Origin of the sequence: Sphingopyxis sp., from assembly GCF_016704835.1 — a bacterium.
Classification (GTDB): Bacteria; Pseudomonadota; Alphaproteobacteria; order Sphingomonadales; family Sphingomonadaceae; genus Sphingopyxis.
In genome coordinates this window covers 115344-171899 of sequence record NZ_JADIZJ010000005.1, presented here as the reverse complement: position 1 = coordinate 171899, position 56556 = coordinate 115344, and the positions used below count along the sequence as shown (strand labels likewise).

Genomic DNA, 56556 nt, shown 5'->3' with positions numbered 1-56556 from the left:
ATCGACCTGGCCGTCGGTGTCATCATTGGCGGCGCGTTCGCCACGATCACCAAGTCGCTGACCGAGGATATCATCATGCCGGTCGTCGGCGCGATCTTTGGCGGGGTCGATTTTTCGAACATGTTTATCCGCCTTGGCCCGGTGCCTGAGGGCGTTGCTGCGACCGACTATGCCGCGCTGAAAGAGGCGGGCGTCGCGATGTTCGGGTACGGAGCGTTCATCACGGCAATGATCAATTTCCTGATCCTCGCCTTCATCATTTTCCTGCTCGTTCGCACGGTGAACCGCGTTGTTCGCAAGGAACCCGACGCGCCGGCGGGACCGACCGAAGTCGAAATCCTGGCCGAAATCCGCGACGAGTTGCGGAAGAAATAGCCATAGTCCGTTCCTGTCGACCGAAGTCGAGACATCCAGCGTGGGTGCTCAACCTCGCGGCGTCTCGACTTCACTCGACGCGCACGGAAACGAGAGGGTATGTGCACCCTTTCATTCGGTGGGCAGGCACCCTATATAGCTGAGGTCGGTTTCGGCCGACTATGGTGATAAATGGTGTCGTGAAATAGACACAGCGGACCCGGGGGCAGTACCCGGCGGCTCCACCACAATCCCGCCTTCCGTCAAGGAAAAGCGGGCTTCTGACGGGGCCGAACCAGGATCGACGTGTGTTCAAAGACGATGTTTTTGCCCGGGCTGAGTAACCCGTTCAAGGCTCAAAACCAATAGGTGCTAACGATAACGAAGCACTCGCTCTGGCTGCCTAACCGATAAGCCTCACGGCCTAAGGTTAGACAAATAGAACGCGGTTCGGACCGAACCGGGCAACAGAATCGGATACCAGCGGCTGGGGACGAGCCGGGCAACAGAATCGTCCCACCTTTCCCAACTATGCTATGGGTTGTTTGACCTTTAGGTTCGTCATTGCGAGCGCTGCGACGCAATCCAGAGCGGTTAACGCTACGCTCGATTGCACCGTCGCCTCGCTCCTCTCAAGGACGGCAACGGGGCTAATGCGCACTCGCGCAATGCCGATGATCGCCTAGCGCCTCGATCACCCGGCATTCGGCCGCAACCCCGCCGCGGCAGCGGCCGACGATGCGCGTCAGCTCGTCGCGGAGCAGCGTCAGCTGCGCAATCTTGTCCTCGACCTGCGCCAGATGGCGGCTCGCGATGCGGTCGGCCTCGCTGCAATCGCGCCCCGGATCGTCCGACAGGTCGAGCAGCGAGCGGATTTCCTCAATTGTGAACCCCAGGTCACGCGAATGGCGCACGAAGGTCAGCCGCGCGCGGTGCGGATCGCCGTAGCTGCGGTAGTTCGCCACGGTGCGGTGCGGCTTGGGCAAGAGCCCGATACGCTCATAATAGCGGATGGTTTCGATATTGGTCCCGGTCGCCCGCGACAGTTCGCCGATTTTCATGTCTTGACCCTGTAGTTGCTACAGGGTGCATATAGGGTGCCGACTCGAAGATCAAAGGAGCCTCGACCTTGTCCGATCATTGCTGTGCCGGTGCCGGCGGCAAAACTGCGCTGAACGACCGACGCTGGCGACGAATCCTGTGGGCGGCGCTGCTGATCAACGCCGCGATGTTCGGGGTCGAGATCGCCGCCGGGGTCGCGGCGGATTCGCGCGCGCTCCAGGCCGACGCGCTCGATTTCCTCGGTGATGCCGCCAACTATGCGATCAGCCTGGGGGTCGCTGGTATGGCGCTGGCATGGCGCGCCCGCGCCGCACAGGTCAAGGCGGTGACGATGCTGGCCTTTGGCGTCTGGGTGCTGGGTTCGGCGGTGTGGGGCTTCATCGATGGCGCGGCGCCGCATGCCGAGACGATGGGGCTGATCGGCGCGCTAGCGCTCGCAGCTAACGTCGCGGTCGCGCTGATGCTCTATCGCTATCGCACCGGCGACGCGAATATGCGATCGGTATGGATCTGCTCGCGGAACGACGCGATCGGCAATGTCGCGGTGATGGGCGCGGCGCTCGGCGTGTTCGGCACCGGGCGAAGCTGGCCCGACCTCGTGGTCGCCGCGATCATGGCGTTGCTCGCCATCTGGGGCAGCATCGAGGTGTTCCGGCAGGCGCGCGGCGAACTTGCCGCGGTCCCGGCGACCAGTCGCTGAACCAATGTCCTGCTTTTGCGGTCGCGCGCCGCGTGATTGATGCGAAAAGAGCTCCGTCGGAATTCGACGGAGCTCTTCCAGGTCGCACACAGCAATTGACTGGCGAGGACCCTCGCCCTGCCGTTCGGGGTCGCGTCGAACGACAGGAATGTCTTGAGCCTGGTCCCTTCGACGCATCACGTGTGGCCCAAAGCCTATCCAGCGCGATGAGTCGAAGGGATGGCCCCCCTTAGTCCTTGCAAATGGACCTTTATTTCGGCTGAGTTGAGCGAACATCCCCCTGCCGGGGGGTGATCAATTTAAGATCGGCGCCAGCAACCGCATCAATCCGGCTTCGCTATCGACCGCGCATTTCAGATAGATTTGCTTGATCTGGCCGCGCAGCGTTTCGGTAGTGACGCCGCGCTCCCCCGCAATCCGGATCCGCGACTTGCCTTCGAACAATCGCACCGCAATGTCGGCCTCGGCGGGACTGAGCCGGTAGATCGCAGCCAGATAGTGCGCCACGCCCGCCCGATCGCGCTTGGGGCCATTGGCGATCAGGATGGCATGCGGCAACTTCCCGAGTGACCAGTCGCGCTCGGGCAGGCGAAAACCCTCGATCATCAGCGGCGGGCGATCTTCCGCAGTTGCGACCTGCGTCCGTACATGGTCGAGGCCGTGATCGGCGGTCAGCGCCTGAATCATCTGGCGAAGCGTGAACGGCACGCCTGCCGCATCGATCGACTGGCCCGACAGGCGGACGTCACCAGCGTCCAGCATCGCCTCGCCGCCGACGCTGTGGGCGAGCAACTGGCCGCGGGCGTCGATGATGAAAGCGCTGACCTGGATTGCGTCAAATGCGCCGGCCAGCAGTTTGGCCTGCTCACCCTCCAGTTTTTCCTGCAGGCGCACCGCGCGCCGCGCCGCCCGGGCGCCGTTCGCGAAAATCTTGCGCTGCGCGGCGGTCGTCCTCCCATCCTTGCGATCACGCAATGTGGCGAGGCCGATCACTCCGAAATTGTCGATCACCAGGTTGGTCTGACAGCCAAAGGGGATGCCGATCTCCTCGCACCAGTCGACATAGTCGGTCGTGGCCAGGTGCGGGATGACGCGGTCATAATGGCTTTCGTGCAGCACAGGATCGTAAAAGCCGCGCTCGACATGGCGGGTCGATGCGGCGACCCTGAAATTATGGCTCGCCGAGCCCCAGCCGCTCGCGGCAAAATGTTCGATCAGTTCGGGGCCGAAGTTGGTGACGATGTTAAAGGGGGATCTCGCGCGCACCACCGACCCCGATCAACTGGCCGTGCCCTGATCCGGTATGGCTGGCGAGCGCGTCGAGGGCGCCGAGCCACAAGTCAGGCTGCAGCGCGGCCTGCATGAAAATGTCGTCCCAGTCCGCTTCTGCCCGATGCCCCATCGCGTTCGTTGCAACCCCGCTCGCACTCCAATCTGCTACCTGTCACCCAAGTTCATCCCGAAAGCCAATAGATTAACTTCAAAAATGTTTGGTTTGGTGGCGCATCGCCCCGTCGCCGCCGCGCGGACTCTTGGCTCGCTGAGCCTTCCTCGCCGCCGCCGATCGACAAGGCCGAAACATGGTGGTCGAGCTGCCTTCGGCAAATGGAATGGTTCGCCAATTCAATGCGGTCGGCGCCTTACCATCTTCACCCCCCAACCCAAGCGCTCGGTTTCATCGTCGGCGGTTGAGCGCTGAAATTTCCGTTATGGTATTTTTGCAGCGCCTGGTTCTCGGTCATTTTGTATGACCTGGAGGGTCTCTTCCCAATTTTGGGCGTCTTTGCCGTGGTCTCCGGCCTGTCATTCTGACGCCTCCGCGAGAAACCACACCCGCGGCCGCCATGAGTATTCTCCTCACCCAACACGATCGAATGTGTCCCAAAGACCTGTCGAAACACCACCGAAAGGTCATTCGGCAGCACGGGAAATTCGCCTGTTTCGCTCGCGATTTACAATCCCTCGGCTTGGCGAGACTATTCATAAAAACCGGACAGCGCGGCAGAACTTTGGATTGGCCAATCTTCGGCAGATTGGCAACGCCGCCGACCTGCGCTCCATTCCATGGAACGTGACAGCTTTTGGCGCATTGAAATGCCGAACCGACCGGAGGTGAGCATGGCCGCGCGCGCATATTGGAAAGGTCAGATCCGGCTCGCGCTGGTGTCGATCCCGGTCGAGATCTACTCGGCGACCAAATCGGGCGCCGCGGTCACCTTCCGTCAGATCCACGAACCGAGCGGCAAGCCGATCAAATATGAAAAAATCGTACCCGGCATCGGCGCGGTCGACCATGACGAGATCGTCAAAGGCTTCGAACTGTCGAAGGGCAATTATGTCCTGCTCGACGAGGACGAGATCGAGGCGGTCAAGCTCGAGAGCAAGCGTACATTGGAGCTCGTACAGTTCGTCGATACCGACGCCATCGACGTCCTATATTATACCAAGCCCTATTATGTCGTCCCCGCCGACGAGCTCGCCGAAGAAGCCTATATCGTCCTCCGCGAAGCGCTGAAGCGCACCAAGAAGGTCGGGCTCGGCCAGCTGTCGCTCCGCGGGCAGGAACAACTCGTCGCGCTGCGCCCGTGCGGGCGCGGGCTTGTCCTCGAAGTGCTGCGCTACGCCGACGAGGTGAACAAGGCCGCCAATTATTTCCGCGACGTGGGCAACGACAAACCCGACGCCGATCTGCTCGATCTCGCCGAAACGCTGATCGGCAAGAAGTCCGGCGAATTCGACGCCAGCGACTATCATAACCATTATATCGACGCGCTGAAGCGCGTGATCGCCAAGAAAGCGAAGGCTAAGGGCAAGCGCGTGCTCGAGGATGTCGAGGAGCCCGCTGACACTGGCCGCGGTTCGAACGTCATCGACCTGATGGCGGCGCTCAAAGCCTCGGTCGATGGCAAGAATGCGGCACCCGAAAAGAAGGCCGCCGCCGCGAAGAAGGCGCCCGCCAAAAAGCCCGCTGCCCGCAAGCGCGCCTGAGATGCCCCGCGCCGCCGACCCGCTCGCGCAATATAACGCCAAGCGCGACTTCAAGCTAACCCGCGAGCCCGCGGGCAAGATCGAAAAAGGAGCCGGCGACCGCTTCATCGTCCAGAAGCACGACGCGACGCGGCTTCATTATGACTTCCGCCTCGAAGTCGACGGTGTGCTCAAAAGCTGGGCCGTCACCAAGGGCCCGAGCGCCGACCCCGCCGACAAGCGCCTCGCGGTGCGCACCGAAGACCACCCGATGAGCTATGCCGATTTCGAAGGCGGCATCCCCAAGGGTGAATATGGCGGCGGCACGGTTATGCTGTGGGACCGCGGCACCTGGGCACCGATCGCGGGCAAGAGCGCGAAGGACATCGATAAAGGCCATCTCCACTTCACCCTCGACGGCGAGCGGATGAAGGGCGAATGGCTGCTCGTCCGCATGAAGCCGCGCCCGGGAGAAAAGCGCGAAAACTGGCTGCTGCGCAAGGTCGACGACGCCTTCGTGGGCGGCAGCGACGACCTTGTCGGCCGTGAACTCACCAGCGTCCTCACCGGCCGCACGATGGCCGAAATTGCTGGCGACGAGGGCGGTGAGAAATCGCTCAAAGGCGCCAAGGGCGCCGTCTTCGCAAAAAAGATGCGCCAGGCAGCGGCGCACAATAAAAAGGTCGTCAAGCCCACCGCCAAGGGCAAACCGCCCAAATTCCGCCCGCTCCAGCTCGCCACGCTCGTCGATGCGGTACCCGTCGGCAATAGTTGGTTCCACGAGATCAAATATGACGGCTATCGCGCCGAGATCGCCGCAGCGGGATCGGACGTGCGCGTATACACCCGCAATGGTCTCGACTGGACCGACAAGTTCGCGCCGCTCGTCCGCCACATCGCGACGCTCGACCTGCCGCCCTGCCTGATGGACGGCGAGATCATTGCCTATGGCAAAGATGGCAATCCCGACTTCTCGTCGTTGCAGGCGGTGCTGAAGCGCGGCCTCGGCGCGCAGGACGAAGCGACCGCGCTCCATTTCTTCGCCTTCGACCTGCTCGAACAGGACGGCAAATCGCTCGCCAACCTCGGCAATCTCGTACGCAAGGAACGGCTCGAAGCGCTGCTCCGCCATGCCCAGCCGCCGGTCGCGGTCGCCGATCATATCATCGGCGCGGGCGAAAAACTCTTCGCTGCCATGTGCAGCGCGGGGCAGGAAGGCATCATCTCAAAGCGCGCCGAAGCTGCTTATTCGGGCCGCCGCTCGAAGAGCTGGCTGAAGGTCAAATGCACGCGGCGACAGGAGTTCATCCTTGTCGGCTGGAACCCCTCGTCGGCGAGGGGGCGCCCCTTCGCCTCGCTCCTCCTCGCGCAGCGCGAGGGCGACGCGCTCGTCTACAAGGGCAATGTCGGCACCGGCTTCGACATCGGCACGATGGCCGATCTAGCGAAGAAATTTGCAAAACTCGAACGCAAGACCGCGCCGCTCGACATCGCTGCGGCGTCGGCGCGCAAGGCGCGCTGGCTCAAACCTGAACTCGTCGCCGAAATCGCCTTCGCCGAATTCACCGCGAGCGGATCGGTGCGCCACGCCAGCTTCCTTGGCCTACGCGCGGACAAGCGGGCGAGGGACGTGACCCCCGAACAGAAACAGCCCGTCCCCGCGCCGGCCAGCGACGTGATGATCAGCAGCCGCGACCGCATCATTTTTCCCGAATCAAAGGCGACCAAGGGCGATCTAGCCGACTATTATTCCGCGATCGCACCCGTCATGCTCCTGCATACCGCGCGCCGCCCGATCAGCCTCGTCCGCTGCCCGCAGGGGCGCGGCAAGAAATGCTTTTTCCAGAAACATGACTCGGGCAGCTTCGGCGACCATGTCCACCACGTGCCGATCAAGGAGAAGGACGGCGGGTACGAGGATTATCTCTATATCGAGGACGCCGACGGCCTGCTCGCCTGCGTCCAGATGGGGACAATCGAATTCCACGGCTGGGGCAGCCATGTCGAAACGCTCGAACAGCCCGACCGCATGATATTCGACCTCGACCCCGATGAGGGGCTCGATTTCGCCGACGTCAAAAAGGCGGCGGCCGACATCCGCCGCCAGCTCGCCGACATCGGCCTTGTCAGCTTCGCGATGCTCTCGGGCGGCAAGGGGGTGCATGTCGTCGTTCCGCTCGAGCCAGGGCACAACTGGGACAAGCACAAGGATTTCTCGAAACGCTTTGCCGAGGCGCTGAGCATGGCCGAGCCCGACCGGTTCGTCGCGACGATGAGCAAGGCGAAGCGCAAAGGCAAAATCTTCATCGACTGGCTGCGCAACCAGCGCGGCAGCACGGCGATCCTGCCCTATTCGGCGCGGGCGCGCGAAGGGGCGCCGGTCGCGGTGCCGATCGGATGGGACGCGCTTGCCGATGTCAAAGGTGGCGGGGCATGGTCGATCAAAGATGCCGACGAACTGATCAAGCGCGCCGCTGGCGCTGACCTCAAAGGCTGGGGGGTCGCGGTGCAGACGCTGCCGACATATTGAGAAAGGAGCGTGGGTTGCTTCGACTGCTTTGCCGCAGCCTTATTTTGCGCTGCCAGAACCCGTCGTTTCAGGACAGGCAGCGGAGTGGCAGCCTGAGCTAGTCGCGTGGTGCGATAGCGGACCCCGCCAAGCAGCACGCGCGTGCCCAATGCCAGCCAGGACGTCACCGCGCGCTCGGCGAGCCAAGCCGGTGCCCACAGCGCGCTTGTGGCCGGGAAAGCGGTGCGGCCCTTGCCTTTGCGACGACCCGCTTCGGCGGCGGCGATTGCGCAGACTGCCAGCGCAATCGCTGCGATTGGTCCGCCTAGCCAGAGCAGCAACATTGTCGACGGCAACAGCGCGAGCTGGGCGATGAAATGCGCCGGTCGCGCCCATTCGTCATAGGCTTGGCGAACCCGCTGCGACAAGAAATGCCGGGCGGGGGGCGGCCGACGCTCGACGAACAGGTCGAGCGGCGCGATCTGACGCCCGCCCGCCGCTTCGATGGTGCGCACCAGTTCGAGATTTTCAAACAGGATTTCGCCCGAATAGCCGCCCGCATCGAGCAAAACTGACCGTCGTACCCCAAGCGTCCCGGGCCAATCGCCGCCCGCGAGACGGCTCAGCAGGGTGCGCGCGGTGTCCCAGCGCGTGTGCCAAGGCAGGGGACGGAACAGGTTCTGCGGTCGGACGACGGAGAATTTATCGAGGGCGGCGATCATGCGGTCAAGCTCTGCGCGTCGATAGCGAACATCGTCGTCGGCGACGATGACCGCTTCGTGCTTCGCAGCCGCCACGCCGGTCATGACGCCGCCGACCTTGCCGTTGGTCGTCTGAATCGCCGGAGACATATGGCGCACGAACCCTTGCCAGGCCCGTGCGTGGGCGGCAAAAATCTCGGGCGCCGAGCCATCGACGACGATCACGTCGTCGATGGCTCGGCCAATCCGATGGAGATATCCAGTGAGCGCGCGGAGCTGCGGGGTGGACGCCGCGATCGGCAGCACGTAGCTGACAGCAAGCGGCGCGAGCCCGGTCGGGTCGCTGTGATGGAAGGTCGGGGGCATAGTTACCGAACCCCCGCCGGGTGAAATGTTTCCATCTGGGCGAATGACCTGTTTGGGGTCACTGTTCCGGCCGCGAACGTCAGGCGCGCCGGCCGCGCTGGCGCCGAACGATGTAATCGACGACCGGCCCCGCCGTGAAGCCATGAACGACGGTCGACAACAGGATCGTCAGTGCGATCGTGGCCCATAATTGCCCCTCGTTGACCAGCTCGAGATGGCTGGTTGCATAGGCAAGATAGTAGATCGATCCGATCCCGCGCACGCCATAGAAGGCGACGACAAGCCGGTCCTGCGACGGCAGGTCGGTGCCGACCATGCTGAGCCAACCGGCGAGCGGGCGCACGATGAACAGCAGGCCGATCGCGATGCCCGCATGCGCCCAGTCGAGCTCACCAAACAAGAGCGGGAAGGTGCCGCCGATCAGGATCAGGAGCAGCGCGGTGAGCGCGAGCTCGATCGCTTCGTTGAAGCTGTGGAGCTTGCCGTGGAATTCATGGCTGGCCTCGAACCGGCGCAGCACGATTCCCGCGACGAAACAGGCGATGAAGCCATAGCCTTCGACCAGTTCGGTCGCGCCATAGCAGAGCAGCACCCCGGCAATCGCGAGCACGCCCGAGGCGGTGTCGGCAAGGACATTGCCACGCGGGATAACAAACAGGATGCGCGCGAGCAGCCATCCGACCACAGCACCGCCGATACAGCCGACCAGGATGCGATAAACGACATCCAACAGCAGCCATTCGCCCAGCATCGCGGCAGAAAAGCCGGTCGTTCCCACGAGCAGACCAAGATAGACAAATGGGAAAGCCAGCCCGTCGTTCAGCCCCGCTTCGGTGGTGAGCGCAAACCGCACCGGCTGCTCCTCGCCTTCGGTCGGCGGCCCCACCTGGACTTCGCCGGCGAGGACGGGATCGGTGGGTGCGAGCACCGCGCCGAGCAGGATCGCGCCCGCGAGCGTCATTCCGGCAAAGGTCAGGCCCATGAACGCCACCGCGGCGATCGTCAGCGGCATGGCAATCGCCAGCAGCCGGATCGTCGGACGCCAGCGGCGATAGTTCGATAGGTCGTCGATGCGGATACCCGTGCCGAACAAGGCGACGATCACCGCAAGCTCGCTCGCCAGCTCCCAGAATTTCGGCGCCGCGCGGGGATCGAGGGCTTTGGCGACATCGGGCAATATCCAGTAGATCGCGATGCCGAACAGGATGAGCAGCGCTGACGCCGCCGGTTCGCGCCCCGATAGGAAGCGCGGCAGCCAAAAGGCCGCGATAATCCCGGCGCCGATCAGCGCCATGCCGACATGATAACTACTCAATGCGAAGAAGGGTTGATCGTGCATTCAAGCCTGTTGCGGGCGGATTTCGAAGCCGGTGACATTGGGATCACCCGACAGGCTGGCTGCCAGTTGCTCGGCGCGGCCCTCGCTGTAGCCCTGCGCGATGGCGCCATATTCCACAACATCATCGTTCATCGACTGGTCGATGGTGATGGATCTGAGCTTATGGTCGGCGAGCAGCGTGCCGAACTCGCTCAGTGCAATGGCCTTTGACCGGCGATAACGGGCCTTCAGATGCACGACGCGCTGTTGCGGCGCGCGCCGATCGGTGATCGTGACGGCGGCCAGCACCAGAACCGTCGCGGTCGCCGCAAAGATCGCCAGTTCGTAAAAGCCGATGCCGAACAGAATCCCCAACGTTGCCGTCATCCACAGCGAAGCGGCGGTGGTCAGCCCGCGGACGTTAAAACCTTCGCGAAAGATCACCCCGCCGCACAGAAACCCGATGCCGGTCAAAATACCATGCGCCATGCGCACCGGATCGATGCGGACCACCTCGACCGGTGCATCGTTCAGCCACTCCATCTGATGAACTGCCGACAGCATCAACAGGCAGCACGACAAGCCGACCAAGATATGGGTGCGCAGCCCGGCCGGGCTGGCGCGATATTCGCGTTCCGCGCCGATAATGGCGCTGGCCACAATCGCGCCGATGATCGGCCACAATAAGTCGGGGTCGAGCAGTTCCAACTAATTGGTCCTGATTGTGGGGCGCATGCAGCAGACAAGGAATGCGCCGCGGCGGGATGGCATTGAAGTCGTCAAAAAACTGTAACGCGCGCTGGCTGCGGCGGTTGCAAAACCCAGCAAGGCAGCTGTCCATTTCAGCAAAATTGGCACGCCGAAATGCGCTCTGGTTAACATGGATCAAGTCGATTTCGCGCCGGAGGCAGGACCGTTTGCGATAATATGCGTCCTCGCAAGGGGCTGCCAATGACGATGGACAACGCGCTGATATGGGAGACGGTACTTGCCGCGCATGGCGAACATGGTGAGGCAGCCGAGGCCCATGCGCGCGCCGAAGCGGTGCAGGCGGCCGCCGAGGGCGATGCGGCGCAGGCGGCCCTGTGGCAGGCGACCGCCGACGCGTTGCAGACGCTTCATGCGATTAACTGCCAGAGCGCGCGCCTTCGCCGCTAGCGGCACCAGCCGGCACCGACGGACGCGTCAGTAAACCGGCGGGTCGCTGGCGGGGAAGGATTCATCGGCGGCTTCATCGACGCGGTCCCAGTCGCGGCGGGGTGCATCGCGCATCGCAGCGGGACCGGCCGAGCGCGTCTGGTCGAAATTCTCCGCGTCGGTTTCGCCGTTGGCGAAAGCCGCGGCATGCGGATCCAGGGTCGATGCCCCGGGCTTGCGGCCGCGGGTGAACCAGAACAGGCCGCCAAGGACGGCTGCGCCGACGAACTTACCGAAATATCCGGTTTTGCCTTTGGTGGCGGTCGAGGGTGTTGGGTTGGTCATGACATCGTTCCTTTTCGCACGATCAACGGGGCCGACTTGTGAAAGTTGCCCGGCCACCTCGGCATTCGCGTTAACCTCCATCAACTTTGGCCGTTTGGTACGCGGACACCAGATCGGCTCGGACAAATCGATGCAATCCAAGTTAATCGGGCGCAACCGGACGCTCCCCCAGCGGTTATTTGCCCATGCTTTATCCCGTCGATGATTCGAGCCACCCGTTGGCCCAACGCTTTCAGGCGTTCATTCGCGATCCGGCCTTTCCCTGCGTCGGTGCGAAGTCGGCGCTCGCGAAGGAACAGATGCGGATTGTCGTTGGCCGCGACATGCGTTCGGCGTGGGACGATTTGCGCATCTATCCCAATCTGCTCGATCTGGCTTCCAGCTATGCGCGCGAACCGACGCTGTTCCATTCGCTCGCGGTGCTGTTCGAAACCGACCACGCGCTCGATGAAGAGACGTTCGAGCGCTTCCTATGGGCGAGGCTGGAATCGCTGACCGACAAGGATGATTTTCACGGTCAGCGCGCGGATCCACGGGTCAGTGCCGATCCGGGTGACCCCCATTTTTCGTTGAGCTTTGGCGGCGAGGCCTTTTTCGTCGTTGGCCTGCATCCGCAGGCCAGCCGGCCGGCAAGGCGCTTCGAACGTCCGGCGCTGATCTTCAATCTGCACGACCAGTTCGTCCAGTTGCGGGCGAGCGGGGTGTATGACAAGATGCGCAGTACGATCATTGCGCGCGATGTGGCGCTGGCTGGTGACGCCAACCCGATGCTGGCGCGGCACGGCAGCGTTTCCGAAGCGCGGCAATATTCGGGACGTGCAGTCGGGTCCGATTGGGCCTGTCCGTTCAGCGGACGAAGCGGTGCCTTCGCGCCGGAAGGGATGGGGCAGGTGATGTTTCCGGATTTGCGGAGCAACAGCGCGACCGAAAACGTGGCGGGTGCCCGTTCGGGAGCGCCATCGCTGACGCGTATCGCAGAGGCCGGGCGATAAACGCGCCTCGCTCCGCGCAATCTTCGCTGGATTGCCTCATCATCGGCGGTGGGCCGGCGGGATTGACCGCCGCAATCTATCTGGCGCGCTTTCACTTGCGGGTCGCGGTTGTGGACGCCGGCCAAAGCCGCGCCAGCCTGATCCCGCTAACCCGCAATCAGGCCGGTTTTCCCCACGGCATATCGGGCAACGACTTGCTGGCGCGAATGCGCGAGCAGGCGCGGCTTTATGATGCCGATCTGCGTGAAGGCTGTATCGAAAGCATTGAGCGTGACGGCGAAGGGTTCATCGCTCTGATGGATGGCGCCGTGTTTGCTGCGCGCGCCGTCCTGCTCGGCACCGGCGTGGTCAACCGGCGTCCCGCGATGCTGGATGAGGCTGCGCATCAAGAGGCGCTGAGCGATGGTCGGCTGCGCTATTGCCCGATTTGCGACGGATATGAGGTGACCGACCGCCGGATCGCGGTGCTCGGCACTGGCGAGCGGGGCTGCGATGAAGCGCTGTTCCTGCGCGGCTTCACCGCCGACATCACGCTGATCGCGCCGGAAGGTGGTCATGAACTGGATCATGGCCATTATGGGCGATTACGCGACGCGGGTATCAAGGTGGTCGGCAGCTGCAGGAGGATCACGCTGGCAGACGACGCCATCGTGCTTCAGGTCAATGGCGACCAGCTTTCTTTCGATAGCCTCTATCCGGCCTTGGGCTCGGTCGTCTGTTCCGAGCTTGCCGCACCGCTGGGCGCGGCGATGTCCGAAGCGGGCTGCCTGAAGGTAGATACGCACCAGCGCACCAACGTCCCCGGCCTCTATGCCGCGGGGGATGTCGTGCTCGGGCTCGACCAGATCAGCCATGCGATGGGTGGGGGCGGGGTCGCCGCGACGACCATTCGCAATGATCTGGCCGAGAAAGCGCCGCTTCGTCGCTGATCGCTGCGGAAATGCCCAACGGCGTATGGGTCAGGACAGATCCGAATTTGCATTATGCGTTTAACCGCCTCTGCCATGCAACACCAGGCAGAGTCACTCGTTACGACCCTGGCCCGGGTGATCGCTGATCCATCGTGAACCCGGTCGCAAGGATCGTCCAACATGTTTACTGAACGTTTTTTGAGAGACAAACGCGGCGCGAGCCTTGACGCGAACGAGCGTGCGCGGATCGAGGCTGCAATCAGCGAAGTGAAAACCTTTGGGCCGCGTAAGATCATCGCCCGCGCCGGCGCACCGCTGAACACCAGCACGTTGTTGCTCGAAGGCATCATGTCGCGCTATCTCGACGACCGGAACGGGCTTCGTCAGTTGGTCGCCATTCATTTTCCGGGCGACTTTCTCGATCTCCACGCCTTTCCGCTCAAGCTGCTCGATCATGACGTTGCGACGCTGACGACCGCGACGGTCGCGACCGTCCCGCATGCCGCGATTGAAGCGATCGCGGCGGAAATGCCGCAGCTCATCCGCAAACTATGGTTTGCGACCTTGCTCGACGCGGCGATCCACCGCGCGTGGCTGTTTCGCCTTGGCCGCCTCGATGCAACGGGGCGCGTCGCGCATTTCCTGTGCGAGACCAACGCCCGGCTCTTTTCAGCGGGCCTCAGCGACGGGCGCCGCTTTGCGCTCGCGCTAACGCAGGCCGATGTTGGCGAAATCTGCGGGCTGACAACGGTCCATGTGAACCGCGTGATGCGCCAGTTGCGCGAGGAGCAGCTTTGCCTGTTCCGCTCGTCGCTAGTTGAAATCCTTGACCCGGCCGGGCTTGCGGCGCGCGCGCAATTCAACCCTGCCTATCTCTACATAGCCGATGATAGCCAGCTCCCCTCCGTGCAAAGGCCAAAAAGATGAGAGGTTCGACCGACCAGCTCCAACCCGAAACGCAGCCGGGGATCGCGACGGCCGAAGGCGAGCTCGTTTTCCTCGACGGACCGGACGGCGTGGCAACGACGATGACGCGTCATGCCGCTGCGGGGACCGGGCAGAGCCTGATCGCCGCCGCCGCGACCACCGAGCGCGAGCAGGAGGCGGCGGATGATTGACGCCTTCGCACAGTGGAACCGCTTGCTCGCCGCGAGCGCATCCATGCGCAGCACGAGCGTCCGCGCGGCTGAGACTTTTGGGGGTGCCCAAACTGTCGTCGCGGTGCGGAGTGCGATCATCGGTGAGGCGATGCAATCGCCATGGAATGCGGATCATGCCGAGCTTGGCCGGATGATCCCCGAAAAAGTCGATACGCTGGCGCGCGCCGGATCCGCCGCGGCGACGATCTGGTGGGACAATCAGACCGCCTGGCTGAAGCATTTCCAGCACCTCGGCGCCATGGCGACGCGTGGACGATTGCCGACGGCGGCCGAGATAGGCGACCTTGGCGAACGCAGCGCCACGCTGATCCTGCAATCGGTTGAGGCGAGCGCAAGGTTTGGCGCGGCGAGTCTCGCGCCGGTGCACCGCCAGGTCGCGACCAATGTGCGGCGTTTGGCGGTGAAGCGACCGGCAGCGAAAGGGCGAGCAACGGCCCGGCGCTGAACCCTCAGCCGTCAGTTCTGAAAAATGGCCGGCGTCCCCGGCTTCACCATCTGCGCCAGCCGCGCCGCATCCCAGTTGGTCAGCCGGACGCAGCCATGGCTTTCGGCTCGGCCGATCGTATGCGGTTCGCTGGTACCGTGAATGCCATAATGCGGCTTGTTGATGTCGATCCACGCCACCCCAACGGGGCTGTTCGGTCCGGGCTGTAGCAACGCTGCTTCCTTGCTGTCGCTGACGTCCCAGAAGAGTTTGGGGTTATAGTGAAAATCGGGATTGCGGCTGACGCCCTGAATCTTCCACGTCCCGATCGGCAGCGGATCGCGGCGGCTTCCCATCGTGGCGGGGAATTGGGCGATCAGCTTGTCATTGGCGTCGAACACCTTGAGCACGCCGTCGGATTTATCGACGATGATTCGCGCCGCGCTAGGATGCTTCGGCGCGACGCCGAGGCGTTCGAGCGTCCCGTTCCAGCCGCGCGAATCTTCGCCCAGCGTCGACCGGTCGATGTCGGCGATGTTGGGGACGCGGAAGGGGCGGCCGGCACCGACCAGCGTCGATGCGCTGTTCAGCGCGACAAGCGTTTCGGGGGTCGTGTGAAAGCGCTCGGCCAGCGCCTCGGTGAGATTGCGATAGCCGAGCGCGGGCAATTTGGCCTGATCGGCAGCGTCCTTGGGGAACGCCGGGACGAACGGACCTTTCGCAAAGCCTGCCGGTATGATGATAACCCGCGTCGCAGGCACCTGTCGCCATTGCTGCAATGCCTGTGCGGTCGCCGCGTCGAGCTTGCCGGTCACTTCCAGATCATAAGCCTGCTGAAAACCGCGCATCGCTGCAGCATAGGAAGCGCCTTCCTTGCCATCGATGACGCCGGGCGAAAAACCGACATGATCGAGGATGACCTGTGCGCGCACGATGGCGGTTTCGGTGAAAGGGCGCTCGTCCGCTTCGGCATCGGCGAATATCAAGCTATTGTCACTGGTCGCCACTTGCGCAGCTTGGCGGGCTTCGTCCGGATTTTTGTCGGGTGACGCGTTGCAACCGGCGAGCAGTAGCGCCCCGACCAGACAGGTTGGAATTTTCAAGCACTGATCCTCTCAGTTGGGGCTTCCTAAACGACTGCGCACAGTAAAGGATGCGCGGCTTTCGCGGCTCAACGCAAACTTCGGCTAGCGTTCGATTTGATAGTGGATCGGTTTGAATGTCCCGCCGCAACTGTCATAGGCCGAACAGGCGGTAAGCCCGATGATCAGGTCATCGAGCGCGCGCAAGCGGATAAAATCGCCAGGCGCGGTTGGCGGCGGCAGCACCCGGACCTTGCCGACATCATCGACCGGGACGTTCATGAAGATGTTGAACGCGACGGGAATGTCGTCCTCGGCAATGCCATAGGATGCCAGCGCCTCGGCCAGATTGCCAAAACATCCGCGATGGACGGGCTTGTCCTTGTAGAAGTGACGAAAGGTCGCCTCGCTGCACGGCGTCAACAGAAAATCATGCGTGCCGACATTGTCTTCGACAATCTCGAGCATCGGGTTTGACCGGTTCGACCACAGCCGGTTGCCGGTCGTCAGCCGGATCGTTTCTTCATAATCAAATGTCCGGCCATTGGAGATCACTTCGCGTACATCGCCACGCATGAAGGCCAGCAAGTCGCTGACCTGACCGCCATCGGGATCAATGACGCGCAGCGTCTCGCCGCGGAGCAGGGGGAAGGCCGTGCCGCTTCGCGGCTCGATAATCTCGGTCATGGACGGTCTTTCGCGCAAGGGGTGTGCGGACACTACGTGCGGCGCGGTGGAAGGCTGCCTTGCCGGACAAACGCCAGCCATCCATCTCGACGATTTTGCGGACCGTCGCGCCAATACGCCGGCTGGTGCGGCGCGATCAAAAGCCCAAGCCAAAAAACGGCTGAAAAATGGGAAACCTTGATCCCCCGTCCGCCACGCTTGGTGACTGCGACGGGGGATGAGGTTTGGTGTCGACAAAAAGAACAATACAAGAACAAATGGGATCCGTCAACCCAATTCCTTCGCATTTCCGATAGGCGGCGGTCGGTTGACGTAAACGTCAATCAACGCCAAGGCGGGAGCGGCAGCGAAAGGGAGCGTGATGGCAGCAGAACCGAAGTTCGATCTTTCCGGGCGGGTGGCGCTGGTAACCGGCGCATCGTCGGGTCTGGGGGCCGGTTTTGCCAAAGCCCTTGCGGCGGCGGGAGCGAAGGTCGTCCTCGCGGCGCGCCGCGCCGACAAGCTGGCCGAGCAGGTCGCGGCGATCGAGGCGGCGGGCGGCACGGCGATTGCGGTCAGCATGGACGTCACCGATGAAGCATCGACCATCGCCGCCTACGACGCGGCGGAGGCGGCGTTCGGGACGGTTGACACGATCATCGCCAATGCCGGCGTCGCGACCGAGAAGATGGCGATGAGCCTGTCGGTCGATGACGTTGATTTCCTGCTCGCAGCCAATGTGCGCGGCGTTTTCCTGACCGCGAATGAGGGCGCCAAGCGTCTCGACAGGGCAGGCGCTCGCGAGAAGCAACATGGCCGCATCGTGCTGATCGGCTCGATTACCGCAGAGAAGATTTTTCCGGCAACGTCTGTCTATGGCGCAACCAAGGCGGCGGTGCGCCATCTCGGCAAGGCGCTTGCGCGCGAATGGGCGCGGCGCGGGATCAGCGTCAATGTGATCCAGCCCGGCTATTTCGAATCCGAAATGACCACCGAACTGTTCCAAAGCGACTCGGGCGCGGCGATGGTGAAGAGCTTTCCGCGCCAGCGCATGCGTCCCGCAACCGACCTTCATGCCCCGCTGCTGATGCTCTGCTCCGACGCCGCGCTCGGCATCACGGGGAGCGTCTTTACCGTCGATGACGGGCAGACACTGTGAGCGAACTGTCGATCGAGGCGCGCGGCGCGGTCGAGATCGCGACGCTCAATCGGCCCGAACGGCTTAACGCGCTTAACGAAGGGCTGGTTGAAGACCTCAACGCCTATTTCGGCGGGCTGGCCGATCGCCCCGAGGTCCGCGTCGTGATGCTGCGCGGCGCCGGGCGCGGCTTTTGCGCCGGGCTCGATATTCAGGAGGACCGCTCGAGCGACGAAACGCCGGTGCTCCGCACGCTGCGCACCCAGACGCGGATCGGCAATATCTATCGCAAGATGCGCGCCTGCCCGCAGCCGATAGTCGCCCTCGGTCACGGCGCGGCGTGCGGCGGCGGGCTGTCGCTGCTGCTTGCGTCGGACGTTCGCTACGCCGCACCATCGTTCCGGGCGAACGCCGCCTATATCCGCATCGGGCTTGGCGGGTGCGACATGGCGTCGAGCTATTTCCTGCCGCGCCTCGTCGGTGCCAGCCTTGCGGCAGAGATGATCCTGACCGGCCGCTTCATCGACGCCGAACGCGCGCTGCGCGCCGGGCTGGTCAGCGAGATTGTCGATGAGGACGCGCTGCTCATGCGCGGGCTGGCGCTCGCTGACGAGATGCTGGCGACCAGCCCGCACGGGCTGCGGCTGTCGAAACAGGCGCTGAACCTCAATATTGATGCCCAAAGTCTCGACGCCGCGATGGCGATCGAGGATCGCCAGCAGGTGATCCTGTCCGCCACCGAAGACCATCGCGAAGCCCTCGCCGCCTTCCGTGAAAAGCGCGCGCCGGAATATCGCGAGCGGTAAGTCGTTCGCGAACTTGACTCGCCGATATATTGGCATAGTAAGTGCCACTATCCCGTGGGAGAGGGGGCGATGGCAGTGCGCGTGAGGACCACCAAGGTGCCGGGTCGCAAGGGCCGGTTCCGGCGTACTGCCATCATCACCTGCGGCGCGTTGCTGACCGTCAACTCCGCCCAGGGGCAGCCGAAATCAGCGGCGCCGCGCCAACCCAATGTCGTCATCCTGCTCGCCGACGATTGGGGGTTCAGCGACGTCGGATCGTTCGGCGCCGAGTTTGCGACGCCGAACATCGACGCATTGGCCTATGCGGGGACGCGCTTTTCCAATTTTCATGTTGCGGGGTCGTGCTCGCCGACGCGGGCAATGCTCCAGACCGGGGTGATGAACCATCGCAACGGGCTGGGCAACATGCCCGAGACGATCCCTGACGAACATCGCGGCAAGCCCGGGTACGACACGGTGATGAACCACCGCGTCGTGACCATCGCGCAGTTGCTGAAAGCCGCGGGCTATCGCACCTATTTTACCGGAAAATGGCATCTGGGGAGTGACCCGACACGCCTGCCGCACGCGCGCGGCTATGACCGGGCGTACAGCCTCGCCGATGCCGGCGCCGACAATTTCGAGCAGCGCCCGATCGAGGGGATGTACGACACCGCCGCATGGACCAAAAACGGCAAGGCCGCGACGCTGCCGAAGAATTATTACTCGTCGCGGTTCGTGGTGCAGAAGATGATCGACTATATTGAGGAGGGCCGCGCGACCGGCAAACCCTTCCTCGCGTCGATCAACTTCCTCGCCAATCATATCCCGGTGCAGGCGCCCGACAGCGACATCGCGCGCTATGCGGCGTTGTACAAGGACGGCTGGACCGCGCTGCGTGCCGCGCGGGCCAAGCGTGCCGCCGCGCTCGGCGTCGTCCCAGCGGGGGTGCCGATCGTCACAATGCCGACCACGCCCGACTGGAGCAAACTCGCAGCCGACGAACGCGCCGCCGCGGTCCGCGTGATGCAGGCCTATGCCGGGATGGCGACCGCGATGGACCGCGAGGTCGGGCGGTTGGTCGCGCATCTGAAATCGACCGGCGACTATGGCAACACCATCTTTGTGTTCCTTTCCGACAACGGCGCGGAACCGACCAATCCGTTCCACAGCCTGCGCAATCGGTTGTTTCTGGGCACGCAATATGACCTCAGCACCACCAATATTGGTCGCCGTGGCAGTTTCAGCGCGATCGGTCCTGCCTGGGCGAGCGCGGCGGTGTCGCCGCTGTCAGGCTATAAATTCAGCGCGACCGAGGGCGGGCTGCGCGTGCCGTTGATCATCGCCTGGCCTGGCAACGCGTCGCTGCGTTCGGGCGGCATCAGTGACAGTCTCGCACATGTGACCGACATTGTGCCGACGCTGACGGAGCTGGCGGGCGTTCCCGGCCATGGCGGCGCGTGGCAGGGCAAGGCGGTTGAACCGGTCACCGGGCGCAGCTTGGTGCCGGTGCTAACCGGCCGGTCGGCGAGCGTGCATGGCGATACGCCGCTGGGGTATGAACTGTCGGGCAACGCCGCGCTGTTCCGCGGCGATTACAAGCTGGTGCGTAATCTGGCGCCGACGGGCGACGGCAGATGGCGGCTGTTCGACCTTAAGACCGACCCCGGCGAAACGCGCGACCTCGCCGCCGCGATGCCCAAACGCTTCGCGGCGATGCTGGCTGACTACCGCGCCTATGCCAAGGCGAACGGGGTGCTCGACATGCCCGCGGGCTACACCGCCGACGAACAGATCAACCGTTATGCGTTCGAGCATCAGGGCAAGCCGCGGTTGATTCGGCTTGGCCTGTGGATCGGTGGGCTCGTGCTGCTGCTCTCAGCCTTTGTCTGGAACTGGCGGCGCCGGCGCCGCGCGCGCCGTATCGATCAGGCGAAAGCCGATATGATCGGTGCCTAGCGCGCGTTCCTGAAATTGCCGCGCCGCGGGGCGATAGCGCGCGCAATAATTGGCGGCGCACAGGAAGCTGCCGCCCTTGATGACGTTGCTTTCGCCGCCCGCCTTGCTCGTCGTCCATTCCCAGACATTGCCGATCAGGTCGTGGACGCCGTGGTTATCCGCGGCAAAGCAAGCGACGGGTGCTCGGCTCGTGAACCCGTCGGTGCCGAGGTCGCGGACGGGGAAGGCGCCTTGATAATAATTGGCTTGCGGATTGCCCGCGGCATCGACGGGAACATGGCGGTCGGCACCGCCGGTCGCCGCCGCCAGCTCCCATTGCTCCTCACTCGGCAGCGCCTTGCCCGCCCATCGGGCGTACGCGAGCGCGTCGTCATAGCCGATCTGGACCACGGGGTCGCGTTCGCGGCCCTGGATGTTCGATGCAGGGCCAGACGGGTTGCGCCACTGCGCCCCCACGACCCAGCGCCACCAGTTGGGATTGCCGTCGGTCGGCGCGGTGAACACTGCCGATCCGGGAATCAGCATTTCGGGCGGGGCACCGGGAAGCGCGGGTGGCGTTTGCTCGGCGAGCGTCTTGTATCCGGTTGCCTTCACGAACGCGGCATAGTCGGTGTTGGTGACTTCGTGCGTTGCAATCCAGAAGCCCGCCACGCTAACCTCACGCGCCGGCCCTTCCTCAGGTAGCTGCGCATCGGCGCCGATCGCAAAGGTGGCGCCGGGGATCCACACATAGGCCTGCGCGGGCATGGCGGGACATTCGGCGGCCGATGCGACGGATGCGCCGTCCGCCGGCTTGTCGCACGCGGCCAGCACGCCGAGCAGCGCCAGCGACAGCAGGGTAGCACCGCTCGGTCTCAATCGGCATCGCCGATCGTCGCCAGCAACGTATCGACCATATGCAGCGTCACCGTCCCCGCTTCCTCGGCAGACAATCCCTGATCATGCCGCAGCGCGCGCCAGTTCTGGAATGACAGCGCGGCGCACAGCGCCTCGACATTGATCCGGTCGGTCAGGACGGCGCCGGGGAGCAGCCGAAGCAGCAGCTCGCGCTCCAGCATCACGACCTTGCCATATTGGCCCATCAGGAACGGCGACTGGTACCGCTTGATATTTGCCGCTAGGCGAAAGGGCAGCGTGGTTTCGAACACGCGCACGCGGCGCCGCACGAGATCGCGGACATTGGCGCGCCAGTCCTGATCGGGATAGGGCGCGCTGACGATCGGCATCACCCGTTCGGTGATCGTCGCGGTGATCTCGGCATATAGCGCATCCATGTCGTCGAAATGACGAAAGACTGTACGCAAGCCAATCCCGGCCTCCTCGGCAACGCGTGCCGCGCTCGGCGCGAGGTCGCCGCCGACGATTAACTCCATCATCGCCTCGACGATACGCTTGTGGCTCGACCGGCCGCGTTCGCGGCGACCGTCGACCCGTGCGGGTTCGGCCGTTGTCGCAATCGATTTGCTCGCCGCCTTGGTCATGGCTTCTCCGCTGGCCCAGCTTGACGCCGGGGTCAATGCTTTGGTCGCGATCGGCCTTGCGCCGCGATCAATAAAATGACACATATAGTGTCATAAGATTGGGCGCAATGGGGGGGTAAAGCGAGATGACCGAACAGGGCGCAATCATTGCCGCTGTATGGATCGGTGCCTTGCTGCTGTGGCTCGCTTTCCTGCTGTATTACGACGGCTTGCGCCGCCCGCTCCGGCCCGACGAAATCGATGCCTTTCTGTCGACGTTGGGACCGCGCATGGTCGAGACGGGCAACGACGCGGCGCGACTGCGTGCCTTTCTGGAGGCCGACGACGGCCGCGAGTTCGTGATGGTCAATTTGGTCGGCACCCGCATCGGACCGGTCACCGATCCGACCAGCGGCGAGACGCGCGAGGGCAGCGAATGGCTGCGGCGCTATTCCGATCCCTTTGTGCGCGGACTTATCGCGCGCGGCGGGCATCCGCTGTTCGTCGGGCGCAAGGTGGGCGGCTATATCGACGCCTGGAATACCCCCGACGATCCGGGCTGGTCACTGGTCGGCACGATGCGGTACCGCAGCCGCCGTGACCTGATCCGCATGGCAAGCGATCCAGCGTTTCGCGCGGCGCATCCGGCGAAGCTGCTGGGGATTGCGACGACCTTTTCGTTCCCGACCCAGAGACAGATCGCCTTTTACGCGAGCCCGCGGGTCACAGCGGGTTTGCTGCTCGGTTTGCTGGCGGCACTCACGCATCTTGCCGTGCTGACATTCGGATAGGGTGGGGGTCATAATGAAAAAAAGATGGATCGCATTGGGTTTCGTCGCGGCGATGGGCGCGGGGGGATATTGGGCGTTCGAGGCGAACAAATACCGCTTGCCGGGCATCCTTCAGGACTGGCGCGATCCGGTGCAGCCTAACCGCGCGGTTGCTTGGCAGCAGGGACCGGCGAAAGCGCCCGAAGGAAAACGCCCGCCCAATATCATCCTGATCGTCGCCGACGATCTGGGCTATAACGACATCAGCCTGAACGGCGGCGGCGTCGGAGGCGGCATCGTCCAGACCCCGAACATCGACGCGCTGGCGCGCGAGGGGGTGAACTTCACCACCGCTTATGCCGCGAATGCGACCTGCTCCCCCTCGCGCGCGGCGATGATGACAGGGCGATATCCCACGCGTTTCGGGTTTGAGTTTACCGCCGTGCCAGTCCAGTTCGCCGAAAACCTGGCGCACGGCGATGGCGTGGGGCCGCTGAAAGCGATCTTCCACAAGGACCTGATCACCCCCGACATCCCCGACTATCCCGAGATGGGTGTCCCCGCGAGCGAGGTGACGATCGCGGAGGCGGTCAAGTCGGCGGGGTATCACACGCTGCACATCGGCAAATGGCATCTGGGCGAAGCGCCCGCGTTGCGACCGCATGCGCAGGGTTTCGACGAAAGCCTCGCTATCCTGGCCGGCGGTGCGATGTTCATGCGCGACAACGATCCGGGCGCGGTCAACGCGAAACTGCCATGGGATCCGATCGATCGCTTCCTGTGGGCCAATTTGCGCCATGCGGTGACTTTCAACGGCAGCCAGCGTTTCCATCCGCGCGGCCATATGACCGACTATTTCGCCGAAGAGGCGATCAAGGCGATCGCGGCCAATCGCAACCGGCCATTCTTCATGTACCTGGCGTTCAACGCGCCGCACACGCCGCTGCAAGCGACCAAGGCGGATTACGATCGACTGCCGCAGATCAAGGATCACAAGACGCGCGTTTATGGCGCCATGATCGCGCAGCTCGATCGCCGCATCGGCGATGTGATGGCAAAGCTCAAACAGCAGGGGATAGATGACAATACCCTCGTCATCTTCACCAGCGACAATGGTGGCGCCTGGTACAATGGCATCGAGAATCTGAACGCGCCCTTCCGCGGCTGGAAGGCGACCTTCTTTGAAGGCGGCATCCGCACCCCCCTGTTCATGCGCTGGCCGGGCGGGATTACGCCGGGGACACAGCGCGCTGATATGACCGGCCATCTCGACATTTTCTCGACGATCGCGGGCGTGGCCGGGGCAAAAATACCGGGCGATCGGATAATCGACAGCGAAAACATCCTCGCCAGTCCGGCGCGACGACCGGCGATGTTCTGGCGCTCGGGCGATTACCGCGCGGTGCGCGCGGGCGACTGGAAATTGCAGGTGACCAAAAGGCCCGAAAAGGCACGCCTCTATAATCTCGCGATCGATCCGACCGAAAAAGAGGATCTCGCCGCCAGCGACCCGAAGCGCGTCATGGCGCTACGCGCGATGATCGATGCTCAGAACCGGGGGATGGCCAAACCGATCTGGCCGGGCCTGATCGAGGGGCCGGTGCGCATCGACGTGCCGCTCAATACGCCGTGGCGCAAGGGGCAGGATTATATCTATTGGAGCAATTGAGCGAACGCCCACCGAAGAACAGCGGGGCTTTTCCGGAAATTCGCGCCCAAGGCGGCGCCTAGAAGCGCCCATCTGCGGGCGGGGCTGGATCCCGCGGTCGCCACGACGGTTGCCACGCTGGCGATTGCGGCGCTTGTCTGGCTGTCTTGCAGCAAAACAGGCTGGCAGCGCACGACAGTTGAGACCCGGACGGCGAACTGCGCTGCAGTGAATTCCTAAAGTGACGCATCCTCGTCGGCGGGCGAATGGAATTCGTGCCACACACCGTTCAAAATGCCGAAGCCAACCGCGAGACCGAGTCCCAGAACCCAAGTAAAATACCACATTGCGCCTGCCTCCGGTCAGTAAAAATCAGGGTTCGAACGGACATCGGCGAGCGTCACGCGGCCGAACAGTATCTTGAGCACCCAAGCGGTGTAAGCGAGGATCATGGGCAGGAAGATCAGCGTGACGACGAGCATGATCCACAGCGTAAGATGGCTTGATGACGCGTTCCAGACCGTCAGGCTCGAGTGGGCGTCGATCGAACTGGGCAGGATATAGGGGAACATCGACAGTCCGACGGTCGCCACAATCCCGACGGTCGCCATCGCCGATCCCGCAAAAAGCAGCGCCTGCTTGCGGCGGGCGATTGCAACATAGGCAAGCGCTGGCCCCGCGAAGCCGAGGATCGGTGCAAGCAGCATCCACGGATAACGCGCATAATTGTCCAGCCAGGCGCCGGTGGCAGGCACGCTCGTCGACCAGAGCGGGTTCGATGGCCCGGCCGTATCGATCACCCCCGCCAGTCGGTAGCCAATCGGCATCGTTGCTACCATGATCCCACCGATGGCGAAGAGAAGGATCGCCGCGATCGCGGCAAACCTGCCCCAGCGCCGCGCGCGTTCCATGACCGCGCCTTCTTCGATCTTCAGCGCCAGCCAGCCAGCGCCATGCAGCACCAGCATCGCCACCGACAGAAGGCCGGTGAGCAGCGTAAACGGCGAAAAGAGGCCGAGCAGCGAGCCATCGTAAAAGGCACGCAGGTCGCTATCGAGGCGGAACGGAGCGCCGACAAGGACATTGCCGACCGCGACCCCGAAAACCAGCGCGGGAACGAAGCCGCCGACGAACAGGGCCCAGTCCCAGCGACTGCGCCACGCCGCATCGTCATGCTTCGAACGATATTTGAACGCCACCGGTCGCACGATCAGCGCTGCAAGGACGAGGAATATTGCCAGATAAAAGCCCGAGAAGCTGATCGCATAGACGTAGGGCCACGCCGCAAAAATCGCGCCGCCGCCGAGAATGAGCCAGACTTGATGGCCCTCCCATGTCGGCGCGATGCTGTTGATCGCAAGGCGCCGTTCCTCGTCGTTTCTGGCGATAAAGGGCAGCAGCGCCGCTACGCCCAGGTCAAAGCCGTCGGTCAGGGCAAAACCGATCAGCAGCACGCCCATCAGCAGCCACCAGATCAGGCGGAGGCTTTCATAGTCGAAGGGAATCGCCATTTCGGTCCTCCTTATTCGGCGGGCAGCGGGGCATAGCCCGCGCCCGATTCCGGTGCGATGCTGGTTGCATCCGCCGCGCGGCGGGTTTCGGGACCCTTGCGGATGCTCGCAAGCATCAGCCGCACTTCGATGAAAGCGAGCGCGCTGTAGAGCAAGGTGAAGGCGGCGATCGTCGTCCAGACCTGTGCGACGGTCAGGCTCGATGCACCAAGGAAAGTGGGCAGAACACCTTCGATCGCCCAGGGCTGGCGACCATATTCGGCGAGGACCCAGCCCATTTCAGCGGCAATCCAGGGCAGCGGGATGATGATGACCGCCGTGCGCAGGAACCATTTTACGTCGAACCGCCGCACCGTCGCAAAATAGAAAGCGAGCGCGAAGAAGCCGATGAAGAAGAAGCCGAGGCCCGCCATGATGCGAAACAGCCAGAAGGTCACAGGGACGTTCGGAACGGTATCCCATGCGGCCTTCATTACCTGGTCGTGCGTTGCGTCGCGCGGATCGCCCACATATCGCTTCAGCAGCATCGCATAGCCAAGGTCGTTGCGATGTTCCTCGAACGTCGCGCGCGCCGCCGCATCGACACGGTTGACTTTCAGATCCTCGAGCGCGGCATAGGCAAGTTTGCCGCTTTCGATGCGCTCTTGCGCGTGAAGGACCAGTTCGTTGATCCCCTGAACCTGCCCGGTCAGACTGCGCGTCGAGATGAGACCGAGCGCGTAGGGGATCTTGATCTCGTAGTGAGTCGTGCGATCCTTGACCGACGGAAATCCGATCAATGTCAGGCCAGCGGGCGCTTTTTCCGTGTGCCACATAGCTTCGATCGCGGCGAGTTTCATCTTTTGGTTGTCGGTCAGCGCATAGCCAGATTCGTCGCCAAGCACGACGACCGAGAGCGAGGAGGCGAGGCCGAAGGCGGCGGCGACGGTCATCGACCGCTTCGCCAGTGCCGTGAAGCGCCCGCGCAGCAGGTACCAGGCCGAGATGCCGAGAACAAAAACCGACGCGGTGACATAACCGGCGCTGACGGTATGAACAAATTTTGCCTGGGCAACGGGGTTGAACAGCACCGAATAGAAATCGACGACCTCCATTCGCATCGTATCGGTGTTGAAGCGCGATCCGATCGGGTTCTGCATCCAGCCGTTCGCGATCAGGATCCACAGCGCGGAAAGGTTGGAGCCCAAGGCGACGAGGAAGGTGACAAGCAGATGCCCCTGTTTGGATAATTTGTCCCAGCCGAAGAACATCAGGCCGACGAAGGTCGCCTCGAGGAAGAAGGCCATCAGACCCTCGATCGCCAGCGGCGCACCGAAAATGTCGCCGACATAATGCGAATAATAGGACCAGTTCATTCCGAACTCGAACTCCATCGTCAGGCCAGTCGCCACCCCGAGGACGAAGTTGATGCCGAACAGCTTGGCCCAGAAGCGCGTGATTGTCCGCCAGATGTCGCGTTCGGTGATGACATAGATGCTCTCCATGATCACCAGCATGAATGACAGGCCCAGCGTCAGCGGCACGAAGAGAAAATGGTACATTGCCGTAAGTGCGAATTGCAGACGGGAAAGCTCGACAACGGCGAGATCCATAGCGTCACTCCTGAACAGCGACTCGGGCGGCGCGCCGCTTGGCTTGCGGCCGCGTCAATTACTGATTATGGGAATGTATGAAAATTAGAGAAATGTCAACTAAGGAACGCGCGCCGCCGGTTTCCATTTCCCCTAGCCCTTGGGCGGTGGCGGCATGGGTGTCCGACGCGTTGGCGGCGATATTTTTCGCGCTAGCGCTGGCGCAGCTTCTTTTGCTTCATATCGGCCCTCAGGCCCGGGGTGGCGGCGAAACCGGCTGGGGCTGGGCGTTGCTGCTCATTGTAGCGGCTTTGATGAGGGGCGGCGCTCAGGGCATGGCGGCGCTGCTCGGCCAGCGCGCGGCCGCGATCGCCACCGCGGCCCTGCGCGCTCGGATCGCGCCCGCTTTGATGATGAGCGCGACGGCGCGAGGGCGGATCGTCGGTGAAGACGCCGAACTTGCCATCACGGGGATCGACCGCATTGAGCCCTATCTCGCACGCTTTCTGCCGTTGCGCCACGCGGCCATACTGTCGCCGCTGTTGATTGCGCTTGCGGTCGTTTTCGCCAGTTGGGTGTCCGCGGTGATCTTGCTTGCAACGCTGATCCCATTTGGCCTTGGTATGGCGCTTGCGGGCAGTGCCGCGCGCGAGGCGAGCGAAGGCCAGTTCGGCGCGCTTGCGCGCCTCGGCGGCCTGTTCGTTGATCGTGTCCGCGCCTTACCGCTGATCCTCTCCTTCGGAGCCGAAGATCGCGTCGCGCGTCATATCGGCGTTGCGGCGCAAGATCTGGCGGAGCGAACGCTTGGCGTGTTGCGGATCGCCTTTGTGTCGAGCGCGATTCTGGAATTTTTCAGCGCGCTCGCGGTCGCACTCGTCGCAGTCTATTGCGGCTTCGCCCTGCTTGAATTGTTACCGTTTGCTTCGCCCGAACGGCTCGATTTCGGAAGCGCTTTCTTCGTCCTCGCGCTCGCGCCCGAATATTATCTGGGGATGCGTCGGCTCGCCGCCGCCTATCACGACAAGCAGCAAGGCGAAGCTGCGCTGGCGGCGCTGGCGCATGAAGAGCGAAAAATTCCCGACCGGAGCAGCGATCCGGCGAGGAAAATGGCGACGGCGCTGGCGCTCTCGGATATCGTCGTTCGCCATCCCGGCGGCGTTGCGATCGGCCCCGTCAATGCCGCTTGGCCGGCGGCCGGACTCCATGCGATTACCGGAACCAGCGGGGCCGGAAAAACCAGCCTGCTTCGCGCTCTGATCGGTCAGGTGCCAATCGAGCGCGGGGAGATCCGCCTCGACGCCGCCGCAGCAGACGCAAGCGCATTGACGGCGAACTGCAGCTGGGCGGGGCAGCGCGCGCTGCTTCTGCCAGCGACGCTGCGTGCCAACCTGCTCATATCCCGCTGGGGCGTATCCGACGCCGATGCGCTCGATCTTCTCGATGTCCTGGGCCTGGGCGCGTTGATCGCGGCGCGGGGCGGGGGCCTCGACTGGTTGGTCGACGATCGCGGCAGCGGGCTGTCGGGCGGCGAACGGCGGCGGATCGGGCTGGCGCGCGCGCTTCTCGCGCCGCGCCCAATTCTCTTGCTCGACGAACCGACCGCCGATCTCGATCGCGTCGCGGCAGAATCGATTGTCGCCCTGCTCAGCCGGACGGCGCGTGACAGGCTGGTCGTCGCGGCGACGCACGACCCGCTGCTGATCGCTGCGGCGGACGGCCGGACGGTGCTGGCATGATCGACGATCTTGTCCGCGCCGCGCGCTCCCGCCAGCGCCGCGCCGTCGCGTCAGGCATGATCGCCGGCGCAGTTGCGGCGCTGTCGGCGATCGGCCTGCTCGCCGTCTCGGGCTGGTTCCTGACCGGCGCGGCGCTGGCTGGATTGAGCGGCGCGGCGGCGGTCCAGGCATTCAATTACCTGATCCCCAGCGCCGCAATCCGCGGCTTTGCGATTCTTCGCACCCTGTCGCGATATGGCGAGCGCCTGTTCAGCCACCAGGCCATGCTGTTCGCGCTCGCCGACGTCCGTACCCGGCTGTTTGCGCGGCTGGTCGACGCGCCGCCCGCAGCGGCCCTCCGCTTCAATCGCGGTGATGTGACCGCGCGGCTCAGCGGCGACGTCGAAGCACTCGAAGAAGCGCTCTTGCGCACGACGCTGGTTCCCTCGGGCATTGCGACGCTGATCGGCGCGCTGGCGCTCGCGGCGTTGGCGGGGATCGTCGCGCTCATCGCCTTGTGCGCCGCGGTCGCGATGAGTGTGCTCCTGTCCAGGTGGGTCGGCGCGCGGTGGCTGGCGCCTGCGCTCGACGCCGAGCGTGAGGCGACGGGGCAATTGATCGGGCAATATGTCGATCTTGCTGCGGGCGGCGACGACATTCGGGTTTACGCGCTGGACGATGCTGTGCGCGCCGCGCTGGGCGATGTCGAGGTTCCGTTGCAGCGGGCGCGCATTGCCATGGCGCGCGCGGATGCGGTAATCGCGGCGGGCCATTGGCTGGCAACCGGGATGGTCGTCGCGGCGATTGTCCTGTTTAGCCCGGCGCACGCGCCGCTGGTTGCGCTGTCGGCGCTGGCCGCGGCTGCAACGATGGAGATCGTCGGCGGGCTCGTCCGGCTCGATCTCCAGCGCTGGAAAAGCCGCGGCGCGCGCGAACGGCTGGATGCCATGTTCCCGGCGCCTGGCCCGCAGATGGTGGCCGCGCCGGCGGACCCGTCGGCTGAGATTGTGATTGCCGGGCATCGCATTGCACGCGGCGACCGGGTCGCGGTGACGGGGCCATCGGGGAGCGGCAAAACGCGGCTGCTCGAGACGCTCGCGGGCCTGCGCGACGATGCGCCCGAGACGGCCGAAATCGGCGATGTCGCGGTTGCACAACTGCCGCTCGCCGCCCGTCGGGCGTTATTTGCGCTCGCGGGGCAGGATGCGTCGATGATTGCCGGGACGGTCGCCGACAATCTCGCCCTCGCGCGTCCGGGTGTGAACCGCGCCGCCATGGAAAACGCGCTTTTTCTCGCCGGACTCGATGACGTCGTCGCCATGCTGCCGGGCGGGCTCGAATGCTGGCTCGGCGACGACGGCGCACGGCTTTCGGGGGGGCAGCGCAAGCGCCTGTCGCTGGCGCGGGCGCTTCTCGCCGATCGGCCTTTCCTGCTGCTCGACGAACCCAGCGAAGGGCTCGATCTCGACACCGAGGCAATGTTGGCGGCACGGTTGCGCGGCTGGCTCGATGAAACGGGCGTGGGTCTTATCATCGTCAGCCACCGGCCGACGATGCTCGAACTCGCGGACCGGCGACTAGCCCTGAAGGTCGGTTAGCGAACAATCCGCGCGAAGTGGGCGGCGCTGTCAGCGCCGCCTTGTTGGCCCATGGGGCTGGCGGTGCGCGGATCGAACTGGTCGACGAGCGCGCGCAGCGGTGCGAGCGCGTCGGATTTCAGGCGATAGAATATCTGCTTGGCCTCGCGGCGCGTTTCGACGATCCGGGCATTGCGCAGCACCCCCAGCTGTTGGCTAAGCAAAGGTTGGCCGACGCCGGTGGCGCTTTCGATCTGGCCGACCGCGAGCTCGGTGTCGCGGATCGCAAAGATCAGCTTCAGGCGGACCGGATGGGCGAGCACGCGGAGCAGATCGACCAGTTCATCGTCGACGACCGGCACGCCGGGTGAGACCGGGGTCATTTGGCCCCGTCGGGCGCAAGCCGGTAGAACCAGTGCGTCGCGGTTTTGGCGCTGAGCGCGTCGCGGGTGAGCAAATGGGGTGGGGCGAGGATGTCAGCCCCGGGACGCCATCCTTCGGGCGTCATGGCCGATCCATCGCTGGTGCGCTGGAGCGCGGCGACGGTGCGCAACATTTCCTCGACCGAGCGCCCGACGCTGAGCGGATAGGCGGTCAGCGCGCGGACGACACCGTCGGGATCGATGAAATATGTCGCTCGCACCGCGGCGGCGCTGCGCGAATCCGAATCCACCATGCCAAAAGCCGTCGCAATCTCGAGCGATGGGTCTTCGACGATGGGGAAGGTTATGGTGACCCCAAGGTCGTCGTGAATCGCGCGGATCCACGCGAGATGCGAGAAGAGGCTATCCACCGAATGGGCAAGGAGCTCGCAGCGCAGCGCTGCGAAACGGTCCGCCTCGCGCGCGATCGCAATGAACTCGCTGGTGCACACCGGCGTAAAGTCGCCGGGGTGCGAAAAGAACAGCAGCCACTTCCCGCGATAATCGCTGAGCCGTACCGGCCCGGCCGTGCTGCGCGCAATGAAATCGGGCGCAGCGTCGCCGATACGAAGCGGCCGTACCGCGCCTATGTTCTGATCGTCGGGCATCAGCGTCCTTTCGTAGCGCAATTATATACACTTCAGTATATCATGTAAATGATAATGACGGTGTCCGGCCGAAACTGCTCGCGGTCTGCTAAATCCGGTTGGTGGCCATCCCCGGTGGCAGCTAGCTGACGACCCAGCCGCCGCCGCGCGTCACGGGCGCATCGCGTTCACGAATGTCAACGTCTAGCGCGAGGCACACTGCGAGATATTGGGCCGCAGCGCCGATCTGATTGTCGAGCGCGCGCATCTCGCGCGGGAAATCGAGCGTCAACGCTTCCATCGCCGCGACCAGTTCATGCGTCGCATTGCGGAGAATCGTCGGCGCGCTTTTCGCAGGAATACCGATTGCTGTGGAAAATTGGATAAGATCGTCGAAGCCGATGTCCTGCGGAAAGTCCGCGGTACCGATCCGGAAAGCCAGGTCCTCACGAAACCCGGCGACCGCCTGGACGGGCACGAGGTCGTAGAAGGGGGCTAGTTCGGGCGCTTCGCCGGGGCGATGGAGAAGCGCATGATTTTTCGCATGATTGTCGTTGTTGCCGATCAACAGGTTGAACAGGGTCAGGCGGAGAAAGAAAGTCCGTGACAGCGCCGGGTGCCCCGTCGCCTCGAGAATGCGGCCGATCGTCGGCGCATCGAACCGGCGGTCTTCCTTACCTCGGCGCTCATATTTGAGTTCGGCGGGCAGGCCTGCCGCCTGCGCGAAATCCTCCTGATGGATGCGGCTCACCTTGTTGTCGCATATGACGCGGTCGAAGCGCTGGATGAGCAGAATCTCGTGCTCGTCGATCGTCTGCGCGAGACAGGTTCCGACCGGCAGGCCGCAATCATGCGCGAGCAGGGTCACGAAAGCTTCGTCGCGCGCTTCGTGACGATGTTCGGGATGGGGAATCTTGAGGATATGCGTTGTCGGCGCGCCGGTGCCCTTTTTGGGGAGGCCGAACTGCCCGTCCGGCAGCCCCGCGAGGCTGAACTTGTCGCGAAAGCCGGCTACCGGCGATGGATCCAGCATGCCTTCGGGAAGCGGCGCGCCCTTCGCGAGGCGGTCGACGATATCGCGAAACTCTTCGTCGGGCAGCGCATCATAATCGGCTTCGAGGTCGCCCGGGCGCTTCACCGGAGGTGCATCCTCCGGGAGTATGCTGACCGCGCCTGCGCAGTCGGCGCCGACATGCGCGAGGAGTCCGGCGATATCGCCGCGTGACAATCCCTCGCGCGCGATCACATGATTAAGCTGGTCATTCTCCTGAAGAAGATTGTTGAAATAGGCGCGTGTCCGCACGTCGCCGAACGACTGGTTGGCGAGCGGCAGTGACAGCGACAGCGAATGGTTGGCGCGCGCCGACAGCCAGCTATCGGCATAATGAAAGGCGAGGGCGCCTTCGTCATTCGCCAGGATCGTCCCGATCGGATCATCAGCGCATTCGAGCCAGACATGGAGGCGCCGCATCAGCCGTGCCGCGGTCGCGCGAAAATATCGATACCGGCGGCGCGTGCGCACGCCAGCACCTTGTCGAATTCGACGCTGGCCTTGCCGCCCTCGAGCTCGGAGAGAAAGCGTCGCCCGACGCCGGCGTGGGCCGCAAACTCCTCCTGATTGAGCTTCATGCGCTTGCGCGCCTTGCGGATAAGCGGCCCGAGCTCGGCAGCGCCGGCGATCGGCTGGGGATCTCGCGTGCCGGGTAGCGGCTCCGGAGCGGCGTGGGTCGCCAGCTCTGCTCGCGGAGCTTGCGCGACAGAGCGCCCGCCGCGCGCTTCGCGTGCCATATTCGAGCGTGGGGCTCCGTAATTCATGGCAGCTGACGGATCCGGTGCGAGCCGACGCGAGGCCCGCAGGAGCGACCGGGACGTGAGTGGCGGCTCGATCGCGCCCTGATAGGCGCGCAAGTGCTTGTTGCCGCCCACGTCTTTCAGTCGCCGGTCGCGCTCGCCGATTTCGCGAAGCAAGCGTTCACTGGTTGATTCTTCGCGGGACATTCTGATCCCTTTCGGGATCGAAATAGCGCCGTCCAAGTCGACAGTCAACACATGCACCTTTTCGGGTGCATTTTACTCAGTGGATGCAACCTAGACAAAATTTGCTCCTGTTCGGGAGCAAATTGGGGTATTCGTTCATCGGTAGAGGCCGGGAATGATGATCACGGCCCAAATGGGCGTACACTGGCTGAGGCGATCCGCGAAGCGGCGCGCGTGTCAACCTCCCGAAGACCAAGAGAGCTTGCCCGCGGCGGCTGATCGCGACGGCGCAGGCGACATGGGGAGGCCGGGCTTAGATCTGCGTGAAGGAAACGGATAGGCTTTAAAAATGCTTGATGGCAAGGCGTTTTATGCGGAAAAAGTTCATTTAAATTGAGCTTTGTCGCGAAGAGTGCCGAGGTAAGGGCTTTTCCGCACGATTCTTTGGCGAATAAATTTAAAGGCCTGCATAGTTCTTATTTGTTTAAAAAATCAAAATTGCTTTAAATTATATCCGGTGATAAGAGGCTTTTGTAACTACTTTGATTCGGAGAAGGCTGATCGCCGATCGGCAAGCCATTATAACCTGGAACTGCGTTCGCGCCGGCGTGCTCAGCGAGACCGGACGCGGTAGCCATTTCGCTTATGACGACGGCTGGACCGCCGACATCGCCTGCGCGCTGCCCGCGGCGACGCGCGATCATGTCAGCCGCGACGGGCTCATTCCTTTTTTCCAGCATCTCGGTCCGGAAGGCTGGCTGCGCGGGCTGCAGGCGCGCGCGGGCGGCGCCGCAGACCAGGATGATTTCGGGATCCTGCTGCAATATGGCGCCGACTGCATCGGCGCGGTCGGGGTCCTGCCTGCCGACGGAATCGTGCCCGTCCATCATGTCGACGGCAGTGTGTCCGAGGAAGCCGCGGTCACCGCATCGCGCACCATATCGGGTGTGCAGCGCAAACTCCTCGCCTGGCACGACGGGACGGGTTTCCGTCCGTCGGTCGAACCCGGGGACGCCGCAACGCATATCGCCAAGTTCAATCACAATGACGAGCCGACCCTCGTCCAGAACGAGGCGCTGAGCCTCCGATTCGCCCGTGAAATATTGGGCGAGGCCGAAGTGACGCGCGGCGAGCCCGCGACCGTCGCCGGGATTGACGGGCTTGCCCTACTCGTCGAGCGCTTCGACCGCCATGCGGGCGAGCGGCTACGGCTCGAGGATTTTGCGCAGGTTCTCGGCAAGCCGCGCGGCCCGCAGTTCGGCGGCAAATATAGCTCGAGCTACGAGGAAGCGGCCAGCGTTATCGCGCGCTACTCGGCGCGGGCCCGGCTCGATCTCGTGCGTTTTTACAAGCTCGTCATCTTCAATTTCGCGCTTGGCAATGCCGATGCGCATCTCAAGAATTTCTCGCTCCTCGAGCGGCCCGAAGGCCTTCGCCTCAGTCCCGCATATGATCTGCTCAACACCCTCCTCTATCCGTTCAGCCGCGAAACCGCGCTCGAGATCGGCGGGAAGAAGCGCGAGTTCGACACGCTCGGCCGGAGTCTCATCGAAACCTTCGGCGCCGAGATCGGATTGCCGAAGGCTGCGGTCGATCTCGCTCTTCGTGATCTCGCCAAATGCCTTGCCGACCCCGCGACGCTGCGTTTCACCGGGCGATTCGATGAAGGCGATTTTCGGGCGCGCTTCAAGGCGGGCGTCGAGGAAAACAGCCGGAGAATTTTGGCATGACCGAATGGCCGCTCGACTGGCAGGGCCTCGTCGACGAGGCGGTGCGCCGCCGCAAGGAGGAAGGGCATACCCAGAAGTCGCTCGCCGCGCTTGCCGGGGTAAGCATGCCGACCGTCAACGCATTCGAGCAGGGCGACATCAAGCTTCGCCTCGAGAAGGTCTTCGACATTCTCAGCGCGCTCGGCATGGTCGTGCTGCCGAGCGTCCCCGGCAGCTTTGCCGCCTTCGTCCGCGCGGCGCGCAAGCGCTGGGCCGATCTCGTCGAACCGCTCCTGGCAGCGCACCCCGCGCGCCAGCCGCTCGGGCATGTGTCCTACGCTTACGAAATCGGCCAAGGCGACATCGAACAGCCGCTCGGAATGCTCCGCCGTGCGCTCCAGAGCCTGCCTCCGACGTCGGGCTGGTCGCCCTTCCGGGTGCCGACCATGGACGCGATCCGCCCCGTGATCCGCGACGCGCTGATCGAATGCTGGATCGGCAATCCCGATGCCGACCGAGTGTTCGGCGATGCAGCCCACAGCGACTTCTGGCAGGTGACGGGCGATCTAAAGGCCTATCTCCAGCGCGGTTATCAGGAGGACGGCGCGGGCAACCTCGAACCCGGCACGATCTTCGATCTGACGCTACCGGTCTGGCGTACCGCCGAAGTCTTCGTCCATGTCCTTAATCTCGCCAAGGCGTTGGGTCTCGATCCTCAAACCAAGCTTCGCTTCGAGAGCCGCTATACCGGGCTTGAGGGACGCGAACTCCTGTCTTGGGCCGCGCCGCTTCGCCGCTGGCCGATCGCCGAAATACACCGGAGCCGGACCAAGGCGGTGACCCTTACAACATCGACCAGCGTCGCCGAGCTGTTGAACGATTTCGGCGACGTCGTGCGCCGGACCCTGGAGCCGCTCTACGACCTATTCGATGGATTCGACGCGACGCCGCAATTCGTCGAATCCGAGCTCGCCGAATTTCGCAAATCGGCGCTTCAGACGCAATTTCGCTAAGATCGGCGCGAGCAGACCTGGGCCAAGCACGGCGCGCGCGAAGCTAGATACAGAGTTTTTTTCTGCTTGGTCGCTCTGGGCAAATTGCCCCGCCCATAACAGCGCCAGTCTAGGCGAATTCGATCGTATATTTGGTACAGCTCGGCATTTATGGACTGCGCCAAACTGCGCCAAATGCCCAAAATAATCCAATGAAATCAAAGGGTGATGGTGCGGTCGAGAAGACTCGAACTTCCACGGCCTTTCGGCCACAACGACCTCAACGTTGCGCGTCTACCAGTTCCGCCACGACCGCACATCATGATGGGGCCGAACGGGTCCGGCTCCGGGTAGGAGCGGGCGCCTAGCAAAGCTTTTGGGGCGATGCAAGCAAGCTTCGCTGCATTTATTATTGCGGGTGCGCAGGCGCGACGCGGCCCGCGGCCTACGCGCCGGCGAGCGTGTCACCAATTGGACTCAAAAGAGTCACGCATCTGTCACGGCTCTAGCGTCAGACCGTCATCGAATCACCCTAGTGGCGGCATCACCGGGGGCGAAGCATCGCTCACCGGTGATTTATCATCAGGGGCGCCGCTCGACCGATTTGGGGGCGCATACCGGGAACGGAGATTTTCATGGCGGCTTTCGCACGCGTTCGTTTGGTCATGCTCAGCGGCGTGGCCTGTTCTATCCTCGCCGCATGCGGCGCCGATGGGGTTGCCTCGCCAGGTGAAGGGGTGATCGTCATTCCGGCGCCGACCCCCGCCCCGACGCCGACGCCGACGCCGACGCCGACCCCGACCCCGACCGCCGTAACCCCCGCTGCGAACTGCCCGACGATTGCCGGTCCCGACCAGCTATCGAACCTCGGCACGATCAGCGGCCCCGGCGGCGAATGGCGCAACTGCGGTTTCCCGACGCGCTTCACCGCGACGACCGCGATCCCGAAGGTAGCGGGCGTGCTTTATTCGCTGCCCGGCCGCGTCGACGTTGGCACCGACCAGGGCGCGACGACCACCAACAATGTCGTCACATTGACGATCGACCCCGGCGTCACCGTGTTCGGTGCGACGGGTGTGTCGTTCCTGGCGGTCAACCGCGGCAATCGCATCGACGCGGTCGGCACCCCGACTCAGCCGATCATCTTCACTGGCCGCGGCAATGTCGTCGGATCGGCCAACGACCAGACGTCGCAGCTGTGGGGCGGCATCGTCCTGCTCGGCCGCGCGCCGATCACCGACTGTCTGGCGCCCGGCGCGACCCCCGGCACCGCGGCGTGCGAACGCGACACCGAAGGCACGTCGAACGCGCTCTATGGCGGCGCGCAGACGGGCGATAATTCGGGCCGCCTGTCCTACGTCCAGATCCGCTATTCGGGCTTCATCCTGTCGGCGGCGAGCGAACTTCAGGGTCTGACCCCGTCGGGCGTCGGCAACGCGACCCAGATCGACCATGTCCAGATCCACAACAGCTCGGACGACGGCATCGAAGTGTTCGGCGGCCGCGTCAACATGAAGCATCTGGTCCTCACCGGCGCAGAGGACGACGGCCTCGACACCGACGTCGGCTACAAGGGCAACATCCAGTATGTCATCGGCGTCCAGCGCGAAGGTGGAGCCGTCGGTGACTCGATGATGGAAATCGACTCGAACGGTAACGAAGACACGACGCCGCGCCAGAATGTGAATTTGTCGAACTTCACCTATATCCAGCGCAACAATGCGGCGGGCAACGGCGTGTCGATCCTGGTTCGTGGCGGCGCCGACTACACCTTCGCCAACGGTTTGATTGTCGCTCCGGGCTTCCGCTGCCTCGGCTTCAACAGCGCGACGACGGTACAGACTGCCGGTCCCGATGAAGCCGGTCCGCCGCGCTTCTTCTCGGTCTCGATGCAGTGCAACGCTTCGCCATTCCGCGGTACGAGCGGCGTGACCGACGCGCAGGTGCAGGCGATCTTCGAAGGCGGCACGAACAACACCGTCACCTACACGCCGACCCTGACGAACCTGTTCGTCAACGGCGCGACTGAGACGGCGCGGCCGGCGTTCGATGCCAAGACGCTCAACGCCTTCTTCGACACCACGGCCTATGTCGGCGCCGTCCGCGACGCCAACGACACCTGGTACCAGGGTTGGACGTGCAACTCGTCGACGGCGAACTTCGGCACCGCCAGCCGCGCTTGCAGCGCCATTCCGACGACCTGATCGCTCGCGATCCAATTGGGGAGCGGGCACGCCTCACGGGCTGGCCCGCTCCCTTCCTGCATAAATTTTGGGGACTTTCCACATGACCAAGCGGCCGATCTTTGCCAGCCTGCTCCTCCTCAGCTCAGCGCTGGTAGCGCCCGCGGCGCTCGCCCAGGATGTCAGCGGCGGGGCGCCGCCATCCGACACGCCGCCCGTCACCACCGAAGCACCCGCCAGCGAGCCGCCCGCCGACGACGCAGCGGCGCAGGACGAGGACGGCGACGTGTCGATCCCCGGCGGCGCCGATCAGGAAATCGTCGTCACTGGCCGCTACACCCCCAATATCGTCCGGGCGACCCCTGAAGTGGTGTCGGTGCTGTCGTCGGCCGACATCGCGCGCACCGGCGAAGGCGATATTTCGGGCTCGCTGCAACGGGTCACCGGCCTGTCGGTCGTTGGCGGCGGCTTTGTTTATGTTCGCGGCCTCGGCGACCGCTATTCGCTCGCGCTGCTCAACGGTTCGCCGCTGCCCAGCCCTGAACCACTGAAGCGTGTCGTCCCGCTCGACATCTTCCCCTCGAACGTCATCGATTCGACGCTGGTCCAGAAAAGCTATTCGGTGAATTTTCCCGGCGAGTTCGGCGGCGGCGTGATCAACCTCACGACCAAATCTACCCCGCGCGAACCGTTTCTGACCTTCAGCGGCGGCATCGGCTGGGACAGTGAGACGACCAACCAGCTTGGCTATACCTATTATGGCAGCGACACCGACTGGACCGGCTTCGACGACGGCACCCTCGACGTGCCGCCGCTCCTGAAGGCGGCCTTTGCCAGCGGCAAGCCGATCCTGCAGGGCGCCGACTACAGCCAGGACGATCTGGAAGCGATCCAGATGGAGCTGGTCAACGCCGAAACGACGCTGTTACAACAGAATGATCATATACCGGTCAATTGGTCGGCTGGCATCACCGGAGGCACCACGATCCCCTTTGCCAATGGGGAGCTGGGGATCATCGCAACCGCGGGCATCAGCAACAAATGGCGCACCCGCGACACATTGCAGCAAACCTCGCTCAACCAGGATCTGTCGGGCGACCCGCAAACGAACTACAACCGCGTGATCACCGACAATCGCATCGTCGTGAACGGCCTGATCGGTTTCGGGCTCGAACTCGGCGACCACAAGCTGCGCTGGACCAGCCTTTATATCCGCGACACGCTGAAACAGTCGCGGCTCGGGCTCGGGTCCGACGCGAACCAGGTCGGGCGCGACATTCTGAAGCAGGACACCGCCTGGTATGAGCGTCAGCTGATCAACACGCAGTTCGTCGGCGAATTTCAGTTCGATGCGTTGAAGCTCGATCTGCGCGGCGCTTACGCCAATTCGCAGCGCGAGGCGCCCTATGAGCGTGGCTTCACCTACGTCCGCACCAACCTGCCCACGACGCAGGATCCAACCGGTGACAAATTTGTCAACGATCTGGGCGGCAACCGCGGCGATGCGACGATTGCCTTTTCGGACCTGAACGAGGATCTGTGGTCGGGCGGCGTCGACCTGTCATACGAATTGGCCCCGCAGATCACCGCGACGGTGGGTTACGCCTATACCGACACCAGCCGCACCGCGGTGCGCCGTGCCTTCCAGTTCCGCGGCTCGGGTCTGCCGGTGCCGGTAACCCAGCTGCGCCCCGACTATCTGCTCTCCGACGCCACGATCCAGCTGTACGATATCACGCTGATCGAAACATCGGCGCAAGATGGGACTGCCGCCTTCGATGCCGGGCTGACCACCCATGCAGGCTATGCCCAGCTGCAGGCGGAAATCGTGTCGGGGATGAACGTCAATGTCGGCGTGCGGTACGAGGACGCCAAGCAAACCGTCGTTCCGATCGACCTGTTCGGTTCGGGCGGCAGCGCGATTGCGGCGACTAATCTAAAGAACGACTATTGGCTGCCTGCCGTCACGCTGACGTGGGAAGTCGCGCCCGATATGCAGGTGCGAATGAATGCATCGAACACGATCGCCCGCCCGCAGTTCCGCGAGCTGATCGCGCAAATCTATCAGGACCCTGAATCGAACCGGCAGTTCCGCGGCAACCCGTCGCTGACCGACAGCGAGCTGTGGAACGCCGAGCTGCGCTACGAATGGTATTTCGCCAAGGATCAGCGCGTGACCGCGGCGGGCTTCTTCAAAAAGATCGAGAGCCCGATCGAGGCCTATACCTCGCTCAGCACCGATTCGGTCGCCAACACCAGCTTCGCGAACGCGCCGAAGGCATTGCTGTATGGCGGCGAAGTCGAGGTGCAGAAATATTTCGCGCTCGACACGCTGTCGGACTCGGCCTTCTGGTCCAGCCGCCGTCTGGTGCTGATCGGCAACTACACCTTCACCAAGTCGGAGATCCAGGTCGGCGCCGGTGATACCACCGTTATCAACGGCGTGACGCAGGATGCGAGCAACTTCTTCTTCGACGGTTCTCCGCTGACCGGCCAGTCGGATCATCTGATCAATTTCCAGATCGGGCTTGAGGATCAGGACAAATTGTCGCAGCAGACGATCCTCGTGACCTATGCCAGCCCGCGCGTCACCAGCCGCGGTCCGTCAGGCCAGCCAGACATCCGGGAAAAGCCAGGTATTTCGGTCGATTTCGTCGCGCGGCAGGGGATCACCCTGCTGAACAAGGAAATCGAACTGAAGTTCGAGGCGCGTAACCTGACCGGGCGCAAATATGAAGAAGTGCAGGAAAGCGGCGACAACCGTATTTTCCTCAACCGTTACAAGCTCGGTCGGACCTTCTCGCTGAGCGCGTCGCTGAAGTTTTGAGCCGAATTCCTCCCCGCCGCGAAGCGGTGGGGAGGAGGGCCGCCCGCGTAGCGGGTGGTGGAGGGGCCGCGGCGGCAGCGCCAACGCCCACCAACAGACTCGCCCGTCCGTCAAAAAACTGTAATCGTCCCGTCAACTGATTGTCACCAATCGCCCGTAGGCGATTCGCGACGGCAACTTCAGCCTCAGGGGGATAGAATAATTCATGGCGACGCTGATGTCCGGATCGGCCTTCAGGCAGCCGCGCGGGTTGCCGGTTTGGATGCGCGCGGGGCGGCGCTCGCCGCGCGAGATCTGGCCGTTGTTGCTCGCCACCGTGCTCGGCGCGTTGCTGATCTGGCAACTGGTTCGCCTGCTGTGGACCGTCATCACCCCGCTGTCGCCGCTCGGCGCGTGGCAGCCGCAGGCAGCGGTAATTGCGTCGCCCGCCGAACGCCGCGCGCTGTTCGCCAGCTTCGACCCCTTCTTTCGCAGCGCGCCGCAGGGTCCGGCTTCGGCCACCGTCACCGCGCTCGGGCTGACCTTGTTCGGCATCAACATCAACGAAGCGACCGGCGGCGGCTCGGCGATCATCGCCGGCGAGGACGGGGTGCAGAACAGCTATGCCGTCGGCGACGAAATCGCGCCGGGCGTCCGGCTTGTCGGGGTCGCGTTCGATCATGTGCTACTCGACCGCGGTGGCGCGCGCGAAAGCCTGTTCCTCGATCAGAGCGGCAACGCTGCGATCGCCAACCCGGCGACGCCGCTTCCGGCGCCGACGCCCGAAGTCGGATCGACCGGCGCCACGAGCACCAACGCAAGCGGCGAAATGTCGCCCACGACGCTAAAGGCAGGGGTCGGCTTCGCACCGCGCGCTGAAAATGGCCGCGTCACCGGGCTGGTCGTCCAGCCACAGGGCGATGGCGCGGTGTTCCGTGCTGCGGGTCTGCGTCCGGGCGATGTCATCCGCTCGGTCAATGGGCGGCCGATCGGCTCGGCGGGTGATGCCGCCGCGCTCGCGAACCAGATCGCGCCCGGAGCACGCATTTCGCTCGAAGTCGAACGCGGCGCCAGCGTCGTTCCCGTCGCCATCTTCTTGTCAAAGTCCTAGAAAATATGCGCTTGAAACTTTCCCTGATGCTTGCCGCCGCTTTGATGTCCGCGACCCCGGCGCATGCGCAATATACGCTCAACGTCCGCGATGCCGACATCCGCGCCTTCATTCAGGACGCGGCGCGGATCACCGGGCGGACGTTCGTTATCGATGGCCGCGTCAATGGCAAGGTGTCGGTGGTGACCGACCGCCCGCTGTCGCGCAGCGAATATTTCGAGATTTTTCTCTCCACGTTGCGCTCGAACGGGCTCGTCGCAGTTCCCGGTCCCAACGGCAGCTACCGCGTCCAGCCGATCGACGGCGCGGCTGCGCAGCCCGGGCGCATCGGCAGCCGCGGCGCGGCGCAGAACCAGTTTGTCACCGAAATCATTCGGCTGCGCCATATCGATGCCGTCGCCGCGGTCGAAACGCTGCGCCCATTGGTCAGTGCGCAGGGCTCGCTGACCGCGAACCGCAATGCCAACAGCCTGGTCGTCGCCGATTTCGCCGATAACATCCGCCGCATCCGCTCGCTCGCCGCCAGCATCGACCGCGACAGTTCGACCAGCCAGATCGTCACGCTGAAAAACGCCGGGGCGCGCGAAATCGCAGCGGCGCTTACGGCGCTGGTCCCGGCGGCGGGCGAGGGGGCGAAGTCGCCCGTCGCGATCGTGCCGATCGACAGCAGTAACGCGATTGCGCTGCGCGGCGACCAGGCAATGGTGACGCGCTTTGTTTCGATGGCGAACGAGCTGGACCAGAAAGCGGCAGGCGGCACCGAACTGCGCGTCTATTGGCTTGAGCACGCCAATGCCGAAACGCTGCTGCCGACATTGCAGCAGTTGATCGGCGGCGGCAGCGACCCGGCGCAGAAGGCAGGGCTACCGCCTGCGACCATGTCGTCGTCATCGAACGGTGGGGGCAGCAGCGCTCCGGCGGCACCCGCCCCAAACGCGACGGCTTCGGTCAGCGGTGGCGGCAGTGGCAGCATTTCGACCCGTGGCCCTGCGATCATCACGCGTTACGAAGGCGCGAATGCGATCATCGTCGCCGCCAATAGCGAAGTGCAGCGCATGCTCGGCGAACTGATCCGCCAGCTCGACAGCCGCCGTCAGCAGGTGTTGGTCGAGGCGATCGTTGTCGAGATCGGCGATGATGCCGCAAAACGCCTCGGCGTCCAGTTTCTCCTAGGCGGCAAGAATATCCCGTTCGTCGCGACGAGCTACAGCAATGCATCGCCGAACATCCTGACGCTCGGCGGCGCCTATGCGGCGAACCGGCTGTCGCAGGAAACGACCACGGTCAACGGCAACACGACGGTGACCCAGACGAACAGTTCGCTTGGCAACAGCCTGCAGGAAGCGGCCGCGGCGTCGCTGCTCACCGCCACCGGCGGCTTTGCGGGTTTCGCGGGCGACATTGGCAAGAACACGATCTTTGGCGCGATCATCAACGCGGTGAAGTCGGATACGACGTCGAACCTGCTCGCGACGCCGCATATCGTCACCCTCGACAATCAGGCGGCGAAATTCCTCGTCGGGCAGGACGTGCCGATCACGACGGGCGAACAGCTCGGCGACAATTTCGAAAATGCGTTCCGCACCGTCCAGCGCGAAGAGGTCGGGATCAAGCTGGAGGTGACGCCGCAGGTCAACGGTGCGGGCGAAGTGAAGATGTTCCTGCGCCAGGAAGTGTCGAGCGTTGCCGGGCCGGTGTCGTCGCGCAACAGCGACCTCATCCTCAACAAGCGTTCGTTCGAAACGGTCCTGACCGTCGACGATGGCGAAATCCTCGCGATCGGCGGGCTGCTCAACGATGACGAGCGCAAGACGATCGAGCGCATCCCGCTGCTCAGCGACATTCCCTTGCTCGGCGAACTGTTCAAGTCGCGCAGCCGGACGCGATCGAAGACCAATCTGATGGTGTTCATCCGCCCGACGATCCTGCGCAATCGCGAGGACAATGCCGCGCTGACCGCGCGGCGTTACGGTTATATCCGGGACTTCCAGTTGCAGCGCAATCCCGATGAGGAACCCGCGATCGATACGCTGGTGCGCGATTATCTGGGCGCGGTGCCGCCGGCGCCGACCGAGGCGACCGCCGCCGACATCACTGTCGGCCCGGTCAACCTGCCCGAACTGCGCGGCCCCGATGGCCGGGTGATCTCGACCGACGTGCCGCCGTCGATTTCGAACGCGCCCGCACCGCCGAGCGGAGAATATCCGTGACCGATCCCGAGCCGATCGCTGCCGCACCGGCGGCGGTTGATATTCCCTATGGCTTCGCGCGCCAGCACGGCGTTGTGATCGCGCCGGGCGAGGGTGGGGCATGGCTCGCGACCCTGCGCGAGGATGCCGATCCCGCGGTGCTGATCGAGGTCAAACGCTATCTCGCGCAGCCGCTGCGCGTCGCCACCGCAAGTGTCGCCGATTTCGACCGACTGCTGTCCGACCATTATGCTGTCGATAGTTCGGCGGCGGCGATGGCGGGGTCGGTCGGCAACAATGACATCGACTTCAGCCTGCCCAGCGCCGAAGATCTGCTCGACAGCGCCGACGACGCCCCTGCGATCCGCCTGATCAACGCGATCATCGCCGAAGCGGTGCGGCAGGGGGTCAGCGACATCCATATCGAGCCCTATGAAAGCGGACTGGTGGTGCGGATGCGCACCGATGGTGTGCTGCGCGAACATCTGCGCATGCCCCCGCACGTCGCCCCGGTGGTGGTCAGCCGCATCAAGGTGATGGCGCGGCTTGACATTGCTGAACGCCGCGTCCCGCAGGACGGCCGCATCGGGCTGACGCTGGCGGGCAAGGCGGTCGATGTGCGCGTGTCGACCTTGCCCAGCCGCGCCGGCGAGCGGGTCGTGATGCGTATCCTCGACAAGGATGCGGCGGGGATAGATTTCGACGTCCTCGGCCTGTCGGGCACCTCCGACCAGATTTTGCGCGAGGCGTTGGCCGAACCTAATGGCATCATCCTCGTCACCGGGCCGACCGGTTCCGGTAAAACGACGACGCTATACGCCGCGCTCAAGCAGCTCAATGACGGCCAGCGTAACATCCTGACCGTGGAAGACCCGGTCGAATATGCCGTCGACGGCGTCGGGCAGACGCAGGTGAACGCCAAGGTCGGCCTCGATTTTGCAGCAGGCCTGCGCGCGATCCTGCGCCAGGATCCCGATGTCGTGATGGTCGGCGAAATCCGCGACCGCGAGACCGCCGATATCGCAGTACAGGCGTCACTGACCGGTCACCTCGTGCTGTCGACCGTCCACACCAATGATGCGGTCGGGGCGATCACTCGCCTGAAGGATCTGAAAGTAGAACCTTTTCTATTGGCTTCAACCTTGCGCGCGGTGATCGCGCAGCGGCTGGTCCGCAAGCTGTGCGATCATTGCCGCGAGCCGGTGCAGGCCGACAACAGCGTCGCCGCAATGCTGGGGCTCGATATCGGCACCGTGATCTGGCGCCCCAAGGGCTGTGAACAGTGCAGCGGTACGGGTTACAAGGGCCGCATCGGGGTGTTCGAGGCAATCAAGGTCGACGAGACGGTGCGTCGCTACATCTATAACGGCGGTGACGAGGCGATGATCACGCGCCACGCCTTCCTGAAATCGCCGACGCTCGCCTCTGCGGCGCGCGCTATGGTGGCGAAGGGGTTGACCACCGCAGAAGAAGCGATCCGCATCGCGCGACGCGAGGAAATCGATGCCTGACTATCGCTATGTGGCGATCGATCCGCTGGGCCGCGAACGCAAGGGACGGCTGACCGCCGCCAACGACGATGCCGCGCGCGCCGATCTGGTGCGGCGCAAATTCCATATCGTTGCGGTCGAGGCGGCGGGGGCGAAGCCCGCCAGCCGGTCGCTGCTCGCATTCCGCCGCGCGCGGCTCAGCAGCAAGGAACTTGCGTTGTTCACGCGGCAGCTGGCGACGCTGGCCGAAGTCGCGCCGCTCGAAGAAGCGTTGCGGACCTTGACCCGGCAAAGCGAGGCCGAGAGCGCGCGCACAATCATCGGGGATGTCCATGCCGGGCTGCTCGAAGGCCGCCGCCTCGCCGATGCGATGGCGCGGCAGCCGACCAGCTTTCCACCGCTCTATCGCGCGATGGTCGCCGCGGGCGAAACGACGGGCAGCCTGACGACGATCCTCGCGCGCCTCGCCGACCTGCTTGAACGCCAGGCCGAGGTGCGCGGCAAGCTTATCGCGGCGCTGGCTTATCCGATCGTCCTCGCGGTGGTGGCGATCGGTGTCGTGGCCGCGTTGATGATCTTTGTCGTCCCGCGCGTCGTCGAACAGTTCAACGATGTCGGCCAGCAATTGCCTTTCCTCACCCGCGCGGTGATCGCGATATCGAGCTTCGCCGCGAACTGGTGGTGGCTGGTCGCGTTGCTGATCGCCGCCGCGACCTTTGGCTGGGTCACCGCGATGCGCCGCCCCGCGTTCAAGGCGCGGGTCGATGCGCGGTTGCTCCGCCTGCCGCTGTTCGGGAGGTTGCTCCGTGATCTCTACGCGGCGCGCTTTGCCCGCACCTTGGCGACGATGGTGTCGAGCCGCTTGCCGCTCGTTGACGGCCTTCGCCTGACCCTGCCGACGATCCGCAACGCTGCGCTCGCCAGCGCGACCGCGGCCATCGTCGATCAGGTCCGCGCCGGGGGGAGCCTGTCGGCGGCGCTGCGCGATGCCGGGGTTTTCCCGCCATTGCTCGTTTACATGACCGCCAGCGGCGAAAGCGCCGGGCGGCTTGAGGTCATGCTCGAGCGCGCCGCCGATTATCTCGAGCGCGAATTCGACCGATTTACGGCGGCTTCGATGGCGTTACTCGAACCTGTCATAATTGTCCTTATGGGGTCATGCGTTGCCCTGATCATCCTCGCCATTCTGCTGCCGATCCTTCAGTTGCAGAACCTTGCTGGAATATAATAGATGTCGCTGATGCAGCTTTTCATTCGCCTGATGCTCGATCCGGCGCGCCCGACGTCTGCCCGGCGCCGCAGGAAGGACGAGCGCGGCTTTACGCTGACCGAGCTGATGGTCGTGATCTTCATCATCGGGCTGCTCGCCACCGTGGTGATGATCAACGTGCTGCCCAGTCAGGACCGAGCGATGGTGACCAAGGCCAAGGCCGATATTGCGACGCTGGAAACCGCGCTTGAACAATATCGCCTCGACAATCTGACCTATCCGGCGTCGACCGACGGCCTCAATGCGCTTAGCACGCCGCCGCCTTCGCTCGCGCAGCCCGAACGCTATCGCCGCGGCGGTTATATCAAGAAACTGCCCGCCGATCCGTGGGGTCGCCCCTATAATTATCAGGCGCCCGGGCCGAACGGCAAGGCATTCGACGTCTGGTCGCTCGGTGCCGACGGCGCCCCCGGCGGGACCGACGATAATGCGGATATTCGCAGCGAAGGCTAAGGCGCACGCGCGTCGCGACGCGAACGGCTTCACGCTCGTCGAACTGATGGTCGTGCTTGCGATCATGGCGCTGGCCGCGACCGCCGTTGTGCTGACCATCCCGGGCGACGAACGCAGCGTGCGCAGCGAAGCCGACCGGCTTGCGGCGCGGCTCGCCGGAGCGCGCGACATCGCGGTGATCGAAGGGCGCAGCGTTGCGGTCAACTTTGCGCCCTCGGGCTATGGCTTTGAACGGCGGGTCGCGGGCGAATGGCAGCCGCTGCCTGGGCGTGCGTTCGCACAGCGCAATTGGCCCGGCGACGTCCATTTTGCTGCGGGCGACGGGCGGGGCGCGGCGCGCATCCTGTTCGACCGCGTCGGCACCAGCCCGACCCCGCAGGCGGTCGTGCTGAGCGGCGGCGATGCGCGCGAGATTGTGCGCGTGTCGGCGACGGGGGAGGTCAGCCGTGGCAAGTGATCGCGCCAATGGACCGCAAAGCGGCTTCACCCTTCTTGAAATGCTGGTCGCACTGAGCGTCATCAGCATCGCCGCGCTGACCCTCCTCCGGCTCGACGCCTTTGCGGTGCGCACCGCGGGCGATCTGGATGAAAGCACGATCGCCGGCATCGTCGCGCAGAACCGCGCCGTCGAATTATGGACCGACGCCGCGCCGCCGACGATCGGCAACAGCGCGATCGGCGTCGAAAACGCTGGCCGCAAATGGCGCGTCGAACAGCGCGTCGCGCAGACCGCCGATGACAGCTTGCTGCGCATCGACCTCATCGTTCGCCCCGAAAGCGGGCGCGGGCAGGCGGCGCTGACGATTATTCGGCCAAGCCGATGAAAGACGAGCGCGGCTTCACCCTCATCGAAATGCTCGTTGCGCTGTCGCTGTTTGCCGCGATCGCGGCGATCGGCGTCGGCCTGCTACGCAGCAGCGTCGATACGCAGGATGCGGTGCAGACGCGGTTGAAGGCGATGGGCGGGGTCAACCGGCTCCGCGCGGTCATGGCGAACGATCTGGCGCAAGCCGTCCAGCGGTCGACGCGCGGGCCGGCGGGAGAAGCGGTGCCGGCATTTGTCGGCTCATCGACAGGCTTTGCCTTCGTCCATGGCGGCGCGGCGGCGCTTGACGGATCGCCGCGACCTGCGGTCGAGCGCGTCGCTTATGCGCTCGTCGGGGGGGAGTGGCGACGCGCCACGCAACCGATGCTCGACGGGACGGCAATGAATGCGGGCGACCGGCTGCTTGGTGAAGTCGCTGCGGTCGCGGTGCGTTATCGTGACGACGTGGGCAACTGGGCCGAAATCTGGAGCTCCGAACCGGGCGACCGCCTGCCGCGTGCGGTCGAGGTGCGGGTGTCGCGCAGCGGGCGCAAGGCGCTGACGATGCTGTTCCTCACCGCGCCGACGCTACCCCCGCCGCCGCCTGCGGCCGAAAATCCGCCGTCATGACGCGCGGCCTCTCCCATGAGCGCGGCGCTGCGCTCCTCACCGTGTTGCTGCTCGTCGCGGTGATGGCGGTGATCGCGGCGACGGCGCTCGACCGGCTGACGCTGGCGACGCGGATCGCGGGCAGCGCTGCCACAGTCGATCAGGGGCGCGCGTACAGCTTCGCCGCCGAACAGATTGCGCTGCGCCGCGTCGCCGATCTGGTTGGGCGCGATCCCGCCAAGCTGACGCTCGCGGGCGGCTGGCTGGGGCGCGATTTCACTTTGCCGCTGCCGGGGGGGGAGGGTCGCGCGAAGCTGTCCGATGCGAACAATTGCTTTAACCTCAACAGCCTCGTCGCCGAGACGGTGCCGGGGCGGTTCAGCCAGCGATCGGGGTCGATGCGCCAGTTCGGCGCGCTGATGACTTTGCTCGGGATCGACGCCGCGCAGGCGCAGGCGATCGCGGGCGCGGCCGCCGACTGGATCGACAGCGACAGCAACGACGGCCCGCTCGGCGCCGAAGACAATGTCTATCGCTCGCTACCCGGCGCCTATCTGGCGGCGAACCGCAAGATGGCCGACGTCAGCGAGCTGCGTGCGGTACGCGGGATCAGTCCCAAAATCTATGCGCGGCTGAAACCCTGGATATGCGTGCTGCCGGTGACCGACCCGGTGCGGCTGAACGTCAACACGCTGGCGCCCGAGCAGGCGCCGCTGGTCGCGATGCTGCTGCCCGGCGAAATGACGCTCGCCGACGCGCGCGCAGCGCTGGCGGCGCGCCCCGCGGGCGGCTATGGCAGCAGCGTGCGATTCTGGGAGGCGGGACCCCTCGAACGGTTCGACCCGCCGACCGAGGTGGCCGAACAGGCGGGGGTGACCAGCCGCTGGCTGACACTGACAACGAATGTGACGATGGGGGACGGGTTTTTGACGGCAGTTTCGCTCATCGACGCCAACGGCGGCGCTCCCTCCGCCGGGCAGGCTGCGCCCGTCGTTGTCCGCCGGGATTGGGGCGAGAGCGACTGATATGTCCCGCACTTTGGTTCTGTGGTTGCCCCCCGTGGCGACGCTGGGCGACGAGAATGCGCTCCCGCCCGCGTGGCTGCGCATCGACGACGGCGTGATCGTCGATTCGGGGCAGGATGACGGCTGGGTCGATGCCTGGGAAAAACCGCAGGACGACAGCGGCGATGACCGCCTGATCGCACTGGCGCCCGCCGCGGACGTGCCGCTGCGCTGGCGGCATTATCCCGATGCGGCGCCCGCGCAGGCGGCATCGGCGGCGCGCGTCGATACGTTGAAGGATAGCCTCGGCGATGGCGCCTTGCTGCATATTGTTGCGGGGCAGCCGATCGAAGCCGGGCAGGCGGTGCCGGTGGCGGTGACGACGCACGCGGTGATGACCGCGTGGTCCGACTGGCTGAAGGCGCGCGACCTGTCGCCCGCCGCGATTATTCCCGCCGCCGCCGCGGTGCCGCCGCCCGAACCCGACAGCTTGTGGACCGCCGAGGTTGGCGGCGAACAGATCGTGCGGGCCGCCGATCACGCCTATGCGTCCGATCCGCAACTCGACCCGCTGATCGCGCGCGGCCACGCGATCCTGCCGCTCGACGCCGACCGGATGCGCGAAGCACTGCTGATGACGCTCGCCGCCGCGCCGCTCGACTTGCTCAGCGGGGAATGGAAGCCGAAGCGCAGCTGGTCGCTCGACCCGGCGCTGCTGCGGCTGGCCAAGCGACTGGCCATCGCGCTGTTTGTCGTCAGCCTGCTGATCCCAATCATCCATGCCGTGCGCCTGGCGTCCGACAGCGGCCGTGCCGATGACGCAGTGGTCGCGATGGCCAAAAAGGCGGGGGTAACCGCGACCGACGCCACCGCGGCAGAGGCCGAACTCGATCGCCGGCTCGCGGCCGCCGGCGGCGGTCCGCTGGCGTTCTCGGTTCCGGCGTCGGCGCTCTATGACGCGATGCGCGACACTCCGGGCGTTGCGCTCAAGACACTGTCGCACCGTACTGACGGCACGCTGACCACAATGCTCGCGGCGCCGCGGGTCGAGGATATCAACGCCGTGCTGCTCGCGCTCCAGGCCCGCGGTTACCGCGTCACGGCGCAGCCGATGGCGGGTAGCGACGGCCAGCAGATGGCGAATATCACGATTCGGGCGGTGCCATGACCGAGCGATTGAAAACCTGGTGGCTGGGCCTGTCGCAGCGCGAACGCTGGCTGGTCGGCATCGCCGGGGTGCTGGCGCTCGGGGTTATCCTGTGGGGGCTTGGCCGTCCCGCCTATGCGGCTGTTGTCGATCTCGAAAGTCGGCATCGCGCCGCAATCGAACGCGAGGGCCGGGTCGCGGCGAAGGTGCAATTGCTCGCGCAGCGCCCGGCAAAATCGGTCGCGACGACCCTCGAAGCGGCGGCGATCGATCAATATCTCGCGCAGTCGGCGAGCGAAATCGGGCTGACGCTCGACCGCAACGAGGCGCGGGGCGCGGGGCAGGCGACGATTGCCATCGCCACTGCGCGGGCACCGGTGCTCACCGACTGGCTCGCCTCGCTTGAGGGGCAGGGCTTCGTCATCGACCAACTGACGATCACCCCGGCTGCCGACGGCACCGTCGGGCTGACCGCCGAACTGCGAAAGGGCGGGCAATGAGTTTGCGGCGACGCTGGGGCGCGGCGGCGCTGCTGCTGGCGCTGATCCTGATCTTCGCCACCTTCCCGATGCGGCTGGCGCTGGCGTGGTCGGAGGCGAACGATGCTGGCGTGACGGCGCGCGAGGTGCGCGGTTCAATATGGTCGGGCGAGCTGGTCGAGGCGCGGCTTGGCGCCCTGCCGCTCGGCACGGTGCGCGCCAGCTTGTCGCCGCTGGCGCTGCTCGGCGGGAAAACCGAACTCGCTTTTTCACGCACCGACGAGCGGCTCGGCGCGCTCGCGGGGCGGCTGCACGGCAGCAATCCGCGCGGCGTATCCGACGTCAATGGCACGACCACGATGTCGGGCGGGCTGGCGATGATCCCGGTCGACACGATCCGCTTCGAAGGCGCGACGCTCCGGTTCGACGCCGCCGGAAAATGCACCCGCGCGAGCGGGCGCATCCAGTTGGCGGTCAGCGCGCCGATCGCCGGGCTCGACCTGTCGCGCGGCCTGTCGGGCCCGCTGCGATGTGCGGGTGGGCGGGCGCAGGCAGCGCTTGCCAGCCAGTCGGGGATGGAGCGGCTGACCCTGGCGTTCGACGGCACCGGCGCGTACCGCGCCCAGTTCGCGATCAATGTCGACCGCGACCCGGCGATGGCAGCCGCGCTCGCGATGCTGGGGTTCAAGGCCGGTTCGGGCGGCTTCGTGCTGGCGGCGACAGGCCGCTTCTGAAGTGATCATCCTCGATGCCTTGCCCTTTGGCATGGGCGTCGCGTTTGCCGCTGTGATCGGGCTGGTTCTCGGCAGCTTTATAGCAACGCTGGTGCTGCGCTGGCCCGCGGAGCGTTCGGTGTTCGGGCGGTCGCAATGCGACGCGTGTGGGCGGACGCTCGGCGCGGCCGATCTTGTGCCGCTGCTTTCGGCGATGATTGCGCGCGGATGGTGTCGAAAGTGCCGCGCAGCGATTGATCCCTTCCATTGGCGGGTCGAGCTGGGATCGGCGCTAATCGGCGCAATTGCGCTCACGGCCATGCCGGGGATGTCCGGCTGGTTGTGGGCCTTGTTCGGCTGGATGTTGCTGCCGCTCGCGTTGCTCGATGCGCGGCATTTCTGGCTTCCCGATCGGCTGAATGCTTTGCTGGCGGTGGTCGGGCTGTTGCTCGCCGGCCCGCTGCTTGGCGCGCCGCTGCTCGATCGCTGGATCGGTGCGCTTGCGGGCGGCGGGGTGCTCGCGCTCATCGCCTGGGGCTATCGCCGCGCGCGGGGCGGTGATGGCATGGGGGGCGGCGATCCCAAGCTGGTCGCGGCGATCGGGTGCTGGCTCGGTTGGCAGGCGTTGCCGCTGATGCTGCTGCTCGCCAGCCTGGGCGGCATCGTCTGGGCGCTGACCGCGCAACGAAAAAGGGATCAGCCGCTTGCTCAGCGGCCGGTCCCCTTCGGTGTCTTTGCGTGTTGCGCCGCTTACGCCGCGGTGCCGTTGTGGCCGCTGCTTATCGCCCGATGACAACGGTCACTGCGCGGCGGTTCTTGGCATAGGCTTCCTCGGTCGAACCGATTTCGGCCGGACGTTCCTTGCCATAGCTGATGACGCTGATCCGCGACGGATCGATGCCCAGCGAGGCAAGATAGTTTTTCGCCGCGTTGGCGCGGCGTTCGCCGAGCGCGATATTGTAATCGCGGGTGCCGCGTTCGTCCGCGTGGCCTTCGAGCGTAACGCGGACCGCCGGGTTGCGCTGCAACCACTGCGACTGGCTCTGCAGCGTCGCCATGTCGGCGCTGTCGACATTATACTGGTCAAAGTCGAAGAAGATGCGGTCGCCTTCAAGGCCGACACTGGCAAGGAAATCTTCCTGCGAGCCCGGGACGACGCCCGTTCCGGTACCCGCGCCGGTGTCGGTGCCAGTACCCTCGGGTACGGGTGGCAGCGTCTCGGGTGCCTTTTTTGCGCAGGCGCCCACAGCAAGCATGGTGATCGCCGCGATCATCGCGGTGCTCTTGCGTATCGTCATGGTGTCTGTCCTCTTGTAGTTGTTGGGAAATTCTCGCGTGGGGGCCATTCGGCCGCGTCAGAACCTGATATGGGAACCCGATTATCCGAATTTGGTTCCGTTTTGTCACGGCAGCACCGGCCCCCAGCTGGGATCCGACCCATCCTGCGGGGTCGGCAGGCGGCGCAAATTGACGCCGGTCAGGTCGACCTGCCACAGGCTCGATTTGCCTTCACGCCCCGGGGTGGTGCGGAAAAACTGGATGACGCGTCCGTTCGGCGACCAGGTCGGCGCTTCGTCCTGCCAGCTGTTGGTCAGCATCCGGCTGCTGCCGCCCGAAGGGGTCATCACCCCGATACGAAATTCGCCGCCGCCCATGCGGGTGAAAGCGATCAGATCGCCGCGCGGTGACCATTCGGGGGTCGCCGAACGCCCGCCGCCAAAGCTGATCCGCTGCTGGTTCGACCCATCGATATTCATCGTGTAGATTTGCTGACTGCCCGAGCGATCGCTTTCGAACACGATCTTGCGGCCGTCGGGCGAGAAACTGCCGCCAACGTCGATGCCCGGAGTGCTGGTCAGCCGCACCGGGGTGCCGCCGTTGGCCGAGATGCGATAGATGTCGGTGTTGCCGCCGACCGCCATCGAATAGAGGATCTGGGTGCCGTCGGGCGACCAGCGCGGGGCAAAGGTGGCATTGCCGCTTTCGGTGACCAGCTTCTGCGACCCGGCGGTGACGTCATAGATGAACACGCGAACGCGATTGTTCAGATAGCTGACGTAGACGATCTTTTTGTAATCGGGCGAGAATCGCGGGCTGATGGCCAGCGACTGGCCGTTGGTGATGAAGCGGTGGTTGCCGCCGTCGCTGTCCATGATCGCCAGCCGCTTGATGCGGTTCCCTTTGGGGCCGCTCTCGGCGATATAAGCGACGCGGCTGTCAAAAAAGGGCGCTTCGCCCGACAGGCGCGAATAGATGGCGTCGGCGCATTTGTGCGCGGCGCGGCGCCAGTCGCCGGGCTGAATCTCGAACCCCTTGCGGACCAGCTCGCTGCCCAGCGCGGTGTCGTAGAGGTAGCAGCCGACGACGAGGCCGCCGGTACCGCTGGCATCGACAAAGCCGTGGACGACATTTTCGGCATTGCGCGCCTGCCAGTCGGCAAAGCGCGGCGCCTGCACTTCGGCGCGGGTGATCGCGCGGACGCCACTGGGCCCGACGGGTTCATAAAGGCCGCTGCGTTCCAGATCGGCAGCGATCACTTCGGCGATCTGGCGGCCCAGGCTGTCGGTGCGCAGGCCCGCGACGGTCTGCACCGACGAGGTTGCGAGCGAAGGGATGGCGATGACGGTGCGCTCGTTCGACAGCGTCCCTTCGATCGTCTCGCGCGGCTCGGTCGGAGTGACCGCGGGCGGGGTAGGGGCGGTCTGCGCGAACACCGGTGCGGCGGTCAGGAGCAGGGCGAGCGAGAAGCCAATCGGACGGACGAACATTGTGCTTACCTCTTGATGAAATCGAGCGTGTAATTCTGCCAGAAGCTGTAATTTTCCTCGGGCAGATCGAAGGGGGCGGCAAGTTCAACGGCGCGTTTGGCGCATTCCTGATGGCGTTGGACCAGATTCTTGTTGCTGTCGTTTTCACCGGTTGTCGTGATGCTGGTGAATCCGGCGAGTGCCCCCGCCTGGGTCAGGCGAAATTTGACCACCGTCTTGAGCTGGTCGGCGTCGAAGCCGCTGACCTGGCACCGGTTCCAGCGCGGGGCGACCGCCGATTTGATGCTGACGTCGATTGAGCGTTTCACCTCGGCCGCGGTCGCGGCGGCGGGTGCGCCCTTGCTCGCCGGGGTTTTCGGCTGCGACTTTGACAGTCCCTCGGCGATCCCGTCGAGCCGGCCGGTCGGGCGGGCGGGGCGGTTTTTGGCGGGGGGAGCCTTGGGAGCGGCCTTGGGCTGCGCCTTGGCCGCGGCGGGCGGGGCCTGTTTGGGCTGCGCCTTGGGACGTGCGACCTGCTTCGGGGTCGGCGCCGGCGTCGGGCGAACGATCGGTTCGGGCAGCGGCGGCGCGGGCATCGGTTCGGGCGCTGCGATGTCGGTCATATCTTCTTCGCCCAGCCGTGCGGCAGGGGGCGTTTCGCTGATCACCGGCGCGCTCGATTGCACCGCGGTTTCGGCGATGAGATCGACCTCCATCGGCGGGTTGTCGAAACGGCGTTCGCCCGCCGTCCACTGGACGGACAGCAGACCGATGATCACGACATGCGCCGCCACCGCGATAGCAATGCCGCGTCCTTCATTCCCCCTCATTGCCCGTGGTGCGGCCATGATGTGACCCTATTGCCCCGTTTCTGAACCGTCGGTGACCGCGGCTGCGGCAGTCGGCGCGCTGTCGTCGGCGTTCTCGGCGCCCGTGGTGACCAGCGAAATCCGCGTCAGGCCGGCGCGATTAAGCTCGCCCATGACGCGCATCACGCGGCCGTAATCGAGCCCCTTGTCGGCGCGCAGCATGATC

At 64.5% G+C, this 56556-nt stretch carries 55 protein-coding genes, 1 tRNA gene, 1 other RNA gene and 1 pseudogene (2 of these 58 running past the window's edge); 35 read left to right on the top strand and 23 right to left on the bottom strand.

What is annotated here, in order from left to right; genetic code table 11:
• Both mscL and ssrA read left to right on the top strand, forming a co-directional pair.
• Positions 1-375, top strand: partial view of a large conductance mechanosensitive channel protein MscL gene (gene mscL, locus IPF76_RS10375; RefSeq protein WP_293843212.1) — the 3' portion only. It extends 42 nt beyond the left edge of the window; only the last 375 of its 417 coding nucleotides appear in the window; the start codon falls outside the window, past its left edge; the stop codon is at positions 373-375.
• Positions 376-480: 105 nt separating this feature from the next.
• Positions 481-836, top strand: a transfer-messenger RNA (tmRNA) gene (gene ssrA / locus IPF76_RS10370).
• A 168-nt stretch (positions 837-1004) separates the two neighbouring features.
• On the opposite strand, the gene IPF76_RS10365 is transcribed toward ssrA, so the two are convergent.
• Complete coding sequence (locus tag IPF76_RS10365) at positions 1005-1415, bottom strand: helix-turn-helix domain-containing protein (protein ID WP_293843210.1); 411 nt, start codon at positions 1413-1415, stop codon at positions 1005-1007.
• 68 nt (positions 1416-1483) lie between these two features.
• Here IPF76_RS10365 and IPF76_RS10360 point away from each other — a divergent pair, with 68 nt between their 5' ends.
• On the top strand, positions 1484-2116 hold the full coding sequence (locus IPF76_RS10360; protein WP_293843209.1) for a cation transporter: 633 nt from the start codon (positions 1484-1486) through the stop codon (positions 2114-2116).
• A 294-nt stretch (positions 2117-2410) separates the two neighbouring features.
• Here the strand turns inward: IPF76_RS10360 and IPF76_RS10355 are convergent, their stop codons facing one another.
• On the bottom strand, positions 2411-3382 hold the full coding sequence (locus tag IPF76_RS10355; RefSeq protein WP_293843208.1) for a helix-turn-helix transcriptional regulator: 972 nt from the start codon (positions 3380-3382) through the stop codon (positions 2411-2413).
• Positions 3360-3518: a hypothetical protein gene (locus IPF76_RS10350; RefSeq protein ID WP_293843207.1), complete on the bottom strand. Its 159-nt coding sequence runs from the start codon at positions 3516-3518 to the stop codon at positions 3360-3362. The genes IPF76_RS10355 and IPF76_RS10350 overlap by 23 nt, the downstream gene beginning before the upstream one ends.
• 716 nt (positions 3519-4234) lie before the next feature.
• On the opposite strand from IPF76_RS10350, the gene IPF76_RS10345 reads away from it, so the two are divergent.
• Positions 4235-5104 (top strand): Ku protein, encoded by an 870-nt coding sequence (locus IPF76_RS10345; RefSeq protein WP_293843206.1) that lies wholly within the window; start codon positions 4235-4237, stop codon positions 5102-5104.
• A gap of 1 nt (position 5105) precedes the next feature.
• The gene (gene ligD / locus IPF76_RS10340; RefSeq protein WP_293843205.1) at positions 5106-7613 is read left to right on the top strand and encodes a DNA ligase D; all 2508 of its coding nucleotides are present in this window, start codon (positions 5106-5108) and stop codon (positions 7611-7613) included.
• A 692-nt stretch (positions 7614-8305) separates the two neighbouring features.
• Here ligD and IPF76_RS10335 read toward each other — a convergent pair.
• The 3 genes and pseudogenes from IPF76_RS10335 to IPF76_RS10325 form a co-directional block, all read right to left on the bottom strand.
• Positions 8306-8659, bottom strand: a pseudogene (locus IPF76_RS10335) (glycosyltransferase); the annotation flags it as partial.
• A gap of 79 nt (positions 8660-8738) precedes the next feature.
• On the bottom strand, positions 8739-9998 hold the full coding sequence (locus IPF76_RS10330; protein WP_293843204.1) for a cation:proton antiporter: 1260 nt from the start codon (positions 9996-9998) through the stop codon (positions 8739-8741).
• Positions 9999-10685 (bottom strand): MgtC/SapB family protein, encoded by a 687-nt coding sequence (locus tag IPF76_RS10325; RefSeq protein ID WP_293843203.1) that lies wholly within the window; start codon positions 10683-10685, stop codon positions 9999-10001.
• Between the two features lie 243 nt (positions 10686-10928).
• On the opposite strand from IPF76_RS10325, the gene IPF76_RS10320 reads away from it, so the two are divergent.
• On the top strand, positions 10929-11135 hold the full coding sequence (locus IPF76_RS10320) for a hypothetical protein (protein WP_293843201.1): 207 nt from the start codon (positions 10929-10931) through the stop codon (positions 11133-11135).
• A 27-nt stretch (positions 11136-11162) separates the two neighbouring features.
• On the opposite strand, the gene IPF76_RS10315 is transcribed toward IPF76_RS10320, so the two are convergent.
• Positions 11163-11459: a hypothetical protein gene (locus IPF76_RS10315; RefSeq protein WP_293843199.1), complete on the bottom strand. Its 297-nt coding sequence runs from the start codon at positions 11457-11459 to the stop codon at positions 11163-11165.
• Between the two features lie 218 nt (positions 11460-11677).
• Between IPF76_RS10315 and gntA the strand changes: the two genes are divergently transcribed.
• From gntA to IPF76_RS10290, 5 genes are all read left to right on the top strand, one after another.
• The gene (gene gntA, locus IPF76_RS10310; RefSeq protein ID WP_366499484.1) at positions 11678-12451 is read left to right on the top strand and encodes a guanitoxin biosynthesis heme-dependent pre-guanitoxin N-hydroxylase GntA; all 774 of its coding nucleotides are present in this window, start codon (positions 11678-11680) and stop codon (positions 12449-12451) included.
• 26 nt (positions 12452-12477) lie between these two features.
• Positions 12478-13380, top strand: a complete 903-nt coding sequence (locus IPF76_RS10305; RefSeq protein ID WP_293843823.1) for an NAD(P)/FAD-dependent oxidoreductase — start codon at positions 12478-12480, stop codon at positions 13378-13380.
• Positions 13381-13542: 162 nt separating this feature from the next.
• A complete protein-coding gene (locus IPF76_RS10300; RefSeq protein ID WP_293843197.1) occupies positions 13543-14289 on the top strand; it encodes a Crp/Fnr family transcriptional regulator in 747 nt (248 codons plus the stop codon).
• The gene (locus tag IPF76_RS10295) at positions 14286-14480 is read left to right on the top strand and encodes a hypothetical protein (protein ID WP_293843195.1); all 195 of its coding nucleotides are present in this window, start codon (positions 14286-14288) and stop codon (positions 14478-14480) included. The genes IPF76_RS10300 and IPF76_RS10295 overlap by 4 nt, the downstream gene beginning before the upstream one ends.
• Entirely contained in the window at positions 14473-14967 is a 495-nt protein-coding gene (locus IPF76_RS10290; protein ID WP_293843193.1) for a hypothetical protein, read from the top strand. Before IPF76_RS10295 ends, IPF76_RS10290 begins: the two co-directional genes overlap by 8 nt.
• A gap of 11 nt (positions 14968-14978) precedes the next feature.
• Here IPF76_RS10290 and IPF76_RS10285 read toward each other — a convergent pair whose 3' ends face one another.
• Positions 14979-16049 (bottom strand): L,D-transpeptidase family protein, encoded by a 1071-nt coding sequence (locus IPF76_RS10285; RefSeq protein ID WP_293843191.1) that lies wholly within the window; start codon positions 16047-16049, stop codon positions 14979-14981.
• An 84-nt stretch (positions 16050-16133) separates the two neighbouring features.
• The gene (locus IPF76_RS10280) at positions 16134-16715 is read right to left on the bottom strand and encodes an urea carboxylase-associated family protein (protein ID WP_293843189.1); all 582 of its coding nucleotides are present in this window, start codon (positions 16713-16715) and stop codon (positions 16134-16136) included.
• A gap of 361 nt (positions 16716-17076) precedes the next feature.
• Between IPF76_RS10280 and IPF76_RS10275 the strand changes: the two genes are divergently transcribed.
• The 3 genes from IPF76_RS10275 (at position 17077) to IPF76_RS10265 (ending at position 20576) form a co-directional block, all read left to right on the top strand.
• Positions 17077-17853, top strand: a complete 777-nt coding sequence (locus IPF76_RS10275; protein ID WP_293843187.1) for an SDR family NAD(P)-dependent oxidoreductase — start codon at positions 17077-17079, stop codon at positions 17851-17853.
• A complete protein-coding gene (locus tag IPF76_RS10270) occupies positions 17850-18638 on the top strand; it encodes an enoyl-CoA hydratase-related protein (RefSeq protein WP_293843185.1) in 789 nt (262 codons plus the stop codon). The genes IPF76_RS10275 and IPF76_RS10270 overlap by 4 nt, the downstream gene beginning before the upstream one ends.
• 81 nt (positions 18639-18719) lie before the next feature.
• Positions 18720-20576 carry an arylsulfatase gene (locus IPF76_RS10265; RefSeq protein ID WP_293843183.1) on the top strand — a complete coding sequence of 619 codons (1857 nt, stop codon included), beginning with the start codon at positions 18720-18722 and terminating at the stop codon, positions 20574-20576.
• Here IPF76_RS10265 and IPF76_RS10260 read toward each other — a convergent pair.
• Both IPF76_RS10260 and IPF76_RS10255 read right to left on the bottom strand, forming a co-directional pair.
• Positions 20496-21434, bottom strand: coding sequence for an SUMF1/EgtB/PvdO family nonheme iron enzyme (locus IPF76_RS10260; protein ID WP_293843181.1), 939 nt, complete (start codon positions 21432-21434; stop codon positions 20496-20498). The two genes, IPF76_RS10265 and IPF76_RS10260, sit on opposite strands and share 81 nt — an antisense overlap.
• Positions 21431-22057 carry a TetR/AcrR family transcriptional regulator gene (locus IPF76_RS10255; RefSeq protein WP_293843179.1) on the bottom strand — a complete coding sequence of 209 codons (627 nt, stop codon included), beginning with the start codon at positions 22055-22057 and terminating at the stop codon, positions 21431-21433. The genes IPF76_RS10260 and IPF76_RS10255 overlap by 4 nt, the downstream gene beginning before the upstream one ends.
• A gap of 125 nt (positions 22058-22182) precedes the next feature.
• Between IPF76_RS10255 and IPF76_RS10250 the strand changes: the two genes are divergently transcribed.
• Both IPF76_RS10250 and IPF76_RS10245 read left to right on the top strand, forming a co-directional pair.
• Positions 22183-22827 carry a hypothetical protein gene (locus tag IPF76_RS10250; protein ID WP_293843177.1) on the top strand — a complete coding sequence of 215 codons (645 nt, stop codon included), beginning with the start codon at positions 22183-22185 and terminating at the stop codon, positions 22825-22827.
• Between the two features lie 13 nt (positions 22828-22840).
• Positions 22841-24475 (top strand): sulfatase-like hydrolase/transferase, encoded by a 1635-nt coding sequence (locus tag IPF76_RS10245; RefSeq protein ID WP_293843175.1) that lies wholly within the window; start codon positions 22841-22843, stop codon positions 24473-24475.
• A 215-nt stretch (positions 24476-24690) separates the two neighbouring features.
• Here the strand turns inward: IPF76_RS10245 and cydX are convergent, their stop codons facing one another.
• The 3 genes from cydX to IPF76_RS10230 are packed head-to-tail and all read right to left on the bottom strand — an operon-like array spanning position 24691 to position 27557.
• A complete protein-coding gene (cydX, locus tag IPF76_RS10240; RefSeq protein ID WP_293843173.1) occupies positions 24691-24801 on the bottom strand; it encodes a cytochrome bd-I oxidase subunit CydX in 111 nt (36 codons plus the stop codon).
• Positions 24802-24816: 15 nt separating this feature from the next.
• Positions 24817-25965, bottom strand: a complete 1149-nt coding sequence (gene cydB / locus IPF76_RS10235) for a cytochrome d ubiquinol oxidase subunit II (protein ID WP_293843171.1) — start codon at positions 25963-25965, stop codon at positions 24817-24819.
• A gap of 11 nt (positions 25966-25976) precedes the next feature.
• Positions 25977-27557, bottom strand: coding sequence for a cytochrome ubiquinol oxidase subunit I (locus tag IPF76_RS10230; protein ID WP_293843169.1), 1581 nt, complete (start codon positions 27555-27557; stop codon positions 25977-25979).
• A 158-nt stretch (positions 27558-27715) separates the two neighbouring features.
• Here IPF76_RS10230 and IPF76_RS10225 point away from each other — a divergent pair, with 158 nt between their 5' ends.
• Both IPF76_RS10225 and IPF76_RS10220 read left to right on the top strand, forming a co-directional pair.
• On the top strand, positions 27716-29272 hold the full coding sequence (locus IPF76_RS10225; protein WP_293843167.1) for an ATP-binding cassette domain-containing protein: 1557 nt from the start codon (positions 27716-27718) through the stop codon (positions 29270-29272).
• Entirely contained in the window at positions 29269-30849 is a 1581-nt protein-coding gene (locus tag IPF76_RS10220) for an ATP-binding cassette domain-containing protein (protein ID WP_293843165.1), read from the top strand. The genes IPF76_RS10225 and IPF76_RS10220 overlap by 4 nt, the downstream gene beginning before the upstream one ends.
• On the opposite strand, the gene IPF76_RS10215 is transcribed toward IPF76_RS10220, so the two are convergent.
• From IPF76_RS10215 to IPF76_RS10200, 4 genes are all read right to left on the bottom strand, one after another.
• Positions 30846-31211 (bottom strand): metalloregulator ArsR/SmtB family transcription factor, encoded by a 366-nt coding sequence (locus IPF76_RS10215; protein WP_293843163.1) that lies wholly within the window; start codon positions 31209-31211, stop codon positions 30846-30848. The two genes, IPF76_RS10220 and IPF76_RS10215, sit on opposite strands and share 4 nt — an antisense overlap.
• Positions 31208-31858 carry a peroxiredoxin gene (locus IPF76_RS10210; protein WP_293843161.1) on the bottom strand — a complete coding sequence of 217 codons (651 nt, stop codon included), beginning with the start codon at positions 31856-31858 and terminating at the stop codon, positions 31208-31210. The genes IPF76_RS10215 and IPF76_RS10210 overlap by 4 nt, the downstream gene beginning before the upstream one ends.
• 121 nt (positions 31859-31979) lie before the next feature.
• Positions 31980-33359: a type II toxin-antitoxin system HipA family toxin gene (locus IPF76_RS10205; RefSeq protein WP_293843159.1), complete on the bottom strand. Its 1380-nt coding sequence runs from the start codon at positions 33357-33359 to the stop codon at positions 31980-31982.
• On the bottom strand, positions 33308-33835 hold the full coding sequence (locus IPF76_RS10200; protein WP_293843157.1) for a helix-turn-helix transcriptional regulator: 528 nt from the start codon (positions 33833-33835) through the stop codon (positions 33308-33310). The genes IPF76_RS10205 and IPF76_RS10200 overlap by 52 nt, the downstream gene beginning before the upstream one ends.
• 521 nt (positions 33836-34356) lie before the next feature.
• On the opposite strand from IPF76_RS10200, the gene IPF76_RS10195 reads away from it, so the two are divergent.
• Complete coding sequence (locus IPF76_RS10195; RefSeq protein ID WP_293843155.1) at positions 34357-35544, top strand: HipA domain-containing protein; 1188 nt, start codon at positions 34357-34359, stop codon at positions 35542-35544.
• The gene (locus IPF76_RS10190) at positions 35541-36536 is read left to right on the top strand and encodes a helix-turn-helix domain-containing protein (RefSeq protein WP_293843152.1); all 996 of its coding nucleotides are present in this window, start codon (positions 35541-35543) and stop codon (positions 36534-36536) included. Before IPF76_RS10195 ends, IPF76_RS10190 begins: the two co-directional genes overlap by 4 nt.
• A gap of 208 nt (positions 36537-36744) precedes the next feature.
• Here the strand turns inward: IPF76_RS10190 and IPF76_RS10185 are convergent.
• Positions 36745-36831: transfer RNA gene (locus tag IPF76_RS10185), tRNA-Leu, on the bottom strand.
• Positions 36832-37150: 319 nt separating this feature from the next.
• Between IPF76_RS10185 and IPF76_RS10180 the strand changes: the two genes are divergently transcribed.
• The 15 genes from IPF76_RS10180 (at position 37151) to IPF76_RS10110 (ending at position 53567) form a co-directional block, all read left to right on the top strand.
• Positions 37151-38719 carry a hypothetical protein gene (locus IPF76_RS10180; RefSeq protein ID WP_293843150.1) on the top strand — a complete coding sequence of 523 codons (1569 nt, stop codon included), beginning with the start codon at positions 37151-37153 and terminating at the stop codon, positions 38717-38719.
• Positions 38720-38801: 82 nt separating this feature from the next.
• Positions 38802-41525: a TonB-dependent receptor gene (locus IPF76_RS10175; protein WP_293843148.1), complete on the top strand. Its 2724-nt coding sequence runs from the start codon at positions 38802-38804 to the stop codon at positions 41523-41525.
• Positions 41526-41730: 205 nt separating this feature from the next.
• A complete protein-coding gene (locus IPF76_RS10170; protein WP_293843146.1) occupies positions 41731-42615 on the top strand; it encodes a type II secretion system protein N in 885 nt (294 codons plus the stop codon).
• Positions 42616-42620: 5 nt separating this feature from the next.
• The gene (gene gspD, locus IPF76_RS10165) at positions 42621-44825 is read left to right on the top strand and encodes a type II secretion system secretin GspD (protein ID WP_293843144.1); all 2205 of its coding nucleotides are present in this window, start codon (positions 42621-42623) and stop codon (positions 44823-44825) included.
• The gene (gspE, locus tag IPF76_RS10160; protein ID WP_293843142.1) at positions 44822-46315 is read left to right on the top strand and encodes a type II secretion system ATPase GspE; all 1494 of its coding nucleotides are present in this window, start codon (positions 44822-44824) and stop codon (positions 46313-46315) included. The genes gspD and gspE overlap by 4 nt, the downstream gene beginning before the upstream one ends.
• On the top strand, positions 46308-47522 hold the full coding sequence (gene gspF, locus IPF76_RS10155; RefSeq protein WP_293843140.1) for a type II secretion system inner membrane protein GspF: 1215 nt from the start codon (positions 46308-46310) through the stop codon (positions 47520-47522). The genes gspE and gspF overlap by 8 nt, the downstream gene beginning before the upstream one ends.
• A 12-nt stretch (positions 47523-47534) precedes the next feature.
• Positions 47535-48017, top strand: coding sequence for a type II secretion system major pseudopilin GspG (gene gspG / locus IPF76_RS10150; RefSeq protein ID WP_293843138.1), 483 nt, complete (start codon positions 47535-47537; stop codon positions 48015-48017).
• Positions 47992-48474, top strand: a complete 483-nt coding sequence (locus IPF76_RS10145) for a GspH/FimT family pseudopilin (RefSeq protein WP_293843136.1) — start codon at positions 47992-47994, stop codon at positions 48472-48474. Before gspG ends, IPF76_RS10145 begins: the two co-directional genes overlap by 26 nt.
• Positions 48464-48841, top strand: a complete 378-nt coding sequence (gene gspI / locus IPF76_RS10140) for a type II secretion system minor pseudopilin GspI (RefSeq protein ID WP_293843134.1) — start codon at positions 48464-48466, stop codon at positions 48839-48841. The genes IPF76_RS10145 and gspI overlap by 11 nt, the downstream gene beginning before the upstream one ends.
• Positions 48838-49452 carry a type II secretion system minor pseudopilin GspJ gene (gspJ, locus tag IPF76_RS10135; protein WP_293843132.1) on the top strand — a complete coding sequence of 205 codons (615 nt, stop codon included), beginning with the start codon at positions 48838-48840 and terminating at the stop codon, positions 49450-49452. The genes gspI and gspJ overlap by 4 nt, the downstream gene beginning before the upstream one ends.
• Positions 49449-50456: a type II secretion system minor pseudopilin GspK gene (gene gspK / locus IPF76_RS10130; RefSeq protein WP_293843130.1), complete on the top strand. Its 1008-nt coding sequence runs from the start codon at positions 49449-49451 to the stop codon at positions 50454-50456. Before gspJ ends, gspK begins: the two co-directional genes overlap by 4 nt.
• 1 nt (position 50457) lies before the next feature.
• Positions 50458-51603, top strand: a complete 1146-nt coding sequence (gene gspL, locus IPF76_RS10125; RefSeq protein ID WP_293843128.1) for a type II secretion system protein GspL — start codon at positions 50458-50460, stop codon at positions 51601-51603.
• Positions 51600-52082 carry a type II secretion system protein GspM gene (gspM, locus tag IPF76_RS10120; protein WP_293843126.1) on the top strand — a complete coding sequence of 161 codons (483 nt, stop codon included), beginning with the start codon at positions 51600-51602 and terminating at the stop codon, positions 52080-52082. The genes gspL and gspM overlap by 4 nt, the downstream gene beginning before the upstream one ends.
• Positions 52079-52795 carry a type II secretion system protein N gene (gene gspN / locus IPF76_RS10115; RefSeq protein WP_293843124.1) on the top strand — a complete coding sequence of 239 codons (717 nt, stop codon included), beginning with the start codon at positions 52079-52081 and terminating at the stop codon, positions 52793-52795. Before gspM ends, gspN begins: the two co-directional genes overlap by 4 nt.
• A 1-nt stretch (position 52796) precedes the next feature.
• Entirely contained in the window at positions 52797-53567 is a 771-nt protein-coding gene (locus IPF76_RS10110; RefSeq protein WP_293843121.1) for an A24 family peptidase, read from the top strand.
• On the opposite strand, the gene pal is transcribed toward IPF76_RS10110, so the two are convergent.
• From pal to tolR, 4 genes are all read right to left on the bottom strand, one after another.
• On the bottom strand, positions 53554-54072 hold the full coding sequence (gene pal / locus IPF76_RS10105) for a peptidoglycan-associated lipoprotein Pal (RefSeq protein WP_293843119.1): 519 nt from the start codon (positions 54070-54072) through the stop codon (positions 53554-53556). The two genes, IPF76_RS10110 and pal, sit on opposite strands and share 14 nt — an antisense overlap.
• A gap of 105 nt (positions 54073-54177) precedes the next feature.
• Positions 54178-55542 carry a Tol-Pal system beta propeller repeat protein TolB gene (gene tolB, locus IPF76_RS10100; RefSeq protein WP_293843117.1) on the bottom strand — a complete coding sequence of 455 codons (1365 nt, stop codon included), beginning with the start codon at positions 55540-55542 and terminating at the stop codon, positions 54178-54180.
• A gap of 5 nt (positions 55543-55547) precedes the next feature.
• Positions 55548-56351, bottom strand: coding sequence for a hypothetical protein (locus tag IPF76_RS10095; protein WP_293843115.1), 804 nt, complete (start codon positions 56349-56351; stop codon positions 55548-55550).
• Between the two features lie 27 nt (positions 56352-56378).
• Positions 56379-56556, bottom strand: partial view of a protein TolR gene (tolR, locus tag IPF76_RS10090; RefSeq protein ID WP_293843113.1) — the end only. Its footprint extends 341 nt past the window's final position; only the last 178 of its 519 coding nucleotides appear in the window; the start codon falls outside the window, past its right edge — the gene reads right to left on this strand; it ends in the stop codon at positions 56379-56381.

Coding starts and splice junctions, on each gene's coding strand:
- IPF76_RS10210 (WP_293843161.1), bottom strand. CDS start 31,858: ATGCCCGACGATCAGAACATAGGCGCGGTACGGCCGCTTCGTATCGGC.
- cydB (WP_293843171.1), bottom strand. CDS start 25,965: ATGGCGATTCCCTTCGACTATGAAAGCCTCCGCCTGATCTGGTGGCTG.
- IPF76_RS10180 (WP_293843150.1), top strand. CDS start 37,151: ATGGCGGCTTTCGCACGCGTTCGTTTGGTCATGCTCAGCGGCGTGGCC.
- cydX (WP_293843173.1), bottom strand. CDS start 24,801: ATGTGGTATTTTACTTGGGTTCTGGGACTCGGTCTCGCGGTTGGCTTC.
- IPF76_RS10365 (WP_293843210.1), bottom strand. CDS start 1,415: ATGAAAATCGGCGAACTGTCGCGGGCGACCGGGACCAATATCGAAACC.
- IPF76_RS10280 (WP_293843189.1), bottom strand. CDS start 16,715: ATGACCGAGATTATCGAGCCGCGAAGCGGCACGGCCTTCCCCCTGCTC.
- gspD (WP_293843144.1), top strand. CDS start 42,621: ATGCGCTTGAAACTTTCCCTGATGCTTGCCGCCGCTTTGATGTCCGCG.
- IPF76_RS10315 (WP_293843199.1), bottom strand. CDS start 11,459: ATGACCAACCCAACACCCTCGACCGCCACCAAAGGCAAAACCGGATAT.
- IPF76_RS10175 (WP_293843148.1), top strand. CDS start 38,802: ATGACCAAGCGGCCGATCTTTGCCAGCCTGCTCCTCCTCAGCTCAGCG.
- gspF (WP_293843140.1), top strand. CDS start 46,308: ATGCCTGACTATCGCTATGTGGCGATCGATCCGCTGGGCCGCGAACGC.
- IPF76_RS10250 (WP_293843177.1), top strand. CDS start 22,183: ATGACCGAACAGGGCGCAATCATTGCCGCTGTATGGATCGGTGCCTTG.
- IPF76_RS10230 (WP_293843169.1), bottom strand. CDS start 27,557: ATGGATCTCGCCGTTGTCGAGCTTTCCCGTCTGCAATTCGCACTTACG.
- gspN (WP_293843124.1), top strand. CDS start 52,079: ATGAGTTTGCGGCGACGCTGGGGCGCGGCGGCGCTGCTGCTGGCGCTG.
- IPF76_RS10255 (WP_293843179.1), bottom strand. CDS start 22,057: ATGACCAAGGCGGCGAGCAAATCGATTGCGACAACGGCCGAACCCGCA.
- gspK (WP_293843130.1), top strand. CDS start 49,449: ATGACGCGCGGCCTCTCCCATGAGCGCGGCGCTGCGCTCCTCACCGTG.
- IPF76_RS10275 (WP_293843187.1), top strand. CDS start 17,077: ATGGCAGCAGAACCGAAGTTCGATCTTTCCGGGCGGGTGGCGCTGGTA.
- IPF76_RS10350 (WP_293843207.1), bottom strand. CDS start 3,518: ATGGGGCATCGGGCAGAAGCGGACTGGGACGACATTTTCATGCAGGCC.
- pal (WP_293843119.1), bottom strand. CDS start 54,072: ATGACGATACGCAAGAGCACCGCGATGATCGCGGCGATCACCATGCTT.
- gspG (WP_293843138.1), top strand. CDS start 47,535: ATGCAGCTTTTCATTCGCCTGATGCTCGATCCGGCGCGCCCGACGTCT.
- IPF76_RS10330 (WP_293843204.1), bottom strand. CDS start 9,998: ATGCACGATCAACCCTTCTTCGCATTGAGTAGTTATCATGTCGGCATG.
- ligD (WP_293843205.1), top strand. CDS start 5,106: ATGCCCCGCGCCGCCGACCCGCTCGCGCAATATAACGCCAAGCGCGAC.
- IPF76_RS10190 (WP_293843152.1), top strand. CDS start 35,541: ATGACCGAATGGCCGCTCGACTGGCAGGGCCTCGTCGACGAGGCGGTG.
- IPF76_RS10095 (WP_293843115.1), bottom strand. CDS start 56,351: ATGAGGGGGAATGAAGGACGCGGCATTGCTATCGCGGTGGCGGCGCAT.
- IPF76_RS10170 (WP_293843146.1), top strand. CDS start 41,731: ATGGCGACGCTGATGTCCGGATCGGCCTTCAGGCAGCCGCGCGGGTTG.
- tolB (WP_293843117.1), bottom strand. CDS start 55,542: ATGTTCGTCCGTCCGATTGGCTTCTCGCTCGCCCTGCTCCTGACCGCC.
- IPF76_RS10295 (WP_293843195.1), top strand. CDS start 14,286: ATGAGAGGTTCGACCGACCAGCTCCAACCCGAAACGCAGCCGGGGATC.
- gspM (WP_293843126.1), top strand. CDS start 51,600: ATGACCGAGCGATTGAAAACCTGGTGGCTGGGCCTGTCGCAGCGCGAA.
- gspJ (WP_293843132.1), top strand. CDS start 48,838: ATGAAAGACGAGCGCGGCTTCACCCTCATCGAAATGCTCGTTGCGCTG.
- IPF76_RS10300 (WP_293843197.1), top strand. CDS start 13,543: ATGTTTACTGAACGTTTTTTGAGAGACAAACGCGGCGCGAGCCTTGAC.
- IPF76_RS10220 (WP_293843165.1), top strand. CDS start 29,269: ATGATCGACGATCTTGTCCGCGCCGCGCGCTCCCGCCAGCGCCGCGCC.
- IPF76_RS10215 (WP_293843163.1), bottom strand. CDS start 31,211: ATGACCCCGGTCTCACCCGGCGTGCCGGTCGTCGACGATGAACTGGTC.
- IPF76_RS10245 (WP_293843175.1), top strand. CDS start 22,841: ATGAAAAAAAGATGGATCGCATTGGGTTTCGTCGCGGCGATGGGCGCG.
- IPF76_RS10145 (WP_293843136.1), top strand. CDS start 47,992: ATGCGGATATTCGCAGCGAAGGCTAAGGCGCACGCGCGTCGCGACGCG.
- IPF76_RS10290 (WP_293843193.1), top strand. CDS start 14,473: ATGATTGACGCCTTCGCACAGTGGAACCGCTTGCTCGCCGCGAGCGCA.
- gspL (WP_293843128.1), top strand. CDS start 50,458: ATGTCCCGCACTTTGGTTCTGTGGTTGCCCCCCGTGGCGACGCTGGGC.
- IPF76_RS10345 (WP_293843206.1), top strand. CDS start 4,235: ATGGCCGCGCGCGCATATTGGAAAGGTCAGATCCGGCTCGCGCTGGTG.
- IPF76_RS10320 (WP_293843201.1), top strand. CDS start 10,929: ATGACGATGGACAACGCGCTGATATGGGAGACGGTACTTGCCGCGCAT.
- IPF76_RS10200 (WP_293843157.1), bottom strand. CDS start 33,835: ATGTCCCGCGAAGAATCAACCAGTGAACGCTTGCTTCGCGAAATCGGC.